Genomic DNA, 45,913 nt, shown 5'->3' with positions numbered 1-45,913 from the left:
TCGCCGCCTCCTGCTTGCGCAGGTAGTCGAGGGTGATGGCGAGGCCCTCTTCGAGGCCGCGCGGGTGCCAGCCGAGCTCGGTGCGGGCGCGGGTGTCGTCGAAGTTCCAGTGGCGGTCGAGCGACGCCAGCTGCTCGAGCGGGATCGGCAGCGGCCGGCCGGCGAGCTTGAGGAACGGGCCGGCGAGGCGGAAGAGGAGACGCGCGGTGCGGACCGAGAGCTCGCGCTTCGGCGGATTCGTTCCCGCGAACGCGGCGACCCGGTGGGCGAGCTCGCGCACCGTCCAGGCCTCGCCGGCCATGAGATAGCCGCGGCCGGGCGGCGCCTGGTCCATGACCCGCACGATGCCGTCGACCAGATCGTCGAGGAAGACCCAGCTGGTCTTCTTTTCCGGCGCGATGAGCGCCGGGAAGCGGCCGAGCAGGAGCGCCCTGAGGAGCGTGTTCGCGCCCTGCTTCTTGCCCGGCGGGCCGTAGACCAGGCTGGGGAAGACGGTGTTGACCTTGAGGCCCTGCCGCGCCCACTGCTGCACCCGCGCTTCGCCGGCCGCCTTCGTGGCGCAGTAGCGCGTCGGCAACGGCAGCTGGGGAGGCGACGCTTCGTTCGCAGGAGTCCCATCGGCGGGGCTGCCGCCCCAGGCGGCCATCGACGAGATCGAGAGAAACCGGGGGACACCGAGCTTCGAGGCGAGCGAGGCGACGTTCTCGGAGCCCTCGACGTTCGCCGCGGCCATGCCTTCGTCCGACGCCTGAAGGTCGAGCTCGGCGGCGGCATGGATGACCCAGTCCGCCCCCGACATCCCTTCGCGCATCGAATACCGGTCGCGGAGGTCGCCGGCGAAGGTGGCGACGCCGATCTCGTTCAGGAGCTCGAGCGTCTTGCGGGCGCTGGTAGCGCGCACCAGCGCCCGCACTTCGTGCCCCTCGGCGCGCAGCCGCAGGCAGAGGGCGGTGCCGATGTAGCCGGTGGCGCCGGTCAGGAACAGGCGCATCCCGCCCCTATCTCCCCTCCCGCGCCTTCAGCGGGGCGCGGCATCGGCTCGACATCGGGCTCGACATCGGCTCAAGTCGCGAGCAATTGCCTGAGAACGTACTGCAGGATGCCACCGTGCCGGTAATACTCGACCTCCTGCGGCGTGTCGAGGCGCACGCGGGCGGCAAAGTGGATGGCGCTGGGCACCAGCGTCTCCGGGGTACCCGGGGCCGCAGGGGTCGCCGGACGAAGGGCCTCCACTTCGACCTCGAGCCCGACCGTGAAGCCGCTCGCGAGCGCCGCCTGAAGGCCGCGGATCGCGAAGGTCTCGAAGCCGGTGAGCCCGAGGCTCGCAGCGCTCTCGCCCGCCGGAAACTCGAGCGGCACGATCCCCATGCCGATCAGGTTCGAGCGATGGATGCGTTCGTACGACTCGGCGATGACGGCGCGCACGCCCTGGAGCGCCGGCCCCTTCGCCGCCCAGTCGCGCGACGAGCCGGAGCCGTACTCCTTGCCGGCGAGGACGACCAGCGGCACACCTTCCGACGCGTAGCGCGCGGCGGCATCGTAGATCGACATCGGCGTGGCCTCGGGCAGATGGACCGTGGCGCCGCCCTCGATGTCGGGCGTCATCCGGTTGCGGATGCGCACATTGGCGAAGGTGCCGCGCACCATCACCTCGTGATTGCCGCGCCGGGAGCCGTAGGAGTTGAAGTCGGCCGGGCCGCAGCCGTGCTCCTCGAGGTACCTGCCGGCCGGGCTGTCCTTCTTGATGGAGCCGGCCGGCGAGATGTGGTCGGTGGTGATCGAATCGCCGAGCACCGCGAGGCAGCGCGCACCGGAGATGTCGGTCACCGGCGCCGGGTCGAGGGTCATGCCTTCGAAGTAAGGGGGCTTCCTGACGTAGGTCGAGTCGCCCTGCCAGGCGAAGGTCTCGCCTTCCGGCACGGCGAGCGTGCTCCAGGCTTCGTCGCCGGCGAAAACGTCGGCGTACTGGTGGACGAACATCTCCGACTTCACCGCCGTCGCGACCGCCTGCTCGATCTCCGCCTGGCTCGGCCAGACGTCGCGCAGGTAGACCGGCTGACCGTCGCTGCCGGTGCCCAGCGGTTCGGTCGCGAGATCGATGTCGATCCGCCCGGCGAGTGCGTAGGCGACGACGAGCGGCGGCGAGGCGAGATAGTTGGCGCGCACGTCCGGACTGATCCGGCCCTCGAAGTTCCGATTGCCCGACAGCACAGCGACGGCGACCAGATCGTGCTCCTGGATCACCTCGACGATCGGCGGCGGCAGCGGGCCGCTGTTGCCGATGCAGGTCGTGCAACCGTAGCCGACGGTGTTGAACTTGAGGGTGTCGAGATAGACGTCGAGGCCGGCCTCGCGCAGGTAGTCGGTGACCACCTTGGAGCCGGGCGCGAGACTCGACTTCACCCACGGCCGGGTCCGCAGCCCCTTCTCGACCGCCTTCTTCGCCACGAGGCCCGCGGCGAGCATCACCGAAGGGTTCGAGGTGTTGGTGCAGGAGGTGATCGCCGCGATGACCACCGAGCCGTGACGCAACCGGCAGACCTCGCCGTTCCAGGTGGTCTCGATCTCGGCGGGAGCCTCTTCGGCGAGCGCGGCGGGATCCGGATTGCCGCCTTCGCCCTCCCACCGGCCGACGGTCTCGGCGCGCGCTGTCTTCGCCACCGCCCGGCCGGACATGAGCGACGGCAGCTCCTTGAGGAAGCTCGGCTTGACATCGCGCAGCGCCACGCGGTCCTGCGGGCGCCGGGGCCCGGCGAGCGAGGGCTCGACCGTGCCGAGGTCGAGCGCCAGGGTGTCGGTGTAGACCGCTTCCGGCGTCGCGGCGGTATGGAAGAGGCCCTGTTCCTTCATGTAGGCCTCGGCGAGCGCCACGGCGGCCTCCGAGCGGCCGCTGAAGCGCAGATAGTCGATCGCCACGGCGTCGACGGGGAACAGGCCGCAGGTCGCGCCGTACTCGGGAGCCATGTTGGCGATCGTCGCGCGGTCGGCGAGCCGGAGATTCTCGAGGCCGGGGCCGAAGAACTCGACGAACTTGCCGACGACCCCCTTCTTGCGCAGCATCTGGGTCACCGTGAGCACGAGGTCGGTCGCGGTCGCCCCCTCCGGCAGCCGCCCGGTGAGACGGAAGCCGACGACCTGGGGAATCAGCATCGAGACCGGCTGGCCGAGCATCGCCGCCTCGGCCTCGATACCGCCGACGCCCCAGCCCAGCACCCCCAGGCCGTTGATCATCGTCGTGTGCGAGTCGGTGCCGACGAGGGTGTCGGGGTACGCCCAGCCATCCTCCTGCATGACGACCCGCGCCAGGTACTCGAGATTCACCTGATGCACGATGCCGGTCGCCGGCGGCACGACGCGGAAATTGCGGAACGCCTTCTGCCCCCAGCGCAGGAAGAGGTAACGCTCGTGGTTGCGCTCGAACTCCTTCCGGCTGTTGAGGAGGAGCGCCGCCTCGCTGCCGTACTCGTCCACCTGCACCGAGTGGTCGATAACCAGCTCGACCGGCTGCAGCGGGTTGATGCGATTGGGATCACCACCCATCGCCGCCATTGCATCGCGCATCGCGGCCAAGTCCACCACAGCGGGGACGCCGGTGAAATCCTGGAGCAGGACGCGCCCGGGCATGAAGGCGATCTCGCGCGACGGCGCGGCCGCCGGATCCCAGCCGCAGAGAAAGTCGATCTCGTCGGCCGAGACGACCTTGCCGTCCTCGCGCCGCAGGAGGTTTTCGAGCAGGATCTTGAGCGCGTAGGGCAGGCGGGAAAGGTCGTAGCCGCGCTTTTCGAGGGCGGCGAGGCGGGCGATTTTCAGGCTCTCTCCCCCGACTGCGAGGGTACCGTGGCTACCGAAACTGTCTTGCATGGGGTGGGCTCCCTTCCCGAAGCGGCGGACTTGCAAGCTGCCGGTGAACGATATCGCACGCTCGCGGTTAGACTCTCCCTGCGAGCGCCCATGTCCGATTCCCCCGCACCGCCAGCCGACCGTCCCAAACGCCCCGGGCGCCCCGCGCCTCCCGCCCCTCCCGCCCCTCCCGAAGGACCCGGCCGGCCCGGCCGCCCGCAGAAGGCCGCGAAACCGCAGACGAAGTACCGCCGACTGGTGCGCTGCGGGAGCTGCTGCAAGCAGTTCGACGCCGGCGAGCTCGCGCCGGGGGAACGCTTTCATTGCCTGTGTGGCGCCCTGCTCGAAGTGCCCGCGAGCGCGCCGCAGGAGGCGCCGGTCGTGCGCTGCGCCGCGTGCGGCGCGCCCCGGGCGGCCGGCGCGGTGAACTGCACCTTCTGCGCCGCGCCGTTTGCCCTCGGGGAGGGGGCGCGCAACACGATCTGTCCGGTCTGCGCTTCGCGGATCGGCGACCGCCAGCGTTTCTGCCACGCCTGCGGCAGCGAGATCGCGCCCGAGGGGGTGGTCGGAGAGCGTACCGAGTTCTCCTGCCCCTCCTGCAGGCCGGCGCGCCCGCTCTCCAGCCGGCGGATCCCGGACGCCGCCACCGCCCTGGCGATGCTCGAATGCGGCAGCTGCGCCGGCATCTGGCTCGGGCACACGACCTTCGAATCGCTGCAACAGCGCGCCCGGCGTGAAGTCGTCGCGGAATCGCTCGCCCGGCCTCAGGCACCGGTCAGCGCGGTGCCGCCGGGCGCGGCGCGCACGGCGGCGCCGGTCGCCTACCGCCCCTGTCCAGTCTGCCAAAAGCTCATGATCCGGCGGAACTTCGCCGGCGCCTCCGGCATCGTGATCGACGTCTGCGGCACGGACGGGCTCTGGTTCGATGCCGCGGAGCTCGACGGCGTCCTCGCCTGGATCCGGGCCGGGGGCCTCGGAAGGAGCGAAGCACGCCTCGCCGAGGAACGTCGCGAGGCCGAGCGGCGCGCGGCGAGGGCGAAGAAGGAGCTCCAGGACCTGGAGGTGGAACAGAGTCCGGAGAGGCACTGGCTCGACATGCTCGGCAGCCTCGTCGATTTCGTGCTCGGCGCCGGGCGTCTGCGCTGAAGCGCCGCGCCGGGAATGCCGGCCCGGGAGCGGATAGAATCTCCGGGTGCCGTCGCCGTCCGCTCTTGTCCCGCCGCTGCTGCTCCTCGCCATGCCCCAGGTGGCCGATCCGTTCTTCCGCAAGAGCGTCATCCTGCTGCTCGCCCATGAGGACGAAGGGAGCTTCGGCTTCATCGTCAATCGCCGGACCGAGCTCAAGGTGGCCGAGATCCTCACCGACTTGAAGCTCCCCTGGGGAGGGGACGTCGACGAGCTGGCGCAGTTCGGCGGGCCGGTGCAGCCGCAGGTGGGCACCGTCCTCTACTCCGGCGCGGGAGACGAACTGCCGCCCCTCGAGGCGGCGACCGAGGTCTATCCGGGCATCCACCTGACGCAGCACATCGGCGAGCTCGCGACGCTCGCCGGACGGCCGCCCTACCGCTTCCGCCTCTTTCTGGGTTATGCCGGCTGGGGCAACGGACAGCTGGTGAGCGAGATCCTGCGCAACGACTGGCTGGTCGCGCCGGTCGATCCCGACCTCGTCTTCGGCGACACGACGGAGGCGGTCTGGGAGGCGGCGGTCGCCTCGGTCGGGGTCGACCCTTCGACGCTGCCGGCCTGGACCGCAAACGAACCGGAGAGCCCGGCGAACTGATGGCCACGCCGCCCCACGACGGACGCGCCGGCGACGATTCGCTGGATCTCCTGGATCCAATCGCCGAATTCCAAGCCCTCTTCGCGCGGATCTCCCAGGATGCGCCGACCGATCCGACCGCCATGACGCTCGCCACGGCCGATGCTTCGGGCGCGCCGAGCGCCCGGATGGTGCTGCTCAAGGGGGTCGACGAGCGCGGATTCCTGTTCTATTCCAATTACGAGAGCCGCAAGGGGCGCGAGCTCGAAGAGAATCCGCGCGCCGCGCTCTGCTGGCACTGGGCCTGGCTCGAGATGCAGGTGCGCGCCGAGGGGGCGATCGAGCGCCTCTCCGCCGCCGAGTCCGACGCCTATTTCCTCACCCGACCGCGCGGCTCGCAGCTCGGCGCCTGGGCATCGGCGCAGAGTCAGCCGCTCCATTCGCGTTTCGCGCTGCTGCGCAAGGTGATCGCAACCGAGTCGCGCTACTTCGGCCGGTCGATCCCGCGCCCCCCGCACTGGGGGGGCTATCTCCTGCGGCCGGGGGCGATCGAGTTCTGGCAGGGCAAGAAGAGCCGACTCCACGAGCGCCGCCGCTTCCTCCTCGAGGAGGGGGTCTGGCGGTGCGATCGGTTGAGCCCGTGAAGCCTTCCTCCCCCTCGACGGTCGCGAGCGAGCAGCACTCCGCCGGCGGACTGGTGATGCGCGGCGACGAGGTCCTGCTGATCGCGACCGCCGGCGGCCGCCGCTGGCAGCTGCCGAAGGGTCATCTCGAGGCCGGCGAGCTGCCGGCGGAGGCGGCGGTGCGCGAGGTGCGCGAGGAGACCGGCGTCACCGGCTCGATCGTCGCGGCCCTTTCCGGCGTCGACTACACCTTCGTCGAGCGCGGCGTCCACCGGATCCGCAAGCATGTCGACTATTTCCTGCTCACCTACGAGAGCGGCAGCGAGGCCGACTTCGAGCCGCGCGAGGTGGTGACCGCGCGCTGGTTCACCTGGCAGGAGGCGATCTCCCGACTCTCGCACGCCAACGACCGCAGGGTTGCCGAACAGGCCTGGCGTATCGCGCGCGAACGCCAGGCGGAACCTCCCCCTTCCGAAGGAGCCTCAGAATGAGCCTTCTCGTCCGCATCGTGCTGAACGGCCTGGGTCTCTGGGCCGCATCGAAGCTGCTGCCCGGCATCCACTACGACGGCGGCCTGCTCTATCTGCTGCTCGCTGGCTTCGTCCTCGGGGCGGTGAACCTGCTGGTCAAACCGATCGTGACGCTCCTGTCGCTGCCGTTCGTCGTCGTGACGCTGGGCCTCTTCTTCCTGGTGATCAACGGCCTGATGGTCTGGCTGGTCGATTTCTTCCTCGCCGGCTTCCGCGTCGACAGCTTCCTCTGGGCGATGGCGGGCGGCCTCTTCCTCGCGATCTACAACATGCTCCTGCGGGCGCTGTTCGACAAGGACTAGTCCTGGTTCAGAAAGCGAAGGCGAGCGCGGGCCCGCGCGCGAAGCGCCCGCGCGAGTCGGCCGCGGAGCGCGCGGCGCGGGCCGGGGAGATCCTGGCGCGGCTCAAGACCGCGTATCCGGAAGCGCATTGCGCCCTCGACCACCGCAACGCACTCGAGCTCGTCGTCGCCACGGTCCTCTCGGCGCAGTGCACCGACGTGCGGGTCAACATGGTCACTCCGGCGCTCTTCGCGGCCTGTCCGACGCCCGCGCACTACGCGGAGATCTCCACCGGGGAGCTCGAAGGGCTGATTCAATCCACCGGCTTCTTCCGCAACAAGGCGAAGTCGCTGCAGGGCCTCGGCCGAGCCCTTATCGAGCGCCACGGCGGCGAGGTGCCGCGCACGATGGCCGAGCTGGTGCAGCTCCCCGGCGTCGGCCGGAAGACCGCCAACGTCGTCCTCGGCAACGCCTTCGGCATGAACGAAGGCGTCGTCGTCGACACCCACGTCGGCCGCCTCGCCGGCCGCCTCGGCCTCACCCGCGCCACCGACCCGGTGAAGATCGAACAGGACCTGATCCCCCTCTTCCCGCGCCCCGACTGGACCCTCCTCTCCCACCTCCTCATCGACCACGGCAGGAAGATCTGCAACGCCCGCAAACCTCTCTGCGCCAACTGCTTCCTCGCCGACCTCTGCCCGTCGGCAGCGCCTTAGCCGAGAGCATCGAGCGAGACAGTTCACCCTGGCTGCGCCGGCCATCGGGTACACTTCCATGCCGATGAACAGCGTGAATACGGGTCGCGTGGCGGTGGTGACGGGGGCGAGCTCGGGCTTCGGAGCGGCGACGGCGCGGGCGCTGGCGGGCGAGGGGTTTTCGGTCGTGCTCGGGGCGCGGCGGGTGGAGCGGTTGGCGGCGATCGCCGAGCCGCTGGGGGCGCGCTACCAGGCGCTCGACGTCACGGATGAGGCGAGCGTCGCGGCGTTCTGCGGCACGCTCGACAGGGTCGACGTGCTGGTGAACAACGCCGGCAACGCCTTCGGCGCCGAGAGTCTCGCCGCCTCGGTCGATGACAAGTGGCGCGCCATGTTCGAGCTCAACGTTCTCGGCGTGCTGCGCATGACGCGCACCCTCCTGCCGCAGCTCGTCGCCTCTGGCGACGGCCTGATCGTCAACCTCGGCTCGATCGCCGGCGTCGAGACCTATCCCGGCGGCGGCGGCTATGCCGCCTCGAAGCACGCCCTGCACGCTCTCACCCGGACGCTGCGTCTCGAGCTCCTCGGCCAGCCGGTGCGGGTGACCGAGATCCTGCCGGGGCTCGCCGAGACCGAGTTCGCGCTGGTGCGCTTCGAGGGCGACCGGGAGCGCGCGAAGAAGGTCTACGAAGGGATGACGCCGCTCTGCGCCGAGGACATCGCCGAGGCGGTGCGCTGGGTGGCGACCCGGCCGTCGCACGTCGACATCGACGAGATCGTCATCCGCCCGCGCGACCAGGCGACGACCATGCTCATCCACCGGCGGCCGAAGGAATGACGCGGTGAACCCGTTTGCCGGCCTCCGGCGCTCACGCCAGTCACTGCGCTCGCACCGCTCGCACCGATCGCTCCGATCGTTCCGATCGCTCCGATCGCTCCTCTCGCTCGGCCTGCTGCTCCCGGCGCTCGCCCTCGCGACCTCGGGCTGCGGGCTTGTCGGACCCAAGGACCCGGGAGAACGGGTCTATCGCCGCCACTGCGCCACCTGCCACGGCGTCGACGGGCGCGGCAACACGGCCCGCTACATGAGCGAGGAGTTTGCCGACCTGACCGACAACAGCTGGAGAAACTACGGCGACGACGGGACGATCGAGACCATCATCCGCGAGGGGATCTTCGGCAAGATGCCGGCACGCGACAACCTGACGCGCGAAGAGATGCGCGCCCTTTTAGGCTACCTGCGCAAGCTCCGCGGGGAGGCCGCCCAGTGAGTCCGGGGCGCATCCGGCGCGCGACGATCGCGGCGCGCGCCGCGATCGCCAGACGCTCCGGCCACCGGGCCGGCTTCGCGCTCTGCGCGCTCGCGGCCGCCGTCGTGCCCGGGGTCGCCGGCTGCGGACCGCCGACCTCCGGCAAGAGCGCCTCCGACCTCTATACCGAGCACTGCGCCCGCTGCCACGGCGACGACGGCCGGGGGGACCCGCGGATGGTCGCGCTCTCTCCCAACAGCGACCTTCAGCGCTCGCCGCTCCTGCGCCGCAAGGCGCGCGGACCGCTCTACCTGCGCATCAGCCAGGGCTCGGGCTCGATGCCGGCGTTCTCCCACAAGCTCGAGCTCGGCGATATCGAGCTCCTCGTCGACTACGTCCTCGAGCTGCCGGCGTCCGAACAGCAAGGTCAACCAGCGAGGTAAGGGTATGGACCCAAAACGCCTCAAGGATGTGCATGACCGGCTCGAGTCTCTGGACGACCGGCTCTCCTACCGGTTGCGCGCCCGCGGCGCCGGACCGGGACGCGCCAGCCTCGAGCAGATCGAGGACCGGCTGCGCGACGTCACGGAGTACACGCTGGAGTTGCGCACCTTGGTTCACGACCTGCTGCTCGGGCTGGTGGCCAAGCCCGATCCGGAACCACCGGAGCGCTAGCGCCCGGGGTCCGAAGACTCAGCCGCGGCCGGTCGAGCCGAAGCCGCCTTCGCCGCGCGGGCTCGGAGCGAGATCCTCGACTTCGACGAAACGGATGCGCGGGGCGGGTGCGACGACCAGCTGCGCGAGCCGCTCGCCGCGGCGCACGGTGAACGGCTCGGAGCCGTGGTTGATCAACAGCACGCGGACCTCTCCGCGATAGTCGCTGTCGATGGTGCCCGGCGAGTTGAGCAGCGTCAGTCCGAACTGGGCGGCGAGGCCGCTGCGCGGCCGGACCTGCCCCTCCCAGCCGGCCGGGATCTCGACGCTGAAGCCGGTCGGGACGAGAGCGCGCCCCCCCGGCGCGAGGATGAGCTCCTCGTCGACCGCTGCCCGCAGGTCGGCGCCGGCGCTGCCGGCGGTGGCCGGCGCAGGCAGCGGCAGATCGCCGGCGTGAGGCCAGCGGCGGATACGCACGGTCGGGAGATCCACGGTCACTCCTTCTCGCCGGGAGGCGGGGGCTGAGGCTGCGCTCGCAGGGTCGGCCTCTGCGTCCCCGGAGCGGGCTTTCCCGGGCCGCCCGGGGGCGGAAACTGGCCGGGGCCTTGCCCGGCGCCGGTGTTCGAATAGCGGAACGGCCGCCCGAGAGTGAGCGCCGAGACGCGGGGGATACCGTTCTCCGAAGGTGCCGCGCGAAAGCGCGAGAAGAGGTCGGAGCGAAACTCCCAGGCAGAGTACTCCGACTGGTCGAGGAAGACCTTGAAGGCTTCCCCCGTCGCCCGGCTCCGCACGCCCCGGATCGGTCCGACCGGCGGCGGCAGATTCTCGTCCCCGGAGCCCGGCGGATTCTGCGGATCGGTTCCGGCAGGCGGCAGCGGCAATCCGGTCTGCGGGTCGATACCGGGAGAGCCCGCTCCCCCCGGGGGGGTGCCCTCGAAGATCAGGATCCAATCCTGTTTGCCGGTCATCGGATCCTCCCAGAGCCGCCGGATCGAGCGCGGCTCGACCTTGATCAGCTCGTCGAGCTGCACCGGCAGCCGGCCGAAGCGGCGCTGAAAGACGCGGATCGCCTCGGCGTACTGCAGACCGCGCGCGATCAGCTCCTCCTCTTTGTCGCGCCGGATCATGCCGCTCCACATGGGAAGCGCGATTGCGACCATGATGTTGAGGACGGTGATGAGCATCACCACCATGACCAGGCTGTAGCCCTCGTCGCCACGCTTCCGGGCGCCGCCGGGCGGCGTCGGGCGGCGACCCGCCCCCTCCGCCCTTCCCCCGGGCCGAAGCCCGGTTCGGCTACCAGGTGTCATAGGGGGTGCCATCGAGCGCGACCAGCGGCGAGCCGGAACGCACGTCGATGATCCCCGGCTCTCCGCCTTCGGGCAGGTCGGTCTCGGCGGGCTCGGCCAGGGGATCGGGCTCCTCGTAGATGAGCTTCCAGGTGGTGGCGCTCTTGGTCAGCGGATCGTACGGGACCATCCGGACATAGCCCTTCTCGACCAGCACGTCGAGGCTCTCCGGATAGTGACCCTGGTCGCCGTAGTACTGGTCGATCAGGTCGCGAATCGTCCGCAGGTTGGTCTTCAGCACCGACTCGTTCGCCCGGCGTGGCATGTCCTTCAACGCCGGCATGGCGATCGTCGCCAGGATGCCGATGATCGCCACGACGATGATCAGCTCGAGCAGCGTGAAACCGCGCTGGCCCCTCTTCGGCAGGTTCACCATTGCGAGTAGGGGATCCCGTTCAGTCCCGTACCTCCCGACAGCGAATACACGTCGTAGACATTCTCCCCGCCCCAGCTCGACGAGTCGGGCTCGTCCTGATAGCTGCGTAGCCCCCATTCGTCGTCGCCGGTCATCGGGTCGACGCCGATGCGGCGCAGGAATCGCGCCTTCTTGTCGATCTGCCCGACGACATCGACGCCCTCGACCAGGACCTCGAGGTCCTTCGGATAGCCGTCGGTGCCGAAGTCGATGGGCAGAAAGCCGGCGTCGCTGTAGCGCTTGAACTCGTCGATCGCCGAGCGCATCTCGCGCAGTTGCGCGTGAAGCTCGATCTCCTTCATCCGCTTGCGGGTGTACTTGACCGTCGGGAAGGTCACCCCGGCGAGAATCGAGAGCACCGCGCACACGACCAGGAGCTCGGTCAGGGTGAAGCCGCGACTCGATTTCATGAACCCCCGTCCGGCTCGCCGACCGGTGCCAGGGCCGGCTGGAGCGCCGGCGCCGAGTCCGCGGCGGCGCGGATCTCGACCTCGCTCGGCGGGGCCGCGCCAGCTGCGAGGTCGTAGAGGTCGGCGTCCAGGACCTTCCCGGCGGCGACGGCGACCGTGGCGAAGCCCCCGGTCAGGGAACGGAAGCGGACCCGCACCAGCGCGCCGTTGCCGGCCACGCCAGAAGCGCCCTCGACACGATCGGCCGTGACCGTGAGCTCGCCGGGAATCGTGGTGTCGCTCGTATAGGCCGCATTGCGGGCGCCGCCCAGGAAGTCTCCGGGGACGACCTTTTCCAGCGTGAGCAGTGCGGGGTCCCAGGAGAGCGTCATCGGAACGTGGGCTACCGGCGAGGTCGTCGCGATCTCGACCACCATCTCGAAGCTCTCCCCCTCGTCGACGGACGCGAGCTGCGGCAACAGGCGCAGCCGGGCGCTTCCGGAACCGAAGGAAGACTCCCCGCTGCTGGCAATCAGATCGAGAGAACGGCCCTCGTCCGCAGACGCGTCGAAGCTCGCCGACCCCCCGTCCGGCTGCTCTTCGTCGCTCGGTTCGGTCTTCTGCTGCTGCGGTGTCGCGAACGGATTCGAGGGCGCTCCGCCCGGCGCCAGGGTCACGCCTCCGAACGGCTCGGCCGCGGCAGGACCGCTGCCGCCCAGGGCCGGCTCGCGCAGCCCACGAGGCAGCCGCTGGACCTGCTCGCGGATCTTCTCCTCCGCCTCGGCCGAAGACTGGCCGTCGTCGAACGGCCCCTCGGCCTCCGATTCGACCCGCGGCGTGCCGCCGCGGAAGGAGATGTTCGACTCCGTGCCGACCCAGATCGGCATGAGGTCGCCGGCGGTGATCTCGGGCGTCCGGATGATGTGCGGGGTCAGTGTCAGCATGACGTCGCTGCGCTTGATGTTGCTCGTCGACTTGCCGAACAGCCGGCCGATGATCGGGATGTCGGAGAGTCCGGGGATGCCGGTCTCGCCCTGGACCTCGTCGGTGCGGATCAGGCCGGCGAGGAAGTTGGTCTCGCCGTCCTTCAGCCGGATGGTCGACTCGATCGTGCGCGTGCCGATGATCGGCTGCCGCTGACCGCCGCCGCCATCCTGGTAGCCGGTGATCTGGCTGACCTCGATCTGGAGCTTGAGCGTGACCTCCTTGTTGTGGTGCACACGCGGCTCGATGTCGATCTTGATGCCGACGTCCTGGTACTGGAACGAGGTGATCGGAATGATGTTGCCGCCCGAGGTCTGCGCGGAGTTGAAGCTGGTGACCGGAATCGGCACCCGGTCGCCGATGTGGACCTTGCCCTTCTCGCCCTCGCTGATGCGGATCTGCGGCTTGGCGAGGAGCTGCGCGTCGGCGTTCGTCTTGACGAAGTCGTAGATGATGGAGGGGATCGTCAGGATCCAGCTGCTCTGGTTCAAGTACTTCAGGTCGGAGAGCCGGACCTTGGCGTCCTCGCCGAGGCCGAGCGACTGGGTGATCTGGTTCTGCGAAAGACTGACTCCGATTTCGCGGATCCGGTTCGTGTCGACCTCGATCAGCTCGACGTCGACGATGACCTCCGACCTCGACTTGTCGATGCCCTCGATCATCCGCTGCGCCACCTTGACCTTGTCGGCGGTGTCGCGGATCGTCACCGCGTTCAACTCCTCGTTGGTGGCGATGTTCTTCGCCCCGATGAGGCTGCGCAGGAGCGTCAGGACGTCCTTCACCTCGGCGTTCGAGAGGAAGAAGGTCTGGATCACCAGGTCTTCGTAGTTCTTGCGGTTCTGCGGGTTGTCCGCGGCGATGATGATCGAGTGCTCGTCGACCACCTTGTAGAAGTGGCCGGCGGCGCGCATCAGGGTTTCGAGGGCGTTCTGGGCGGTGACGTCGCGCAGCTCGATGGCGAGGTCCTGGTCCTTGAGTGCCGGGTCGAACAGGATGTTGAGCCCGAACGCCTTGCCGAGCGCGCGGTAGATGTCGAAGATCGACACCGGCTTCGGGAAATCGAGCGAGATCGGGTCCTTGGACCGCGGCGAGAGCACCGGCGGCTGCGCCGGTTGGTCGCGGGTCTTCTTCTTGAGCTCTTCGAGCGACATCGGGCTGCCGTCGCGATCCACCCGGGCGATCTCGCCGCGCAACTGGTCGAGCTCGACCTGGGCGTACTGGTTGGTGGAGTCGAGCTGCACGGCCTCCTGGAACTCGATCAGGGCGCGCTCGAGAACCCCCGCTTCGCGGAAGCGCTGCCCCTTGCTGAAGTGCTCCTGGGACGCCTTCAGGCGAGCGCGCAGCAAGGCGGTCTTGTAGCGCACGTTGGACGGCTGGCGCTCGACGAGCTCGAGGTAGTGCTCGACGGCGGCGTCCCAGTCGGCGTTCTCCTCCGCCAGCGAGGCCTGTTGCGCGAGCCGATAGGTCGCACATCCGGAAGTCCCGGCCAGAACGAGCACGAGGAGCAGCGCCCCGGCCACGCGATCTCTTCGGTTCATGAAATGTTCTCCAGCCAAACTAGCCCCCGATCGGCAAGCGCTTCGCCGGCTCGTCGGGAAAACCGACGAATTTTAGGTCGACCGATTCGTACCCGATACGGTCGACGATGAACTTGCCCTCGACGATTTCGCCGACCCGCACATTGTAGAGATTCTCGCCCTTGTCGTCCGCGAAGACCGCGATGCGGCGGGCTTCGGTCCCGAAGCTGCCGAGGTAGACCAATGTCACGGGCGGCGGTCGGGGGATCGCCCTCTGTCGCGCGTCCTCCTCCGCCGCGCGGCGGCGGGCCTCGGCTTCCGCGGCGCGCTGCGCGAGCTCCTCCCGGGTCGGCGGCGGCGGCGGGGGCGGCGCGGGCGGCGGGCCGAACCGGAACGGATCCCGTCCGACGGCGAGCGCGCCCGGCTGGCGATCGGGATCGGCCAGCGCGAGCGTGACGATCTCCTTCGGCAGCTCGAGGGCACCGCGCCGCGTGCCCTTGCCGAAGCTCGAGCGATCGGCGCCGCCGCGCACCGCGGCCGGCTTCACCACCGCCACCTGCGGCAGCGGCGCCGGCGCCGCGAGCACCCAGAGGCCGCGCAGGGCCGCCACCCCGGCGAAGGCGGCGAGGACGAGCAGCAGACGGCGCTCGCGGCTCCCGAGGTTCAAGAGCGCCCCCCCGCCGCCGGGCGCCTGGGCTCCGCAGCCTCGTCGCGCGGCACGGAGAAGAAGGTGGAGAGTCGCAGGCTCGCACTCAGCCCTCTGCCGCCCGAGAGCTCGCGCACCTCGATCTGGTCCACGGTGATGAACGAGGGCGAGAGCTCCAGCAGATAGAGGAAGGCGCGCAGATTCGCGTAGCTCCCGTCGACGCTGAAGACGAACGAGCGCCGGACGAGACCGAGCTCGGCCAGTTCCTCCTCGGGGTAACCGATGTCCCGCGGATCGAGACCGGCGTGTTCAGCGAGCAGCTTGATCTCGCGAATGAGGTCCGTGAACCGGCCGCCCTCGGTCGCGAACTTCTCCTGCATGAGGCTCTCCATCTGCTCGCGGGTCGATCTTGCCGCCGCGGCGAGCTTCTCGAAACGGGCCAGGTTCGCCTGGGCCTCCCCCCGCTGGAGCTGCGCCGCCTGCAGGCGTCGGTCGAGCGTGTCGCCGCGCGACCGCACTCCGCGTTCGAGATAGACCAGGAAGAGCGTCGCCACACACAGGGCCACCGCCGGCGGAAGCCAGACCCACACTCGCCGGCGCCAGAGAGCGCGGGTGGTGATCATCTCCCCCCTCCGATCGACGAAGCGTAGGGCCGCAGCGGAGTCGGCATGACGTTCTCGGGGAAACGACTCCCGCCAGCAGCGGGTGCAGGTGGCGCGGCGGTGCCGCCGCGGGCGCCGGAGCCCGCCGCGCCTCCACTGCCACCCACGAACCCCGGTGCCGCAACGGCCGGCAAGCCGCCCATTCGCGGGGCGCCCGAAGAGTCCGTCCCGCCGCGCGCTTCCCCGGCGACCGCCTCGAGCTTGCCGGAATTGCCGCCCAGGTCCTCGCGGGGAGGATCCTTCTTGACGTCCTCTTCGCCCGCGCCGCCTCGCGCGCCGGCAGCGGCTGCCTGCGAGGACGGCAGCGGCCGGCCCGTGGCGGGCTTTCCGGCGCCCTCCGGCCGGCCCCCGGCAACGGTCGCCGGCAGCGGTGCGCCGGCGGGCGCCCCGGCGAGCCCGGGCAGGAGTCCCGCCCCGGTCGCGGCAGCGGCGGGACGGTCCGGACCCGCGGCGGCGCCAGCGGCATCGGAGGCATGGGCGGCATCGGCGATCGCCGCCTCTGCCGTCGACGCCACCGTCGTCCGGGCGGCGGTCTGCGGCAGATAGTCGACCGCGATGTCGAACTGGATCTTCAAGTCCTTCTTGACGCTTTCACGCGAGAGATTCGGCCGGTCGAAGGCCGGATGCGCGAAGAGCCGGTCGACGAACTCGAGCAACGCCTCGGTCTCTTCGGCCTCGCCAAGGATGCGCATCGCGACCCGGGTCGTGGCCGGGGTCTCGGCAGCGGCCTGCGCCCGGCCGCGTTCGCGAGTGAAGCCCTCCGGGTTGAGGCGCAGCAGGCGGACACTGCGCGGCATCGCGCCCGTCAGCGTCTCCAGGAGCTCGTTCCACGAGAAGGAGCGCTCGGCGAGCCGCCGGTTCAGAAACTCCGCGCGCTCGTTCTGGGCCGGCAGATTGGCGCCCCGCAGGTCGGCCTCCAGCCGCACGGCGCTCTCACGATCGGCGAGGGTCGCCGCGTTCAGACGTGCCAGCTCGGCGACCCGGGTGCCGGTCTCAACGCGGATCGTCCGCGACATCCAGAAGCCGGCGCCGGCGACGAGCACGAAGAGTACCCAGAGGGTGATCGCCAGACGGCGAACCGGGCGCTCGTTGACGAACGGGTTCCGGGCGAGATTCGGCTCCTGCCAGCGCAACACGCTCACGCCACCTCCCGGGAGGCCGCGCCGGCGAGGGGAGCGAGCTCCGCGAAGGCCTCACCGAAGCCCTCGGCGGCGAGCGCCAGGTGCTCGACCAGGAGACGCGTCGGCGCGCAGTCCAGACCCTGCCCCAGCACCTGCAGCCAGAACGGCTCGACCGCCCGCGGCGCGGCGAGATAGAGCGCCTCGAGCGCCACGCCGGGAAAGCGCTCGCCGAGGAGCGTTCGCGTCAGTCGCAGCTCCGACTTGAGGAGGCGCGAGCGGTCGGCATCCGAGAGCCCTTCGGTGAAGCCCTTCTGCCGCCAGACGACGGGCTTCCCCGCATGGACGAGCACCAGGCTGAAACCGTCGGCGTCGACCAGCGCGAGACCGAAGAGTCCCTGGGCGAGGGCGCCTCGGTTCAGGGCCTGGAGGGTCGAGAGCGTCGCCCCGGAAAGCTGGCCGATGCGGATTCCGCAGCGGGCGAAGGCCTCTTCGATGGTCTCGCAGACGGTGGCGTTCGCCATGGTGACGAAACGGAGCGCCTCGGCCTCGCCGCCGCCCGGCGCACCGCTCTCGCCGGCACCCTGCGCGGCGAGCGGCACGGCTTCGATCCGCAGGTCCTCGACCCGATAGGGCACCAACCGTTTGAGGCGAAACCGCAGCACCTCGAGCCGCGCGCCGGGCTCCTCGGGAAGCTCGCCGAGCTCGATCACCATGCTGCGCGCCCACGCATCGGGGAGAACGACCGTTGCCTCGCGGATCGGTCTCGCGGCGCGCGCCACGAGCATCCGCACGCTCTCGGCGAGAGCCGCGCTGTCGCCGGCCGGCACGCCCAGCGGACCGCTGCCGAAGAGCCCTTCCGGAAGCGGCAGGGAATGGAACTCGGCGAGCTCGAGCCCGGCCCCCTCGCGGTCGGCGCGCGAAAAGGCGGCGAGGCGCAGCTCCCGCATCCGGATCGCGAAAACGTTCGGCGGAACGGGCCTGGGCTGGCGGCCCAGGGCGCGGTCAATCCACGAAGGTAAACCGATTGATCTCACGTAGCGTCGTCGATCCTTGCAGCGCCTTTTCGAGCGCGGATTCGCGCAGGAAACGCATTCCCTCTTCCTTGGCCGCGCGCTTGATCTCCGAGCCCGGCCGCTTCTCCAGAATCAGCTCCCGGATACGGTCCGAGAGGTCCAGCAGCTCCGACACCGCGAGGCGGCCCAGGAATCCGGTGCCGTTGCACTCGAGGCAGCCGGCACCTTCGAAGAAGGGATGGTCCCCGTAGACGGCGGGCGAGAGCCCCGAATCCTCGAGCAGCTGCGGGCTCACCGCCGCCTCGCGCCGGCAGTGCGGACAGATCCTGCGCACCAGCCTCTGGGCGAGAACGCAGTTCAGCGCCGAGACGAAGTTGTAGAGGTCGACCTTCATGTTGAGGAAACGCCCGAGCACGTCGACCACGTTGTTCGCATGCACCGTGGTGAAGACGAGATGGCCGGTGAGCGCCGACTGGATGGCGATCGACGCGGTGTCCTCGTCGCGGATCTCGCCGATCATCACCTTGTCCGGGTCGTGGCGCAGGATCGAGCGCAGTCCGCGCGCGAAGGTGAGCCCCTTCTTCTCGTTGACCGGGATCTGGGTGATGCCCTTCAGCTGGTACTCGACCGGATCCTCGATGGTGATGATCTTGTCTTCCGGCGACTGGATCTCCGAGAGGCAGGCGTAGAGGGTCGTCGTCTTGCCGCTGCCGGTCGGACCGGTGACCAGCACCATGCCGTAGGGCTCGCGGATCGACTTTCGCACCTTGCGCATGGTGTCGTCGTCGAAGCCGAGGATATCGAGGCGCAGATTGTGGAACTCCGCCGACATCGACTCCTTGTCGAGGATGCGGATGACGCAGTCTTCGCCGTGCACGGAGGGCATGATCGAGACGCGGAAGTCGATCGTGCGGCCCTTCAGGCGCAGCTTGAACCGGCCGTCCTGGGGAACGCGCTTCTCGGCGATGTCGAGCTCCGACATCACCTTGATCCGGCTGATGATCGTCTGGTGGTGGCGTTTGTCGATCGGCTCCATCGCCTGGTAGAGGACGCCGTCGATCCGGTACTTGATCACCACTTCGTTGTCGCGGGATTCGATGTGGATGTCGGAAGCGCGGCGCTGGATGGCGTTGAAGACCGTCGAATCGACCAGCTTGATGACCGGCGAGGAATCGGCGGTGATGCTGTCGATCGACAGCACCTCTTCGCCCTGATCGTCCTCCTGCACGAGCTGGATGCGGAAGTCCTCCGTCGCCTCCTCGAGGACGCGCTGGGTGGACTCGGACTTCTGGAGGATCTCCTCGATCGCCGACGGGACGCCCACCCGCACTTCGATCGGCTGCCCGAGCAGGAGCTCCAGCTCGTCGAGCCGCCCGACGTCCTTCGGGTCCTTCATCACCAGGGCGATGCGCCCGGGGAGCTGGGCCTGCGGAACGAAGCCGTAGCGCAGCATCAGCTCGAAGGGAATCGTGTGGAACAGGTCGTTGTCGATCCGGAAGTGGTCGAGATCGACGAAGTCGAGTCCGTGCAGCGCCGCCATGCTCTCGACCGCCCGTCGTTCGTCGACCGAGCGCAGCTTCGAGTCGGAGGCCAGGAGCTCGGCCCCTGGAGAGGGGGGTGCCGGCGCGCTGCTCACGTGATGCCTCCCATGGCGTTGAACATCGGCATGTAGACCGAGATCAGCAGGGCGGCGACGAGGCAGCCCATGATCACCAGCATCAGCGGCTCGACGAGCGACAGGATGCGCTGCATCCGCAGCTCGACCTCCTCGTCGAAGAAGTCGGCGATGTTGGTAAGCATGACATCGAGCGATCCGGTCGCTTCGCCGACCTTGACCATGTCGATCGCGAGATCGGTGACGATGCCGGTCTTGTCGAGCGCCTCGTGGAGCGCCGTGCCCTCGCGCACCTGCTGCAGCGTCGGGAAGAGGCGGTCACGGACGTGGAGGTTGCTCACCGCGCGGCCCGAGATCTCCATCGAGGGCAGGAGAGGCATGCCACCAGCGAGCAGGGTCGAGAGCGAGCGGCAGTACTCGGCGAGCGAGAACAGGTGGAGCACCGGACCGAGGAGCGGAATGCGCAGCTTCATCCGATCGAGACGCAGGGCGCCCGCCGGAGTGCGCGCCCAGCGGCGCACGACCACGACGGTGGCGATGGTGCCGGCCAGGATGAAGACGATGTTGTCGCGCAGGAAGAGCGACACCCCGAGAGTGATCCGGGTCAGCAGCGGCAGCTGCATGTCCATCGAGTCGTAGAAGACGGTGAATCGCGGCATGACGAAGATCGCCATGACGAAGAGCATGGCGATCGACAGTCCGACCAGCACGGAAGGGTAGACGAGCGCCGAGATCACGCGCTTGCGGGCGTCGATGACGAGCTTGAGGTAGCGGATGAACCGCCGCAGGACCTGCTCGAGCTCGCCCGTGCGCTCGCCGGCCTTGAGCGTCGCCGAATAGAGCGGCGGAAAGACCGCGCCGAACGACCCGAAGGCGTCGGAGAGCTCTTCGCCGCCCTTCACGCGGTCGCGCACCTGCGTCAGGATCTCGCGGAAATTCGGCTCGCGCATGCGCTCGAGCATGAGGTTGAGCGCCTGGAGGAGGGGAAGGCCCGCCTTGAGCAGCGCTGCCATCTCCTGGTTGAAAACCATGAGCGTCCGATAGGGGATCTTGCGCTCCCGGCGGAAACGCGCCAGGAATTCGGTCGGCATCGCGAGGCCGAGGCGACGCTCGATGGCGAAGACCTTCAGGCCCTGGCGCTCGAGCTCGGCGCGCAGCACGGTCTCGTTCGCGGCGGCGCGGGTTTCGCGCACCACCCGCCCTTCGGGCGTCCCGAGATGACAGACGAAATCCACCGGCTAGTTCCCAGCCGTGGCGGTCGGGGAGTTTTCATAGCGCAGCACGAGCATCAGGGCCCGGTCCGCCGCCTCGTCCCGGGTCATTCCCAGGATCAGCGGCTGGTCGAGCCCGAGATGCACGACGGTGCGAACGAGCTCCTTCTCGGGCGCTCCCGGCAGGGCGCGCACCATACGGAATCCGGCGAGGCGGATCTGCTTGCCCTCGGCGATCGAACCGACCTCGAAGCTCAGCCGGTAGCCCTGGGCCATCTCGAACACGACACTCTCGCCTTCGCGGCTGGCGATCTGGCTGCGCGCGAGCAGCGAGAAGGTCTGGAATCGCAAGAGCTGCCGCAGACGCCCCAGGAGGTCGGGAGCGAGGCCGACGTCGGGGCGGACCGGCGAGATCTTCGCGGTCTCGGCGAGGATCAGTTGGACGTCGATCTTCACCGGCTGGTTCTCGCGATCGAAGACCCGGATCGCGATCGCCACCCGGGAGAGCGCCGCGAGGTTGTCGCGCACCGAGATCGTGTTGCGGTTCGGATCGACCTCGACCGAGCCCTGGACGGAAAGCAGGGGCCGGATGGCGGAGAGCGCATCGAAGGCACTCTGGCGCTGGAGGCTGAAGACCATCAGGCGAACCGCCGCGGCCTCCCCAGTCGGGGGCGGGGGTTGCGAACGCAGTCGGGGCCGCTGCGCAGGGTCGGGCACCGCTGGCGCCTGCGCTGCTGCGGCGGCGGCTACGAGCGTCACGCCGAGCGCCACGAGGCAGACGAGGGCGCGCGCAAAGTTCGGCAGCGGCCGCGACTCAAACATCCAGGCTCGCATCGACGATCATCACGACCGCCATGTCGGCCTGCGGCAGCTCATAGATCCGGGCTCCCGGGCGGCCGAGCTCCTCGACGAGCGATTGCATCGGCCTGGCCCGCTCGACCCCGGTGTTCCGGGCGGGCAGAGCGGCCGGAGCCGCCAGACCCGTCGAAAACTCTCCGGCGTTGGCGAACGGGCCGATCCCGGCGGGTTGGGGACGGGGGACGCCGGAGAGCGCCAGCAGAGAACAGACTCCCAGCGCCGCAGCGAAACGTGCGGCCGGGAAGCGCCGCGAAGGGGCCGCACGGAGCCCACGCGGTGCCGGATGCCCCCCCTGCGCGACGCGGCTGGCGCGGACCAGCGCGGACACCGCGCCCTGCATCTCGGCAATCTCGCGCGGCGCGACCGTGCGCCCGGGAAGGCGCGCGAAGAGCAGCAGCGGGTCGGCCGAGAGCGCTTCGACGCGGCAGCGGCTGCATTGCGCGGCGTGCCGGCGAGCCTCCGCCCAGCCCGGTTCGTCGGCTGCGGGCTCGGCCTCACGGGCCGCGACCAGGGCGCGCCAGTCGGGACAGGTCATCGGCGGGGCTCCCTGGTCTCGGGCGAGCTGCCGGCGCTGCCTCCGCTGGCTCCAGAAACCGCGGCGCGGGCATACTCCGGATAACGCTCGACGAGCTTCTGGCGCAGGATCTTGCGAGCGTTGAACAGGTGGTTGCGTACGGTGGACTCCTCACAGCCGGCGATCGCCGCCACTTCGCTCGAGTCCAGCCCTTCGGTCTCGCGAAGCAGGAAGATCAGGCGTTGCTTCTCGGTCAACTCGGCCGCGAGCTCGATGAAGATGCGCTCGACCTCGGCCTCCTTGAGCTCGGCCATGGCCCCGGTCGGGTGGCTTTCGGCAGCCCGCAGGAGGTGAAAGCGCATCGGCTCGCCGGCCTGGTCGCGCGACCGGCGCGAGCGCCAGTGATCGATCGCCAGGTTGGTGGCGATGCGATAGATCCAGGTATTCGGGCTCCAGCGCGTGTCGTACTTCGCGCGGCTCTCCCAGATCTTCAGGAACGCGACCTGCACGACGTCGCGAGCCTCTTCCTCGTCGCGGACGATGCGGGCGGTCACCTGAAGGAGCGCCCGGGTCTTCCTGGCCACGAGCTCGGCCAGCGCCAGTTCGTCGTCCGCCTGGAGCAGGCAGAGCAGTTCCCGATCGCTCCGCTCGGCGAGCTTCAGTCGTTCGCGATTCTGGGAGTAGACCAACTCTGGCATGACCGGTTCCAATTGCTTTCTACGGACCTCCGGGGCGCACCGTCCAAGCCTGCGCCCTTCCCGCCCCATTTCCGGCACGCCGCCGGCAAGCGCCCGGCGCGAACCGGGTGCGACCCGGGCAAAACATTGAAGCGCTTGATTATACTGCCCCGGTCCCCATGTGGTGGATCTATCAAATCGTGTCCGCCCTGGCCCTCCTCGCGGCCGGCCCCTTTCTGCTCCTCCTGCGCCGCCGCCACTACCTGCCGACGCTTCGGGGGAGGCTCGGGGGCGGCCGGCCGGCCCCGCCGCCGCCCCACGACGCCCGGCCCGAGGCGGGGACGGGAAGTCCGGGAAGGTTCTGGATCCATGCCGTCTCCGTGGGCGAAGCAGCGCTCGCCGGAACGCTGGCGGCGAAACTCCCGCCCGAGCTGCCGCTGCTGCTGACCACGATCACTCCAACCGGCCAGGCGCAGGCGAGCGCGGCGGCGGCGCGCCTCGGCGACCGCGCCGCCGTCGCCTACCTCCCGTTCGAGCTCGGCTTCGCCATCCGCCGCTTCTTCCGCCGCTTCTCCCCCGCCTCGCTGGTGCTGGTCGAGGGCGACTTCTGGCCGCTCCTGCTGCGCGCCGTTCGCCGGCGGGGGATCCCGACCGCGGTCGTCAACGGCCGGGTGAGCGACCGGAGCTTCGTCCGTCTGCAGCGCTTCCGCGCCCTGGCGCTGCCGCTCTTCTTCGCCCCGATCGATCGGTTCGGCGTCCAGACCGCAGTCGACGCCGAGCGCCTGATCGCGCTCGGCGTCCCCGCCGGTCGCGTCACCGTCACCGGCAATCTCAAGTTCGACTCCCCGGAGCCACCGGGAAACCCCGAGCTCGCCCGGCGGCTCGAGCGCCTCGCCGCTGGCCGGCCGATTCTCGTCGCCGGCTCGACCATGGAGGGCGAGGAGGAGCAGGTACTCGCGGCTTTCCGCGGACTCGCCGACGGCGACCGGACGGCCGGCGATCGCGCGATGCTGGTCCTCGCACCACGGCATCCGGAGCGCTTTGCCGCCGTCGCGCTGCGCGTCGCCGCGGAAGCCCCCGGCGCCGTTCGGCGTAGCGGCCCCGACCGCGAGCGCCCGCCGGTCTTCCTCCTCGACTCGATCGGCGAGCTCGCCGCCACTTACCGGCTGGCCACCGCCGCTTTCGTCGGCGGCACGCTCCAGCCGACCGGCGGACACAATCCGATCGAGGCGGCACGCTTCGGGGTACCGGTGGCCGTCGGGCCTTCGATGACCAACTTCCGCGAGATTGCCGAGCTCTTCGACCGGACCGGCGGCTGGGCCCGCGTCGCCTCGGCGGAGGAGCTGGGCAGGCTCTGGGCGGCCTGGCTCGCCGATCCCACCGCGGCGCGGGCGATCGGAGCGCGCGGGCAGGCGCTCGTCGCGGCGAATGCCGGCGCGCTCGCGCGGACGCTCGAGCTCCTCGCGCCGCTCGTCGCGGCGGCCTCCGGGAAATCGACGCTCGCGCCGGCGGCGGCGACATCGCCGGCCCCAGCGCAGCAGCGGCCGGCCCGGGGATGACGACGTTGTCGCTCGCGGCGCCCCCTCCGCCGCGCTCCCCCTGGCAGCTCCTCTACGGCGCGCTGCTCGCCCGCCGCCGTCGTCGCGCCGCGGCGACCGCCGAACGCCTGCCGGTGCCGGTGGTGAGTCTCGGGAACCTGCACTGGGGGGGCGGCGGGAAGACTCCATTCACGGCGGCGGTCGCCGCCGACCTGCAGGCGCGCGGTCTCGCGGTGGCGATCGTCTCGCGGGGGTATCGCCGCGCGAGCCGCGGTCCGCTCGTCGTCTCCCTGGGGGGCGGGCCACGGATCCCCTGGAGCGCCGCCGGGGATGAGCCGTTCCTCCTGGCCGAGCTCCTTCCCGGGGTGGCGGTCGCCGTCGGCGAGCAGCGCGTCGCGGCGGCGCGCCTCCTGCTGCGCGAGCTGCCGCAGACGCCGGATCTCTTCCTCCTCGACGACGGTTTCTCGCACGTCGCGCTGGCCCGCGACATCGAGCTCCTCCTCTTCCCCGCCGCCGACCCGTTCGCCGGCGGGCGGCTCGCCCCGGCCGGGCGCCTGCGCGAGCCGCTCGGCGCCGCCCGTCACGCCGATGCCGTGGTGCTCACCGGCTGCCCGGCCCCCGAAATGCCCACCGCCGGCGCGCACCTGGCACGGGCGCTCGCGCGGCACGGTTTCTCCGGCCCCGGCTTCGCGAGCTCGACGGCCAGCGGTCCGCCGCGCTCGGGGGCATCCGGCCTGGCGGGAGCCGGAAGCGGCAGCGGCAGCGACCTCCACGCCATCCTCCCCGCCGGAACGCGGGTCGTCGCCTTCGCCGGCATCGCCCGGCCGGAGGGCTTCTTTCGCGATGCCGAGAGGCAGGGGGTCGAAATCGCGGCCCGGCTCGCCTTTCCCGACCACCACGCCTATCCTGACGAGAGCATCGCCCGGATCGAAGGCGCCTTCCGCCGCCATCGTGCCGGCGCCCTCCTCACCACGGCGAAGGACGCGCTCAAGCTCCGGGGGAGGCTCTCGCCGGCGCCGGCGGTGCTGCCGATCCTCGCCCGCCCGGAACCCGCCTTCTGGGAGTGGTTCGACGAACGGTTGGCCCAGGCCAGAAGATGAGGCGCCGCCGATGAAGAACGCCCCCGTCCGCCACGCCGTCGAGTTCGGCGCCTTCGCCCTCTTCCAGGGGCTGGTGCGCGCTCTGCCCCACACCGCCAGCCGGGCGCTCGGCGGAGCGCTCGGCGCGCTCGCGGGCCGGCTCGACCGCCGCCGGCGGAGGATCGCCGACACCAACCTCGCTGCCGCCTTCCCCGAGCTCTCCGCGGGAGAGCGGCTGCGGATCACGCGTGCCTGCTTCCGCCACTTCGGCGCCTCGTTCTGCGATGCGCTTTCGAGCCTGCGGTTCGACGGCCCGGAGCTCCTCGCGCGGCTCGAGCTCGTCGGCTGGGAGAACTTCGAGCGCGCCGCGGAAATGGGCCGGGGAAAGGGCACCATCGTCCTCGGGTCCCATTTCGGAAACTGGGAGGTGGTCCCCGCCGCCATCGCGCTCACCGTCGGCCCGATGAGCTCGGTCGGACGCCGCGCCGACAATCCCCATTTCGACCGCGTCATCCAGCGCCTGCGCACCCGCTACGGCAACCGTTCGCTCGACAAGCGGGGGGCGGTGCGCGAAATGTTCCGCCTGCTCGAGAAGGGCGGCCGGCTGGGGCTCCTGGTCGACCAGCGGGTGCGGGCCGAGGAGGGCGTGGACGTGCCGTTCTTCGACCGCCCGGCGTCGACCAGCCCGATCGTCGCCCGTCTGTCGCAGCGCACCGGCGCTCCCGTCGTCCTGGTCTTCGGCGAGGAGCTCCCCGGCGGGCGCTATCGCGTCGAAGCGCTGCCGCCGATCGCCGCCCCGCAGGCGGACGCCGAAAGCGACGAGGTGGCGCTCACCCGGAGCTACCTCGCCGTGCTCGAGGAGCGCGCGCGCCAGCGCCCCGAGCTCTGGCTCTGGCTGCACGACCGGTGGAAGCGCCCCCGTCCGTGAGCCCACCCATGTGTCCGCCCATGAGTCCGATACCCCGGCCGCAGCGCACGCTCGTCGTCGCCCCGAACTGGGTCGGTGACTGCGTCATGGCCGAGCCGGTCTTTCGGGCCCTGGCGGCGAGCGGCCGCGAGGTCAGCGTCCTCGCGCGACGCTCGCTCCACTCCCTGCTGGCGCTGTTTCCCGGCATCGGTCGAACGGGGGCGACGCTCGACAAGGGCGCCGACGAGGCGACGCTCGCGGCCCTCCTCGCCGGCGGCTTCGACGAGGCGTTGATCCTGCCGAACTCGTTCCGTGCCGCCTGGCTGCTCGCGCGCGCCGGCATCGCCCGGCGCTACGGCTACCGGGCCGACTTTCGCGGCCCGCTGCTCGCGCCGGCGGTTGCCCGGCCCCGTGGTCGCCGGCCGCAGATCGAGGACTACCGCGAGCTCCTGGGCGCGATGGGCGTGTCGCCGCCGGCCGACTGGATCCCGCGTCTCGATCTGCCGCAGGAGCTGCGCGAACGCGGCCGGGAACGGGTGGTCCGCGCCGGACTCGGAACGCGCTCGGAACGCGACGCGAGCGAGGCCCCGCTCGTCGGCCTCTCGCCCGGGGCCGAGTGGGGTGCCTCGAAGCGCTGGCCGATGCCCTACTGGTCGGACCTGGCGCGCGAGCTCCGCCGGCGCCTCCCCGGCATGCGCGAAGCGATCTTCGTCGGTCCGAAAGAGGTCTGGCTCGGCGTGCGTGTCCACGAAGAGAGCGGCAAGCTCCATCCGGTCCTGGGGCCCGACCTCGACCTCGCGGGCCTCGCGGCGGCGATGGCCGAGCTCGATCTGCTGGTGACCAACGACTCCGGTCCGATGCACCTCGCCGCGGCGGTGGGGGTCCCTTGCGTCGCGCTCTTCGGTCCTACCGATCGCCGCCGGACAGCACCGGCGGGGGAGAGCGGCGCCGGCCACACCGTCCTCGACCGCAATCTCTGGTGCTCCCCCTGCTTCCGCCGGCGCTGCCCGCTCCTCCACCACGGCTGCCTGCGTGGCATCGGCGTCGGCGAGGTCGCGAGCGCCGTCCTGGGCCGGCTCGCGGCGTCCGTGCCTGCGGCAGATCGCTAGCCCGATCCTGCGGCTACTGCGCTGGGTCGGGCGGGGTGATGGGTGGAGGAGCGGGCAGGCGCGGCGCGGGAAAAACGATCACGACATCTTCCGGCCGCACCAGACCGAGGCTCTCGCGGGCCACACGGTCGAGCGCCACCGGGTCGTTCTTCAGGCTCTCGATGCGGCGCTTGAGGAGAGCGATGCGTTCCTCGGTGCCGGCGATCTCGGCCGTGAGCTGGCGCTCGCGCCCGCGCACCGCGGCGAGATCCCGGTAGCTCTTCAGGCCGAAGGTCGCCAGCAGCAGGGCGAGGAAGACCACCACCGCAACGAGAAGCGAGCGGAGAGGATGCGGGCGCGGCTCGTCCGTCGGAGGGAGCGGAGCGAGCGGAGGGACGTCCGTCAAGCGCGAAATCGCGGGAACGCGGCGGCGCCGGGATAGATCGCCGCTTCGTCCAGCTCCTCCTCGATGCGCAGGAGTCGGTTGTACTTCGCCACCCGGTCGCTCCTGCAGGGGGCGCCGGTCTTGATCTGCCCGGCGCGGGTCGCCACGGCGAGATCGGCGATCGTCGTGTCCTCGGTCTCGCCCGAACGGTGGCTGATGATGTTGGCGTAGCCGCGCGCCTTCGCCATGTCGACTGCCGTGAGGGTCTCCGAGAGCGTCCCGATCTGATTTACCTTCACCAGCATGGCGTTGGCGACGCCCTCGGCGATGCCACGGGCGAGAATCTCCGGGTTGGTGACGAAGACGTCGTCGCCCACCAGCTGCACTTTCGAGCCGAGGGTGCGCGTCAGCTCCTTCCAGCCCTCCCAATCGCTCTCGGCGAGCCCGTCCTCGATCGAAACCAGCGGATAGGCGCCCACCCAGTCGCGGTAGATCGCGATCAGATCCTGGGCGGAGAGACCCTTCTTGCCCTCGCCGGCGAGCGCGTAGCGTCCCGGCGCGCCCTCTTCCAGGAGCTCCGAGGCCGCGACGTCGAGCGCCAGGGCGATGTCGTGGCCCGGCCGGTAGCCGGCCTTCTCGATGGCGATCATCAGCAGGTCGAGCGCCTCGCGGTTGCTGGCGAGGTTCGGCGCGAAGCCGCCCTCGTCGCCGACCGCGGTGGCGAGACCCTTCTCCTTCAGCACCTTCTTCAGCGTGTGGTAGACCTCGACTCCGGCCCGCAGGGCCTCCGAGTAGCGCGGAAAGCCGACCGGCACGATCATGAACTCCTGGATGTCGATCGAGTTGTCGGCGTGGGCGCCGCCGTTCAAGACGTTCAGCATCGGCACCGGCATCACCGTGGCAGCAGGCCCGCCGAGGTAGCTGTAGAGCGGCAGGCCCGCCTCCGCCGCCGCCGCCTTGGCCACCGCCAGCGAGACGCCGAGAATGCCGTTGGCGCCGAGGCGGGCCTTGTTTGGCGTGCCGTCGAGATCGCACATCGTGCGGTCGATGAGCGCCTGGTCGCGGGCGTCCATCTCCTCGAGCTCCGGAGCAATCTCGTCGTAGATGAAGTCGACAGCGGTCACCACGCCCTTGCCGTGATAGCGGGTGCCGCCGTCGCGCAGCTCGAGGGCTTCGCGGCTGCCGGTCGAGGCGCCGGACGGCACCTGGGCGGTGCCGACCGCTCCCCCGGCGAGGGCGCAGTCCACTTCGACGGTCGGATTTCCCCGCGAGTCGAGCACCTCTCGCGCGACGATTTCTTCGATCAGGAACATGGAATCCCCCAGGGGATGCGAACGTGCAAACCGGGACTTCGCGAGCTGCGGCCTTCCCTGCCGTTGGGCGATACGGCCTCAAGGGTAACCCGAAGGCTCGCGGCGATCAAGCCGCCGAGCTGCGCTCCGATGTTCTCCGGGGGGTCTCGGAGGCCTCAGGCGTGCGGCCGCCAGCCGAGGGTGAGGAGGAGCAGGAGGAAACCGGCGATGTAGGCGACGGAGACGTGCCAGCCGTTCTTCAACCAGGACCCGACCGACCGCGCCTCCGGATACATGCTCGAGATCGCGACGCCGGCCGAAGAGCCGAACCAGATCATCGAGCCGCCGAAGCCCACGGCATAGGCGAGCATCCCCCAGTCGTAGCCGCCCTGGGCGAGCGCCAGCGCGGTCAACGGAATGTTGTCGAAAACCGCCGAAAGGAAGCCGAGTCCGAACGCCGTCTGCCAGGCCGCCGCAGGGAGTTTTTCGACCGGCATCATGGTCGCGGCGAGGACCAGCGAGAGGAGAAAACACGCCCCCTTGAGGGCGCCCGGCAGGAGCGACCATTCGGGCTTGCGAATCGGCGCGGTGAGGAGGATCGCCAGGCAGACCGCGACGCCGATGAACGGGAAGCTGTCGGCGTGCTCGGTGTACTTGACGTTGATGAAGACGTTGGTCGAGATCGCCGACACGAGAATGAAGGCAACGATCCCCACCCGCGTCCAGTCGATCCGGGCATTCGGCGAAGCGTCCTTCAGGATCGGCGAGTACTTGTGCTGCTGCAGCGCGGCCGGGATGCCGAAGACGACCAGAGCCAGCCCGGCGGCGACGTAGGCGTGGAAGACGGCCGAAGGCGGCACACCGTGGATCCACATCATCGTGGTGGTGGTGTCGCCGACGACGCTCCCCGAGCCGCCGGCGTTCGACGCCGCGACGAGCGCCGCGATGTAGCCAATGTGCACCTTCTTGTCGAACAGGGTGTGGGCCATCGCACCGCCGATCAATGCCGCGGCGATGTTGTCGAGGAACGACGACAGGACGAAGACCAGCACCAGGAGGACGAACGCCCCCTTCCAGTCGTCAGGTAGGTAGCGCGGCAGGACTTTGGGGACATCGCTCTCTTCGAAGTGGCGCGCGAGCAGGGCAAACCCGAGGAGCAGGCCGAGGAGGTTGAAGATCACCACCCATTCGTGCCCGAGATGCGAGACGAAGCCGGCAAGGCCGGTGCCCTCCTTGAACCCCGCGAAGACGATCTTGTAGAGGGTGATCACCGACAGACCCGTGACCGCCACTTGGAGGGTCTTGTGATGGAACAGCGCGACCCCGAGCAGAGTGAGGGCAAAGAGAAGGAACTCGAGCGGAATCCCTGCGACCTCGATCGGCTCGGACGCGGCTCCAGCCCAGGCAAAGCCCGGCAACGACAGCGCCAAGCCGAGCATCCACAGCAACGACCTTCTCCAACGCATCCCTGTCGGCATCGCGACCTCTCCCGCTGCTCCTGTCGCGGGCCCCGGATCCGGATGCGCATGCGCGACGAGTCCTGCTGCAATGAGCAGAACTATAGGAGCAGGGTCAACTTCAGCGCCCCGCCCGGTTGGGTCGTTCGCCCCATCAGATCTGCCGGGGCGAATCCGCCGGCGAGCGATCGGCGCAGGCGCGGATCGAGCATGGACCGCGGCCGGCGCTCGAACCGCTGCCGCGGCACTGGCTACGGTGTCCGGGAGCCAGGGCGTCGATGTTCTGGCACAGGAGGTGCTTACGCCCTGCATTCAGAGTGGGCTGTCCATCGGGCCCACTCGGAGGGATCCCCGATGCCCGGATCCACCGACTCATCTCTTGGTGGACCGGCACGGCTCAAGGAGAGGAGAGCGGCATGGCAGAGCTGCAGTTCGACCCCATGCAGGAGGTCCCCCCGACCCGGCTGGTTGCAAAGCGGCGGCCGACGGGCTGGATGGCGATGGGTGTCCTCGCGATCCTGGTCGCTCTCGGCCTCTGGCTGTTTCTGCGTTCGAGTCGGCCGGGAGGCCCTCCGGCGGTGGCCCCGGCGACGGCGGGTGCCGCTCCCGCCCCGCTCGTCCCTGCGCCCTTGCCCGAAGGCCCCTCGCCCGATCCCGGGCTTCCCGAGCTCGGGCAGAGCGACGACTTCGTGCGCTCGCTGATCGCGGGGCTCTTCGGCTCGCCGGCGCTCGACCAGTGGCTCGCCTCCGCCGAGGAGCTCGTCCAGCAGGGCGTGCGGGCGATCCTGGCGGTCTCGGAGCAGCGCTCCCCGCGGCGGTTCCTGACCTTCCTGCCGGTCGAAGGGCGTTTCGCGGCGAGCGCCCGCGGCGACGGCTGGATCATCGCGCCGGAGAGCTACCGCCGCTACGACCGCGTCATCGACCTTTTCGTCGGCCTCGACACCCAGCAGATTGCCCGCCTCGTCGCGAGAGTCGCCCCGCTGCTCTCGCGGGCCATGGACGAGAACGCTCTCCCCGGCACCGGGTTCGAGGCTGCTCTGGAGAGCGCCATCGAGCATCTGTCGGCGACGCCATCCCCCTCCGGGGACCTGGAGGTGATTCTCGGAGAGGACGGCATCTACCGCTTCGCCGATCCCGCACTCGAGGCGTTGAGCGCACCCCAGAAGCAGTTGCTGCGACTCGGAGCGCGCAATGGCGCCCGCGTCCGCGAGAAGCTCAGGGAGCTTTCGCGAGCGTTCGATGAGGGATGAGTCCCCCTCCGCTCAAGAGACGACGTTGCCCTCGCTGTCGAGCCGGTAGGCCGGCGTCGCGCCGTCCTGCGTGACGATGAATCGGGCGAGCCGGCAGGCGCGCCGCAGCGTCCTCTCGGGCGGCTCGGCTTCGCGCAGCCGACCGAAGAGAAAGGCGGCGAGAAAGGCGTCCCCGGCCCCGACGCTGTCGCGGACCGGCGCGGGCCGGCTCGATCGCCAGATCCACCGCCCGTCGAGGTACAGGCCCGCGCCGAGCGCCCCTGCGGTGAGGCAAACCTGCCTGACATCGGCTCGGAGAGCGAAACGGCGAGTAGCTGCTGCGAAATCGGCTGGGGTGAGGGACTCTCCGAGGAGCGACGCGAGCTCCTGATCGCTCAGCTTGACGAGGTCGGCCCGCCGGGCCAGGTTCCAGACGATCTGGGCGTCTTCGAAAGGCGGGCGCAGGTTGACGTCGAAGACCCGGAGCGCCGTCGGGCACAGAGCGAGCAGCGCTGCAAGCTGCAGGCGGTTGTGCTCCGTTCGCTGCGCGAGCGAGCCGAAGACCACCGCAGCGCAGCCGCTCGCGACCTCACGAACCTCAGGTGAAAGCTGGATCCGATCCCAGGCGGCGTCGCGAGCGATCTCGAAGCCGGGGCTGCCGCCGTTGAGCGTCACCCGGCTCAGGCCCGTAGGCCAGTCCGGGTCGAGCGCCACCCCGGTGGCGTCGATGTTCCACGCCTCGAGACGCCGCAGCATCTCCTCGCCCAGTCGATCACGTCCCACCGCCGTCACCAGGACCGGTCGCAGGCCGAACTTGCGCAGATGGTAGGCGACGTTCAGCGGCGCCCCTCCGGGAAAGAGACCGTGCGGCAGGGAGTCCCAGAGGATCTCGCCGAAACACAGGACGGACGCCTGCCCGCACTCACTCATCGGCGAGGCTCTCCGGACTCATCTGCAGCTCGTGACAGGCGTGAATATACGAAGTGGCGGACCAGGCCTGGAACGCCTTGCCCATCGGGCGACCCGTTCGACTGTGAAGCCACTCGTTGAATTCCCAATCATGGCTCCTGCCGAGGCGATTCGCCTGCGCGAGCTTGAAGAGCTCGCGACAGGCGACATCGCGCAGACCGAGGCGATGAATGAAGCGTACCCACATGCCGCCGATGAACGGCCAGATGCCGCCGTTGTGGTAGTGGCCCGGCAGATTGAGCAGATTCACCGTGTAATAGGCGCGCCAGTCCGGATCGCCGGCCTGGACCGGCGGGTAGAGGTTGACGACCGGCAAGGGCTCGTTGACGCCCACTCCCCACATGAACCGGAACGCCGTGCGCGCCCGGTCGACGTCGAGCACATTGCCCAGGAAGGCCTGGATGTTCCCCAGCACGTCGCAGCGCCAGTTGAAGGCGAACGGCGTGATCTCGGCGAGCAGATAGCTCGAATCCCCCACCGCGAACTGCTGATCGGCGAAACTGACTCGCGCGGAGGGGTCGCGTGGCTTCGTCGTCGGCCAGAAGGCCGCGAGAATCTTGGCGCGAATGCTCTGCGCGCGGCGCAGCCAGGCGGCGGCCTCCTCGAGCCTCCCCTGATGTTCGAGGAGTCGGCCATAGGAGACCGCAGCGCGGTACCAGAGCACCTCGTCGTAGAGGATGTGATAGCTGCGCCCGAACAGATCGGTCCAGTCGCCGGCTTCCGGAATCTCCAGCAGGCCGTCGTTGTTGCTGTCGAGCCCGAGAAGCCAGTTCATCACCCGCTCGAGCGCCGGCGCGTACTCGGCGAGACAATCCCAGGCTTCGCGCTTGCGCACATACTGGTAGAAGGCGAGCACCAGCCAGAGAGCGCCGTCGATGGCGCAGATTCCACCCACGCCGCTGTAATCCGCCACGCCGCTGTCGAGGTTGACGTTCGCCGGCACCTGGCCGTTCTCCGCGAGATTGCCGAGCAGCGTTCGAAAGGTCGCCAGCTGGGCGGCGCGGATGTCCATGTCCTCGAGATCGAGAGTTCCGACGATGGCGATCGCACCGTCGCGCGCCCAGACCGCGCGGTAGTTGTTGTCCGTTCCGGTCACCTCGTTGTCGGCGGGAGAGCAGGCGGAGAAGCCGATCGGCGTGATGCACTTTCGCAGAGCGAGGAGCGCGTGGCGATAGCCTTCGGCGATGAGCTCGCGCTCGTCGCCGCGCAGCGAGCTCAATGCCTCCGCGCTGAAGAGCCGGCGCAGCGTCGGATCCAGATCCCCGGCCGGAGCTGCCGAGCCGCCAAACGCGGGGACCGCACCTATCACTCCGAAGTGTGCGAGACCCTCGAGAACTCCATCGGCGAAGGTACGTTGCGCGCCGTAGGTGGGCAGGTGCACGACAGCCTCGTGGAGCTCCGGCTGGGCGTTCTCGACGACGATCCCACGGACTCCGGCGAGCAGGAACATGCTGCTGTCGTTGCCGGTGTCGCCGGCCACCAGAACCTCGGTCGCAGGAACACCCAACCGCCGACAGAGCCACGCGAGTGCGTGGCCTTTGCTGGTCTCGGCAGGCAGGATGTCGAGGTCGCGCGAGCTCGAATAGACGAGCGAGACCTTGAGGCCCGAGGCCGCCAGCCTTGCGCGGAGGGAGTCCAAAGCCTCGGCAGAGGCCTGATCCAGGTACCAGCTCGACTTGTAGGGATGGAGAAATTCGGGCGGCTGCCGTGTGACTCCGGGGAAGGCGGCGAGAATCTGCTCGATGCGCTCGAGGTCCCAGCCCTGTCGATACTGCTCGTCGAACTCAACGACGGCCTGGGCGCGCGCGACATCGTAGAGCTGCGTGCCGACGCCGCCGACGATGTAGTCCGGCACTGGAAGGGGCTCCGACTCGAGCAACTTGAGTATGTCGTCCACGAGCCGGCCCGAGTTGTAGCAGAGCAGCGGGCGTCCCCCCTCGCGAGGCTCGCTCCAGGCGGACTTGAACCGGCGCGCGGCTTCCGGGTTGCCCACCAGGGTTCCGTCCAGATCGGCGGCGAAGAGCCTAATCGGCATCATTCCAGGGCTCGTCCCATTCGGTGTCGGTCAAGGCGAAGTTCTCCGTGGCTCGGCGCTCCACCAGGGCGACCAGTTGCTGCGCGATTCCTGTCCAGGTAAACAGACTCCGCGCCTTGTGCGCCCCCATCCTGGCGAGGCGCTCCCGCAAGCGCGGATGGCTGAGGATCTTGTGGATCATCATGCCGAGGTCCTCGCGATCGAACGGATCGGCGTAGAGCGCGTGGCGTCCGAAAGTCAGCGCGCGGTAGAGCCCGCCGTGAACCGTCACCACGGTCGGGGTGCCGCACGCCATGGCCTCGATCGCCGTCATGCCGAACGGCTCGTAGCGGCTGGAGAGCACGAAGACGTCGGCCGCGCGAAAACAGTCGGCGAGCTCGTCGTCCGGTATGAAGGTGCCGAAACGCACGCGCGTCTCCAGGCCGAGCTCGGCGACCAGTTGCGCGAGCTCGGCCCGGATCGACTCCTCCTGCGAAGACAATCGCTCTCCCCCCACGGCGAGGTAGAGGGTGACATCCGGATCGCGCTCCGCGACCAATTGGAAAGCCCGGATGAGCAGGTCGTAGCCCTTGTTGCGCGCCAGCCGCCCGATCGCCATCACGACCGGGCCCTCGAATCCGAGCTTTTGCCGTAGCGCGCGGGCGGAGGACTCGCCGACCGGAAAGAAACGGTTGTCGTCGTAGCCGGGAGGAATCATGCGGCACTTCTCCGGCAGGACGTCATAGTCCTTGGAGAGCAGCTCGAGCTGCGGCGGCGTCGTGGCGATCACCATGTTCGCCGAGCCGTAGAGCAGGCGCTCGAAATGGATCCGCTGAGCAAAATTGTACTGGCGCTCGAACCTCTCGATGTCGCCGGGGTAGTCGTTCTCCATTTGCCGGCGCTTCCAGATTCCCAAGGAGTGCGGCGTGTGCAGGTGCGGCGTGCCGAGCACCTCGCTCAGATGCTGCCCGGCAAGGCCGGCGTCCCAGTAGTGGCTGTCGATGAACTCGTACTTGAGCCCGTGTCTCTGGATGAAGCGCAGGGCGTTCTCGCCCCATTCCGGAAGCTTCTCGTGCAGGTACTCCTTGGGAATGAAGCTCCGTCCGCCGCACGGCACACGGACGACCCGTACCCGCTCCGTGACGAGGTCGATCTCGGGTTGGTCCTCGAATCGCCGCGTCCAGATATCGACCTCGTATCCCAGTTGCGCGAGCTTCTTCGAGAGCTCGAGCACGTAGACCACTTGGCCTCCCGTGTCCGCCGCCCCCAGCGGCGGGTGTGCCGCCACATAGCCATGGGTCGAGACCATCGCGATTCGCGGCAACGTCGAGAGACTGTCCATCGGGTCTTCATTCATCGTTCGAGTCCGACCTCCTGCCCGAGGGCCGTGAAAGCAGGATCTGCGTCATCGCAGGTCCCTCTTGAAGTGCACCGTCTGCGTCGGGAAGGCGAACTGTATGCCCTCGAGGTCGAAGACGCGCTTCAACTCGAGATTGAGCTTCTGGAACTGGGCGAGATACTCCCGGACATCCGTCGAGTCCCACCAATGAACCACCAGGATGTTCAGGGAAGAGCTCTCGAACTTGTTGAAGCTGACGATGAGATCCGCGGTCTTCGGATGCGGACGGTAGATCTCCTCGATGATCTGCATCGCGCGCTCGACCTCCTCGGCCGATGTCTCGTAGGTGACGCCGATGTTCATCTCGGTCTTGATGCTCGGGCGGTGGCTGACGTTCGTGAGACTGGCGTTCGCCATCGTCCGGTTCGGTACGGTCACCAGGAAGCCGTCGAGATTGCGGATACGCGTGCTGCGCAGGCCGATCGCCTCTACCGTTCCATCGATCGCATCGAGCTGGACCCGGTCGCCGACCCGAAATGGCCGATCGGCGTGGAGCGCTACGGCGCCGAAGAGGTTCGAGAGCGTGTCCTGCGCGGCCAGACCGAGCGCAAGTCCGCCGATGGACAGCGACGCGAGCAGGCCGGTGACGTCCATCCCCACGTTCTGCATCGTGACGAGCGCAGCGACGATGACAACGAAGAACCTGAGGCTCTTGCGCACGACGGGCAGGAGCTGCATGCCGACCTCACCGTCATCGGCGGTCCGGAGGCGGAGTTGCCAGATCTCGAGCGCAACGTCGACGAGCTTGAGAGCCAGGTAGGCAATGGAGAGCCCGACAACCCCTTTGAGCGCCATCGAGACGTAGGCGACCGCCCAGTCGGGCCAGGAGAAGACCTTCAGGCCCACCTGCAGGATCAACACGAACACCACGATCCTCAAGGGTCGGCGTGAGAGCTCGAGGACGATGTCATCGACCGGCGTGGCGCTCTGCAGGGCGAGCCTACGCAGCTGGCCGCGGAGGAGGTGGTCCACGAGTCTCGAGAGAAGAAACGCCAGCGCGACCCAGGCGAGGACGGCGAGATACTGCCAGAGGGGATTGCCCAGAAAGGGCACTTGCAGGCTCTCGATCCGATCGAGGCCGAAGCCTCCCCCCAGGTTTCCCGGGATCGCAGGGGCGACCGGTTCCGGGGCTGGCTCGACGATGGGCACCGGCGCCGCCGGCGGCGAGCCGGCGTTCGACTGTGCGGCGCCCGAACCCAGCAGCGCGACCAGGGCGAGCGCAACGCGGAGACGAGTCTGAAAAATCTGCTGCCGGCCTGCGATCGACGCCATGACACCTCCGCGTTCCGGATCGGGAAGCGCATCCTCGCGGGCCGCATCGAGTCCAGGCGGACCGGCACCGAGCAATGCGCTCAGATGGCGGCCCGACCATCTATCTGTCCTCCGGAGAGCGGGCTCCCCGGACCCCTTCAGCGGGCAGTATACCGATCGACTTGCCGGCGGCGGGAAAGGGGATCTCCAGACCCGCACGCCGGGAGGAGCGGGTTCGGGAGCCATCGGCCTCGATGAGGGCGACGCGCTACAGATCGTCGCGTCCCGCAGGCTGCGCTCGAGCACTCGCGCCGGCCGGCGCCTCGTGGCGAGCGCTGGTGAGAAGCCCAGACCCGCGGAATCGCCGGGAGGCGAGCTCGGCAGCTGCGGTGCAGCTTCTCAGTTCGCCGTCGACGACCAGGCCGTGGTGTCGCCGGTCCCGAAGCCGTCCGCGAAGAGATAGCCGGCCGGGACGTGCTCCGAAAAGCCCGCATCGAACCTGCCGCCGGAGATACCCGGTACGCCGTTCGGGTTGGTGCCCTCGTCGTAGCCGCGCGGGCGCCGCTCGACGTCCAGCTGACCCGGCCAGGGGACCATCTGCTCGTCGCAGAAGTCGACCCCCGGCGAGCCGGCGACCTGGCGCAGGTCGCCGGTGCCCTGGCTGATGAAGAGCGGCGCCGCGACGAAGAAGGTCCCCGGATTCCAGTTCTGGGTCGTGTTGACCAGCAGGCAGTCCGACGTCGTGCTTCCGCCGGCCAGAGTGTCCGTGCCCTTGGTGTCGAGCAGGATCGACGAGAAGAGACCCACGTCCCCACCGTCGGCGATCGACGCCCAGGAATCGTAGACCACGCTGTCGATCGAATAGGTGTTCTCCGCTACGGTCAGATACTGGCCGGTGATCTCCCCGCCGCTGATGGCGTGCAGCAGGTGGGCCGCGAAGTTGCGCCAGAGCAGCACGCCGTCGAGCGCGAGATAGCCGTCGTTCTCGACGTGCAGGAGATTGCTGGGGGCTGCCAGGAATGTCGACTGCCAGCCGTTCCCCACGACCACGGTGCGGCGCAGCTCGACGTGGGCGCCATCGATGCTCACCAGATGCCCGTCCCAGCTTCCTATGGTCCGGTTGTTCCGGATGTCGCTGCAGCTGAAGATGAACGGACACGGAGCCACCCGATCCATGGCGACGGAGGCGCCGTCCTCGGCATGGAGGGCCGCGCCGGAGATTCGCGCAGTGTTGTTCTGGATGGCGGTATTGAACAACGACACGACGGCGTCGGCGCCGCGGGCGAAGATCGCTCCGCCCCTGCCGTCGGCATAGACCTGGTGCTGGCGGATCATGACCTGGTTCGCCCCGCCATGCGCGACGACGATGCCGTTGTCGACGTAGATCGCGCCACCGAAAGAGGCGCTGTAGTCCACAGAGGGAAAGGCGCCGTTCCCCTCGAGGAGCACGCCGCCGTAGAGCTCGACCAGACAGCCCGGGCCGACGTGGAGATTGCCGCCCCCCTCGAGCACCTGGTTCCTGAGCAACTTGCCGCGGAAGCCGAGGTAGGCGCCCGCCCCCGAGCACGAGATGCCACCGCCGTAGTCGTAGAAGGGGGCGTGGTCGGTAACCTCGGTCGCGGCGTCGGTGGTCAGGAACCCGCCCGTGCTCACGAAGGCGCCACCACCGTTGTGGTGGATCCAGACGTTCTGCAGGCTGACCTCGGCACCCGAGCCGACGGCGAGTCCCCGGAAGCCGGAGTCGGTCAGCTCGAGTGCGCGCAGCGTGACGACCGAGGACGACTGGGAAGACGTCCTGACGACCACCACCGAGTTTCCGCTCTGCCCGTTGAGTGCGATGCGACCGCTCGCGGCGGTGTCGTCGCAGTTGTCATAGCCGCCGGCGATCGTCACCGTTCCGGCCACGCCGGCGTGCCAGTCGACCAGATCGAGCGCGACGTTGGTGTAGGTCAGCGTCCGGGTGAGGCGAATCTCGTCGTTGGCGGTGGTGAACGCCGCCGAGAGGAGCGCGGCGCCGAGGCTCGGACGATCGTTGGCGCCATCGCATGTGGTCCCGGTGCCGACGTAGTAGATGGCCGCGCCGGCGCTCCCCGGCAGCAGGGCAGCCGCACCCGAGACGAGCAGGACGAGAGCGGCGGGGACGAGACTCGGGCGAGGGGCGGTCGGCATGGACGTTTTCTCCTGGACGGATTCGGGCGTCTGGAGATCTCTGTCACCGGCCAGGAGCCGCCGTTACATCCGGAAGAGCGAATGGGGGGCCGACTCCGGTCCGCCCTCCCCCGGCGAGGGGTCGGCGCAGCCCCAGCCCGGGGCGGATCCGCTTCAGTGCTGGAAGGCGTAGGAGATCTTGAAGAAGGCCTGGCGGCCGAGGGGCTGGAGGTCGCCGCTCGGGTCCTGGGTGCGCTCGTCGCCGACGCCGAGGAAGAAGACGGTCTGCCAGTTGAGCTTGTAGGCGAAGACCGCCGAGCCCGAGAAATCGCCGCTCGTCGGCCGGACGTCGAAGGTGTAGAGCGCCGGGTTGCGCTCGGTCTCCGCCCATTCGCCGATGAGCCGCAGCCAGCTCCTGGCGTTGAAGGTGTAGACCGCGCGCAGGCGCGCGAGGTCGGCGGTGAAGAGGCGCCCGGCGATCACGTTGCCCTGCTCGACGGAGTCGACATCGAGGATGCGGCGGGCCGCCGAGAGGCCCAGAGCGAGGTGGTCGGTCGGCTGCAGGTTGGCGCTGAGGGTGGCGCGCCAGCCCTCGCCCGGGCGATTGTTGGCGAAGTCGACGTCGTCGCCGTAGACCGCCTGCAGCGTCACCTGCTGCACGACCTTGCCGGGGCGGACCTCGAGCTGGGGACGGAACTGGAAGCGGTCGAAGGCGACCCCCTGGTTCACCACCTCGTCGAAGGCGAACTCGATGCGGACGAAGGAGTTCCACGTCGCATCCATCCCGACGCCGGGCACGAACTCCTGCGACAGGAGCTCTCCCCCCTGGGTCTCGGCGCGATTGGCGATGCCGAAGAGCCGGACGCGCGACACCTTCTTCTCCAACGGACGCCAGGTGCGCCCCGATTCGACGTAGAGCATCCGGTAGCCCACCTGCGGCACGAAGCCGTTGTCGGCACGGAAATCGTCGGAGAAGTCCTCGTACTGGCCGAAGAGGTCCCAGGTCTCGGTGGCGTGCTGCGCCCAGAGCTTGGCGCCGTGGCCCTCGAGCTCGCGGCCGTCCCACTCGGTCGCGAGCTCGGGCCGGTTCGGCGTCTGGGTCCAGGAGTAGAGGAGCTGCCCGGTCACGGTGTCCTGCGGCGTCGGCCGCCATTCGAAGTCCGGGCCCGCCACATGATTGAAGCCACCGCCGTCGCCACTCTCGTTCTCGCGGCCGGTGTAGAGAAAGCTCACGAACGCTTTGGCGAAATCATGGCGCCCGCGGGTCACTGCGACGTACGAGGCGAAGTCCTGATCGGCGAACCCCGAGCCTTCGGGGCCGGGGAGGATCACCGAACCGCCGCCGCGGTCCTGGCCAACGAGGGCCGTGTACTTGGTCGACTCGCTGCCGCCGGTCGCCCGCAGTCCGAAGCGTGGCGAGGTGAAGGTGCGGGTGTAGACCGCCTGGATCGGTGTCTGGAGGAGATTCACCCCCTCGAGAAAGAACGGCCGCTTCTCGGGAAAGAAGAGTGCGAAGCGCTCGTTCGCCGTGATCTGGCCGGCGTCCGATTCGATCTGCGAGAAGTCGGGGTTCACCGTCGCGTCGATCGCGGTCGAGGGATTCGGAATCCACTTGGCGTCGACGCCACCGTCGAACTCCGCGTCGTCGGTCGCGAGAGGGCTGCCGAGACCGTCGCGCGGCGCGGCCGCCTGATTCGCCGCGACGTAGGGGGCCACGACGTAGTGCGAGCCGACCGAGAGTCCGGCGAGGCCGACGAGCGGCCGCGAGTTGCAGATGAAGCAACTCGAGTCGCGCGGCAGGCGTGAGGTGAACATCTGGTAGCGGAAGTCGCGCGGCCGGTTGCGGTAGAGCAGGATCCCCCACTGCGCCGGGTCCGGATCGGTGTAGCGCAGGGAGGAGAAGGGAATGCGGATCTCGAGCACCCAGCCGTTGGCGGTGATCCTCGCGGCGCTGTCCCAGAAGTAGTCGGGAGAGTCGTCTTCGCCGGTGGCGTCGTTCGAGAGCGCGTCGTACTGGATGCCGCGGGCGTTGGCGAGGAAGAGCTGCGCCGTGTGGCCATCGTTCTGCGAATCGAGGATCACGCCGCCGTAATCGGTGTACGAGCGCAAGGCGTCGCGATCGCCGAGCGGCGCCCGGATCGTCTTCGGGTCGGGCTCGTCGAACTCGAACGCGGCGTAGAGGAAGTCGTCGTCGTAGGCGAGCCAGGCGACGCTCCGGACTTTCGGCGGAATGTTGTCGCCCGGGTTGGTCTCGAGCCAGTCCGTGATCGGCTCGGCGCCCTGCCAGGCCAGGTCCCCGAGGTCGCCGTCGACGACGATCGGGGTCGCGACGCGGGCGATGCGAATCTCCGGACCCATCGCGGCATGGGCGCCGAGGCAGGGCTGCAGGAGGAGCACGAAAAGAAGCGCGAATGCGGACCGGCGCCCAGTGGCCGCGAAGCGCAAGAGGTCCATGCCTGGGTGATACGCGCGCCGACCCTTCCGGGTTACCGGAAGGGTCGGCGCAACGGGCAGCCGGCTTGACAGTCGATCGCTATGTATATAACCTGTGCGTTATGCAACTGTCTGGTTATGCGATCCCAACCTCCGACCGCCTCGACGCGACCTTCGCGGCGCTCGCCGATCCCACGCGGCGCGCGATCCTCGCCCGCCTCGCCAGCGGCGAGGCCTCGGTCGCCGAGCTCGCCGCGCCGTTCGCCATGAGTCAGCCGGCGATCTCGAAACACATCAAGGTCCTCGAACGTGCCGGCCTGGTGTCGCGCGGTATCGACGCCCAGCGCCGCCCCTCGCGCCTCGAAGCGCAGCCCCTCGCCGAAGCGAACGCGTGGCTCGAGCGCTACCGCGAGTACTGGGAGGCCTCTTTTCAGCAACTGGACAGCCTGCTCGACGAGCTGAAGGTCCGCGACCGCAAGCGCAAACGCACGAAGGCCAAAGGAGAGAAGCGATGAAGAGAGTCGGCAAACTCGAGATCACCACGCCTTCCGACCGCGAGATCGTCATGGCCCGAACCTTCGCGGCCCCGAGCTCCCTCGTCTGGGAGGCCTACACACGGCCCGAGCACCTGCAGCGCTGGCTCGGAGTGCACAACGGCTGGACCTTTCCGGTCTGCGAGATGGATCTCTCGGTGGGCGGCAGCTATCGCTGGGTCTGGCGGTCGCCCACCGGTTACGAGATGGGCATGGGCGGGGTCTACCGCGAGATCGTCCCCGGGCTGCGCATCGTCGCCACCGAGAAGTTCGACAACCCCTGGCACGAGGGTGAGGCTGTCGATACGGTCGAGTTCCGGGAACAGGGTGGAGTGACGACGCTGACGATGACGGTGCTCTACGACACCCGGGAGATCCGCGACGCTGTACTGAAGAGTCCGATGGAGAACGGCGTGGCAGCGGGCTTCGACACCCTGGAGGCGCTTCTGCCGACGATCGCGGCGGCCTGAGCGATGCCGCCCCGCAGGTCCCCCGACCGCCGGCCGCACCGCGAGGCTGCCAAGCCACAGCGCGCAGCGCCCGCCGCGCTCCCGCCCGACCTGCCGTCGGCGCTCGCCGCACTCGAGGCCCGGGCCACTCCCGCGACGCTCGCCGGCATGGCGCGCTACGCCCTGCCGTCGACCGGGGCACTGGGCGTCGCCGTGGGCGACATCCAGCGCGTCGCGAAGCTCCTGGGGCAGCATCACGCTCTCGCCGCCGAGCTCTGGCAGAGCGGCATCTTCGAGGCGCGGATGCTCGCGGCCTACGTGGACGAACCCGGGAAGGTCACCGTCGCGCAGATGGACCGCTGGGCGCGCGACTTCGACAACTGGGGGATCTGCGACACGGTCTGCTTCGTGCTCTTCGACCGCACGCCGCACGCCTGGGCGCGAGTGGAAGCGTGGAGCGGCCGCAAGGAGGAGTACGTGCGCCGCGCTGCCTTCGCCCTCCTCTGGGGGCTCACGCGCCACGACCGCGATGCCCCCGACGAGCTCTTCCTGCACGGCCTCGAGCTCATCGCGGCCGCTGCGACGGACGAGCGTCCCTACGTCCAGAAGGCGGTGAACATGGCGCTCCGCGCCACCGGCAAGCGCAATCCGGCGCTACGGCGGGCGGCAGTCGCGGTCGCCCTCCGGCTCGCCGCGGCCACTGACCCCGGCCCGCGCTGGGTGGGCAAGGACGCCCTGCGCGAGCTCCAACCGACCGCTCGCAAACCCACTCCGAAGAGGACCGACAGATGATCGCAGCGCCGCGAAGGAGCTTCCTCGCCGTCTTCACCGGCTTCCTGACGGTCGTCGTTCTGTCGCTGGCCGTCGACCAGCTCCTGCATGTCCTCGAGGTCTACCCGCCGTGGGGCGAGCCGATGCCGCAGCCGGAGCTCAATCTCCTCGCGCTGACCTATCGCATCCTCATCACGATCGGCGCCGCCTGGCTCACCGCGCGGCTCGCACCCCACAGGAGCGTCGCGAGCGACTGGCGGCACGTCTGGGTCTTCGGGGCGATCGGCCTCGTCCTCGGCACCATCGGCGCCATCACGATGATCCCGAAGAACGTCGGCCCCGCCTGGTACCCGATCCTCCTCGCCGCGAGCTCCCTCCCCTGCGCCTGGCTCGGCGGGAGGCTGGCGCTCGGGCGGGGCGACGGAGCCAGTTGAGCTGCGAGCGTCACGGGAGCCCCCGGGCGACTTGAGCCCCGCCCGATTGACCTGGCGGCCGGCGATGTGTCATCCTCGTTGACCCCGGTGGCTTGCTGCCGGGCACTGACGCGGGGTGGAGCAGCCAGGTAGCTCGTTGGGCTCATAACCCAAAGGTCGCAGGTTCAAATCCTGCCCCCGCAACCATCGAATTTTCCACGAAAGGCCGGGTGTCGCCACCCGGCCTTTTGTTCTTCCGCGGCCTCGTCGAGGTCGCTCGGGCCGCACTCGGCCCCCCGGCTCCCCGCGCGCGCCTCGAGGATCACCGCCGTGCGACTCCTGCGAATCAGCGGGCGCGGCGGTAGTGCATCGCCACCACGCCGTTGCGGAGCGGCCTCGCCGAGACCAACTCGAGCTGACGCGTCGCCGGCAGCCCGCTCTGGTACAGGGTCGGGCCGTGGCCGGCGATCCTGGGGTGGACGAGGAACCTGTACTCGTCGATCAGATCCAGCCGGTCCAGCGCGGTCGCGAGCTTGCCGCTGCCGAGGAGCACGCCGGCCGGGGTCGCGTCCTTGAGCTTCTCCACGCCCGCGCGCAGATCGCCGCCGATGGAGTGGCTGTTGGTCCACGGGAAGTCCCTGCGCGTCGACGACACCACGTACTTCGGCTTGGCCTCGAGCTTCACCGCCCACTCGCGCAAGGCGGGCGGCGCCTCCTCTGCCCCGCGAGCGACGGCCGGCCAGTAGCTCTCCATCATCTCGTAGGTGACGCGGCCCCACAGCATCGCCCCGCTCTCGTCCATGAGGCGAGCGAAGAAGGCGTGTGTCTGGTCGTCGGCGATCCCCTCGCGGTGGTCGACACATCCGTCCAGCGTGACGTTGGTGGCGAAGGTCAGGAGTCCCATGGCGAGGATTCTAGGACCAGGCTCCCCGCCGGGCCTATCGCTCCGCCTGCAACCGGCATTCAGCTGCAGTTCGGTCCCCACGGGTACCCGCCCTCACGCACCGGTTCGAGGAAGGTGGGGCGCGCGCCTCGGCAGGCGTCAGGCGAGCAGCGCAAACAGCGAACTCACCAGGAACGGCCGGGTGTCACCACCCGGCACTCTCGATCTCTCCTCGATCCCGCTACTGGCGCCGATCCCGCTCACTGAGCGCGACGGCGCGCAGCGCTAGGAGGCGATCCAGCGCCCGCGTCGCCTGGGAGGAGAGGAAGCGCGCTCGCATGGCGATTCCGTCGCTCGCGCGCCCGAGCGCGTCGGCATCCGCGAGGAATCTTCGGACCCTGTCGTTCGTCTCCGCTTCGAGCAGGATCGAATCCGCGAGCAACCGAGCCGCCGCCTCAGGACCTCGCTCCCCCGTGACATCGCGCCCGGCCTCCGCCTCACAACGGTCGAGGATCGCGAGCACGTTCTCGTCCAGAGCCGGCTCCTGGGCCGCGAGCGCCCGCGCCTCCTCGACGGCAGCCAGCGCCGTGTCGCGGCGTGTCCTCGGTGGGTCCCGGTAGAGCGAAGTCGAGGCTTCGCCCAGTCTCTCGAGAACCTCCGCCAACCGCTCCAGCTCCTTCTGCCGCAGATCGAGCTGCCGTTGCATCGCCTGGAAGAGCGCGCCGGCCTCCTGGACCAGTTGCTGGAAGCTCCGCTCCTCTTGCGCCGGGGCGGTAGCCGGGATCGCGAGGACGCTCGAGGCCAGGGCAAGCAATGCAGGAACCCGGTGCGCTGTTCGTTTCATACGCACAGTTCTATATCAACACCGCGCCAGGCGCAGCACGGTCGCGATGCGACGAAAAAGGGCGCCCCTGCGGGCGCCCTCGACTTGCCTGCTCTTCCGCCATCGTCCGGCGATTGCCGGCAGCGTGCGACGGGTTCCCTGCGCCAGCGTCTCAGTTCGGCAGCAGGACGCTGTCGACGACGTGGATGACGCCGTTCGACTGGTTGACGTCGGCGATCGTCACGGTCG

General features: G+C 69.5%; 47 protein-coding genes and 1 tRNA gene. 20 read left to right on the top strand and 28 right to left on the bottom strand.

The window, feature by feature from the left end:
* The coding region (locus KBI44_12045) for an NAD-dependent epimerase/dehydratase family protein (GenBank protein MBP9145207.1) at window positions 1-991 on the bottom strand (991 nt) is incomplete at its 3' end.
* A 71-nt stretch (window positions 992-1,062) separates the two neighbouring features.
* Window positions 1,063-3,861: an aconitate hydratase AcnA gene (acnA, locus tag KBI44_12040; GenBank protein MBP9145206.1), complete on the bottom strand. Its 2,799-nt coding sequence runs from the start codon at window positions 3,859-3,861 to the stop codon at window positions 1,063-1,065.
* A 237-nt stretch (window positions 3,862-4,098) separates the two neighbouring features.
* Between acnA and KBI44_12035 the strand changes: the two genes are divergently transcribed.
* From KBI44_12035 to KBI44_11990, 10 genes are all read left to right on the top strand, one after another.
* On the top strand, window positions 4,099-4,986 hold the full coding sequence (locus KBI44_12035; GenBank protein MBP9145205.1) for a zf-TFIIB domain-containing protein: 888 nt from the start codon (window positions 4,099-4,101) through the stop codon (window positions 4,984-4,986).
* A gap of 46 nt (window positions 4,987-5,032) precedes the next feature.
* Window positions 5,033-5,620: a YqgE/AlgH family protein gene (locus tag KBI44_12030; protein ID MBP9145204.1), complete on the top strand. Its 588-nt coding sequence runs from the start codon at window positions 5,033-5,035 to the stop codon at window positions 5,618-5,620.
* Window positions 5,620-6,243, top strand: a complete 624-nt coding sequence (gene pdxH / locus KBI44_12025) for a pyridoxamine 5'-phosphate oxidase (GenBank protein MBP9145203.1) — start codon at window positions 5,620-5,622, stop codon at window positions 6,241-6,243. The genes KBI44_12030 and pdxH overlap by 1 nt, the downstream gene beginning before the upstream one ends.
* Before the next feature lie 56 nt (window positions 6,244-6,299).
* Window positions 6,300-6,713 carry an NUDIX hydrolase gene (locus KBI44_12020; GenBank protein ID MBP9145202.1) on the top strand — a complete coding sequence of 138 codons (414 nt, stop codon included), beginning with the start codon at window positions 6,300-6,302 and terminating at the stop codon, window positions 6,711-6,713.
* Window positions 6,710-7,054 (top strand): phage holin family protein, encoded by a 345-nt coding sequence (locus KBI44_12015; GenBank protein ID MBP9145201.1) that lies wholly within the window; start codon window positions 6,710-6,712, stop codon window positions 7,052-7,054. The genes KBI44_12020 and KBI44_12015 overlap by 4 nt, the downstream gene beginning before the upstream one ends.
* Before the next feature lie 2 nt (window positions 7,055-7,056).
* Entirely contained in the window at window positions 7,057-7,749 is a 693-nt protein-coding gene (gene nth, locus KBI44_12010) for an endonuclease III (GenBank protein ID MBP9145200.1), read from the top strand.
* Window positions 7,750-7,813: 64 nt separating this feature from the next.
* Entirely contained in the window at window positions 7,814-8,566 is a 753-nt protein-coding gene (locus KBI44_12005) for an SDR family NAD(P)-dependent oxidoreductase (protein ID MBP9145199.1), read from the top strand.
* Window positions 8,567-8,570: 4 nt separating this feature from the next.
* Window positions 8,571-8,999, top strand: coding sequence for a cytochrome c (locus tag KBI44_12000; protein MBP9145198.1), 429 nt, complete (start codon window positions 8,571-8,573; stop codon window positions 8,997-8,999).
* Window positions 8,996-9,421: a cytochrome c gene (locus tag KBI44_11995; GenBank protein ID MBP9145197.1), complete on the top strand. Its 426-nt coding sequence runs from the start codon at window positions 8,996-8,998 to the stop codon at window positions 9,419-9,421. Before KBI44_12000 ends, KBI44_11995 begins: the two co-directional genes overlap by 4 nt.
* Window positions 9,422-9,425: 4 nt before the next feature.
* Window positions 9,426-9,653: a hypothetical protein gene (locus KBI44_11990; protein MBP9145196.1), complete on the top strand. Its 228-nt coding sequence runs from the start codon at window positions 9,426-9,428 to the stop codon at window positions 9,651-9,653.
* A gap of 18 nt (window positions 9,654-9,671) precedes the next feature.
* On the opposite strand, the gene dut is transcribed toward KBI44_11990, so the two are convergent.
* From dut to KBI44_11920, 14 genes are all read right to left on the bottom strand, one after another.
* Window positions 9,672-10,124, bottom strand: coding sequence for a dUTP diphosphatase (gene dut / locus KBI44_11985; GenBank protein MBP9145195.1), 453 nt, complete (start codon window positions 10,122-10,124; stop codon window positions 9,672-9,674).
* A 2-nt stretch (window positions 10,125-10,126) separates the two neighbouring features.
* Window positions 10,127-10,825 carry a hypothetical protein gene (locus KBI44_11980; GenBank protein ID MBP9145194.1) on the bottom strand — a complete coding sequence of 233 codons (699 nt, stop codon included), beginning with the start codon at window positions 10,823-10,825 and terminating at the stop codon, window positions 10,127-10,129.
* Between the two features lie 103 nt (window positions 10,826-10,928).
* Complete coding sequence (locus KBI44_11975; protein MBP9145193.1) at window positions 10,929-11,357, bottom strand: type II secretion system protein; 429 nt, start codon at window positions 11,355-11,357, stop codon at window positions 10,929-10,931.
* Window positions 11,351-11,806: a type II secretion system protein gene (locus KBI44_11970; protein ID MBP9145192.1), complete on the bottom strand. Its 456-nt coding sequence runs from the start codon at window positions 11,804-11,806 to the stop codon at window positions 11,351-11,353. The genes KBI44_11975 and KBI44_11970 overlap by 7 nt, the downstream gene beginning before the upstream one ends.
* Entirely contained in the window at window positions 11,803-14,307 is a 2,505-nt protein-coding gene (locus KBI44_11965) for a hypothetical protein (GenBank protein ID MBP9145191.1), read from the bottom strand. Before KBI44_11965 ends, KBI44_11970 begins: the two co-directional genes overlap by 4 nt.
* A 19-nt stretch (window positions 14,308-14,326) precedes the next feature.
* Window positions 14,327-14,953 (bottom strand): hypothetical protein, encoded by a 627-nt coding sequence (locus KBI44_11960; protein MBP9145190.1) that lies wholly within the window; start codon window positions 14,951-14,953, stop codon window positions 14,327-14,329.
* Entirely contained in the window at window positions 14,950-15,555 is a 606-nt protein-coding gene (locus tag KBI44_11955) for a hypothetical protein (protein ID MBP9145189.1), read from the bottom strand. The genes KBI44_11960 and KBI44_11955 overlap by 4 nt, the downstream gene beginning before the upstream one ends.
* Window positions 15,552-16,736 carry a hypothetical protein gene (locus tag KBI44_11950; GenBank protein MBP9145188.1) on the bottom strand — a complete coding sequence of 395 codons (1,185 nt, stop codon included), beginning with the start codon at window positions 16,734-16,736 and terminating at the stop codon, window positions 15,552-15,554. The genes KBI44_11955 and KBI44_11950 overlap by 4 nt, the downstream gene beginning before the upstream one ends.
* Window positions 16,733-17,662, bottom strand: a complete 930-nt coding sequence (locus KBI44_11945; protein MBP9145187.1) for a hypothetical protein — start codon at window positions 17,660-17,662, stop codon at window positions 16,733-16,735. Before KBI44_11945 ends, KBI44_11950 begins: the two co-directional genes overlap by 4 nt.
* Before the next feature lie 55 nt (window positions 17,663-17,717).
* The gene (locus KBI44_11940; protein ID MBP9145186.1) at window positions 17,718-19,322 is read right to left on the bottom strand and encodes a type II/IV secretion system protein; all 1,605 of its coding nucleotides are present in this window, start codon (window positions 19,320-19,322) and stop codon (window positions 17,718-17,720) included.
* Between the two features lie 38 nt (window positions 19,323-19,360).
* Entirely contained in the window at window positions 19,361-20,578 is a 1,218-nt protein-coding gene (locus KBI44_11935; GenBank protein MBP9145185.1) for a type II secretion system F family protein, read from the bottom strand.
* Window positions 20,579-20,581: 3 nt separating this feature from the next.
* Window positions 20,582-21,376 carry a hypothetical protein gene (locus KBI44_11930; GenBank protein MBP9145184.1) on the bottom strand — a complete coding sequence of 265 codons (795 nt, stop codon included), beginning with the start codon at window positions 21,374-21,376 and terminating at the stop codon, window positions 20,582-20,584.
* Window positions 21,369-21,947 (bottom strand): hypothetical protein, encoded by a 579-nt coding sequence (locus tag KBI44_11925; GenBank protein MBP9145183.1) that lies wholly within the window; start codon window positions 21,945-21,947, stop codon window positions 21,369-21,371. Before KBI44_11925 ends, KBI44_11930 begins: the two co-directional genes overlap by 8 nt.
* Window positions 21,944-22,624 carry an RNA polymerase sigma factor gene (locus tag KBI44_11920; GenBank protein ID MBP9145182.1) on the bottom strand — a complete coding sequence of 227 codons (681 nt, stop codon included), beginning with the start codon at window positions 22,622-22,624 and terminating at the stop codon, window positions 21,944-21,946. Before KBI44_11920 ends, KBI44_11925 begins: the two co-directional genes overlap by 4 nt.
* A gap of 179 nt (window positions 22,625-22,803) precedes the next feature.
* On the opposite strand from KBI44_11920, the gene KBI44_11915 reads away from it, so the two are divergent.
* From KBI44_11915 to waaF, 4 genes are read left to right on the top strand one after another with little or no spacing between them, the layout of a single operon-like run.
* The gene (locus tag KBI44_11915; protein ID MBP9145181.1) at window positions 22,804-24,162 is read left to right on the top strand and encodes a 3-deoxy-D-manno-octulosonic acid transferase; all 1,359 of its coding nucleotides are present in this window, start codon (window positions 22,804-22,806) and stop codon (window positions 24,160-24,162) included.
* Window positions 24,159-25,241 carry a tetraacyldisaccharide 4'-kinase gene (gene lpxK / locus KBI44_11910; GenBank protein ID MBP9145180.1) on the top strand — a complete coding sequence of 361 codons (1,083 nt, stop codon included), beginning with the start codon at window positions 24,159-24,161 and terminating at the stop codon, window positions 25,239-25,241. The genes KBI44_11915 and lpxK overlap by 4 nt, the downstream gene beginning before the upstream one ends.
* A gap of 10 nt (window positions 25,242-25,251) precedes the next feature.
* Window positions 25,252-26,148 (top strand): lysophospholipid acyltransferase family protein, encoded by an 897-nt coding sequence (locus KBI44_11905; GenBank protein MBP9145179.1) that lies wholly within the window; start codon window positions 25,252-25,254, stop codon window positions 26,146-26,148.
* Between the two features lie 20 nt (window positions 26,149-26,168).
* Window positions 26,169-27,236 carry a lipopolysaccharide heptosyltransferase II gene (gene waaF / locus KBI44_11900; protein MBP9145178.1) on the top strand — a complete coding sequence of 356 codons (1,068 nt, stop codon included), beginning with the start codon at window positions 26,169-26,171 and terminating at the stop codon, window positions 27,234-27,236.
* 13 nt (window positions 27,237-27,249) lie between these two features.
* Here the strand turns inward: waaF and KBI44_11895 are convergent, their stop codons facing one another.
* From KBI44_11895 to KBI44_11885, 3 genes are all read right to left on the bottom strand, one after another.
* Window positions 27,250-27,621 (bottom strand): septum formation initiator family protein, encoded by a 372-nt coding sequence (locus KBI44_11895; protein MBP9145177.1) that lies wholly within the window; start codon window positions 27,619-27,621, stop codon window positions 27,250-27,252.
* Window positions 27,618-28,913, bottom strand: coding sequence for a phosphopyruvate hydratase (eno, locus tag KBI44_11890; GenBank protein MBP9145176.1), 1,296 nt, complete (start codon window positions 28,911-28,913; stop codon window positions 27,618-27,620). Before eno ends, KBI44_11895 begins: the two co-directional genes overlap by 4 nt.
* Window positions 28,914-29,068: 155 nt before the next feature.
* Entirely contained in the window at window positions 29,069-30,271 is a 1,203-nt protein-coding gene (locus KBI44_11885; protein ID MBP9145175.1) for a citrate transporter, read from the bottom strand.
* Window positions 30,272-30,765: 494 nt separating this feature from the next.
* Here KBI44_11885 and KBI44_11880 point away from each other — a divergent pair, with 494 nt between their 5' ends.
* Window positions 30,766-31,599, top strand: a complete 834-nt coding sequence (locus tag KBI44_11880; protein ID MBP9145174.1) for a DUF3014 domain-containing protein — start codon at window positions 30,766-30,768, stop codon at window positions 31,597-31,599.
* A 12-nt stretch (window positions 31,600-31,611) separates the two neighbouring features.
* Here the strand turns inward: KBI44_11880 and KBI44_11875 are convergent, their stop codons facing one another.
* The 6 genes from KBI44_11875 to KBI44_11850 form a co-directional block, all read right to left on the bottom strand.
* Window positions 31,612-32,508 (bottom strand): carbohydrate kinase, encoded by an 897-nt coding sequence (locus KBI44_11875; protein MBP9145173.1) that lies wholly within the window; start codon window positions 32,506-32,508, stop codon window positions 31,612-31,614.
* Window positions 32,501-34,585 (bottom strand): HAD-IIB family hydrolase, encoded by a 2,085-nt coding sequence (locus KBI44_11870; GenBank protein MBP9145172.1) that lies wholly within the window; start codon window positions 34,583-34,585, stop codon window positions 32,501-32,503. The genes KBI44_11875 and KBI44_11870 overlap by 8 nt, the downstream gene beginning before the upstream one ends.
* The gene (locus tag KBI44_11865) at window positions 34,572-35,903 is read right to left on the bottom strand and encodes a glycosyltransferase (protein MBP9145171.1); all 1,332 of its coding nucleotides are present in this window, start codon (window positions 35,901-35,903) and stop codon (window positions 34,572-34,574) included. The genes KBI44_11870 and KBI44_11865 overlap by 14 nt, the downstream gene beginning before the upstream one ends.
* 63 nt (window positions 35,904-35,966) lie before the next feature.
* Window positions 35,967-37,232, bottom strand: coding sequence for a mechanosensitive ion channel family protein (locus KBI44_11860; GenBank protein MBP9145170.1), 1,266 nt, complete (start codon window positions 37,230-37,232; stop codon window positions 35,967-35,969).
* A 378-nt stretch (window positions 37,233-37,610) separates the two neighbouring features.
* On the bottom strand, window positions 37,611-39,380 hold the full coding sequence (locus KBI44_11855; protein ID MBP9145169.1) for a hypothetical protein: 1,770 nt from the start codon (window positions 39,378-39,380) through the stop codon (window positions 37,611-37,613).
* A gap of 153 nt (window positions 39,381-39,533) precedes the next feature.
* Window positions 39,534-41,813, bottom strand: coding sequence for a carbohydrate binding family 9 domain-containing protein (locus KBI44_11850; protein MBP9145168.1), 2,280 nt, complete (start codon window positions 41,811-41,813; stop codon window positions 39,534-39,536).
* 101 nt (window positions 41,814-41,914) lie between these two features.
* Here KBI44_11850 and KBI44_11845 point away from each other — a divergent pair, with 101 nt between their 5' ends.
* The 5 genes from KBI44_11845 (at window position 41,915) to KBI44_11825 (ending at window position 44,165) form a co-directional block, all read left to right on the top strand.
* Window positions 41,915-42,307: a winged helix-turn-helix transcriptional regulator gene (locus KBI44_11845; protein ID MBP9145167.1), complete on the top strand. Its 393-nt coding sequence runs from the start codon at window positions 41,915-41,917 to the stop codon at window positions 42,305-42,307.
* Window positions 42,304-42,795 carry an SRPBCC family protein gene (locus tag KBI44_11840; protein MBP9145166.1) on the top strand — a complete coding sequence of 164 codons (492 nt, stop codon included), beginning with the start codon at window positions 42,304-42,306 and terminating at the stop codon, window positions 42,793-42,795. Before KBI44_11845 ends, KBI44_11840 begins: the two co-directional genes overlap by 4 nt.
* A gap of 3 nt (window positions 42,796-42,798) precedes the next feature.
* Entirely contained in the window at window positions 42,799-43,566 is a 768-nt protein-coding gene (locus tag KBI44_11835; protein MBP9145165.1) for a DNA alkylation repair protein, read from the top strand.
* Window positions 43,563-43,979, top strand: a complete 417-nt coding sequence (locus KBI44_11830) for a hypothetical protein (GenBank protein MBP9145164.1) — start codon at window positions 43,563-43,565, stop codon at window positions 43,977-43,979. The genes KBI44_11835 and KBI44_11830 overlap by 4 nt, the downstream gene beginning before the upstream one ends.
* A 109-nt stretch (window positions 43,980-44,088) precedes the next feature.
* Window positions 44,089-44,165: transfer RNA gene (locus KBI44_11825), tRNA-Met, on the top strand.
* 139 nt (window positions 44,166-44,304) lie between these two features.
* On the opposite strand, the gene KBI44_11820 is transcribed toward KBI44_11825, so the two are convergent.
* From KBI44_11820 to KBI44_11810, 3 genes are all read right to left on the bottom strand, one after another.
* Window positions 44,305-44,862 (bottom strand): dihydrofolate reductase family protein, encoded by a 558-nt coding sequence (locus tag KBI44_11820; GenBank protein ID MBP9145163.1) that lies wholly within the window; start codon window positions 44,860-44,862, stop codon window positions 44,305-44,307.
* Window positions 44,863-45,082: 220 nt separating this feature from the next.
* The gene (locus KBI44_11815; protein MBP9145162.1) at window positions 45,083-45,685 is read right to left on the bottom strand and encodes a hypothetical protein; all 603 of its coding nucleotides are present in this window, start codon (window positions 45,683-45,685) and stop codon (window positions 45,083-45,085) included.
* Between the two features lie 151 nt (window positions 45,686-45,836).
* On the bottom strand, window positions 45,837-45,913 hold a 77-nt coding region (locus tag KBI44_11810; GenBank protein MBP9145161.1), incomplete at its 5' end, for a fasciclin domain-containing protein.

Source organism: Thermoanaerobaculia bacterium (assembly GCA_018057705.1).
Taxonomy (GTDB): Bacteria; Acidobacteriota; Thermoanaerobaculia; order Multivoradales; family JAGPDF01; genus JAGPDF01.
This window is presented reverse-complemented; position numbering and strand designations above follow the sequence as displayed.

What these genes read in the sequence shown, in the direction of transcription:
- acnA (MBP9145206.1), bottom strand. Translation starts at nt 3,861, where the DNA reads ATGCAAGACAGTTTCGGTAGCCACGGTACCCTCGCAGTCGGGGGAGAG.
- pdxH (MBP9145203.1), top strand. Translation starts at nt 5,620, where the DNA reads ATGGCCACGCCGCCCCACGACGGACGCGCCGGCGACGATTCGCTGGAT.
- KBI44_12020 (MBP9145202.1), top strand. Translation starts at nt 6,300, where the DNA reads ATGCGCGGCGACGAGGTCCTGCTGATCGCGACCGCCGGCGGCCGCCGC.
- KBI44_12015 (MBP9145201.1), top strand. Translation starts at nt 6,710, where the DNA reads ATGAGCCTTCTCGTCCGCATCGTGCTGAACGGCCTGGGTCTCTGGGCC.
- KBI44_12005 (MBP9145199.1), top strand. Translation starts at nt 7,814, where the DNA reads ATGAACAGCGTGAATACGGGTCGCGTGGCGGTGGTGACGGGGGCGAGC.
- KBI44_11990 (MBP9145196.1), top strand. Translation starts at nt 9,426, where the DNA reads ATGGACCCAAAACGCCTCAAGGATGTGCATGACCGGCTCGAGTCTCTG.
- KBI44_11980 (MBP9145194.1), bottom strand. Translation starts at nt 10,825, where the DNA reads ATGGTGGTGATGCTCATCACCGTCCTCAACATCATGGTCGCAATCGCG.
- KBI44_11975 (MBP9145193.1), bottom strand. Translation starts at nt 11,357, where the DNA reads ATGGTGAACCTGCCGAAGAGGGGCCAGCGCGGTTTCACGCTGCTCGAG.
- KBI44_11970 (MBP9145192.1), bottom strand. Translation starts at nt 11,806, where the DNA reads ATGAAATCGAGTCGCGGCTTCACCCTGACCGAGCTCCTGGTCGTGTGC.
- KBI44_11965 (MBP9145191.1), bottom strand. Translation starts at nt 14,307, where the DNA reads ATGAACCGAAGAGATCGCGTGGCCGGGGCGCTGCTCCTCGTGCTCGTT.
- KBI44_11955 (MBP9145189.1), bottom strand. Translation starts at nt 15,555, where the DNA reads ATGATCACCACCCGCGCTCTCTGGCGCCGGCGAGTGTGGGTCTGGCTT.
- KBI44_11945 (MBP9145187.1), bottom strand. Translation starts at nt 17,662, where the DNA reads ATGCGGGAGCTGCGCCTCGCCGCCTTTTCGCGCGCCGACCGCGAGGGG.
- KBI44_11930 (MBP9145184.1), bottom strand. Translation starts at nt 21,376, where the DNA reads ATGTTTGAGTCGCGGCCGCTGCCGAACTTTGCGCGCGCCCTCGTCTGC.
- KBI44_11925 (MBP9145183.1), bottom strand. Translation starts at nt 21,947, where the DNA reads ATGACCTGTCCCGACTGGCGCGCCCTGGTCGCGGCCCGTGAGGCCGAG.
- KBI44_11920 (MBP9145182.1), bottom strand. Translation starts at nt 22,624, where the DNA reads ATGCCAGAGTTGGTCTACTCCCAGAATCGCGAACGACTGAAGCTCGCC.
- lpxK (MBP9145180.1), top strand. Translation starts at nt 24,159, where the DNA reads ATGACGACGTTGTCGCTCGCGGCGCCCCCTCCGCCGCGCTCCCCCTGG.
- KBI44_11905 (MBP9145179.1), top strand. Translation starts at nt 25,252, where the DNA reads ATGAAGAACGCCCCCGTCCGCCACGCCGTCGAGTTCGGCGCCTTCGCC.
- waaF (MBP9145178.1), top strand. Translation starts at nt 26,169, where the DNA reads ATGAGTCCGATACCCCGGCCGCAGCGCACGCTCGTCGTCGCCCCGAAC.
- eno (MBP9145176.1), bottom strand. Translation starts at nt 28,913, where the DNA reads ATGTTCCTGATCGAAGAAATCGTCGCGCGAGAGGTGCTCGACTCGCGG.
- KBI44_11880 (MBP9145174.1), top strand. Translation starts at nt 30,766, where the DNA reads ATGGCAGAGCTGCAGTTCGACCCCATGCAGGAGGTCCCCCCGACCCGG.
- KBI44_11875 (MBP9145173.1), bottom strand. Translation starts at nt 32,508, where the DNA reads ATGAGTGAGTGCGGGCAGGCGTCCGTCCTGTGTTTCGGCGAGATCCTC.
- KBI44_11870 (MBP9145172.1), bottom strand. Translation starts at nt 34,585, where the DNA reads ATGATGCCGATTAGGCTCTTCGCCGCCGATCTGGACGGAACCCTGGTG.
- KBI44_11865 (MBP9145171.1), bottom strand. Translation starts at nt 35,903, where the DNA reads ATGGACAGTCTCTCGACGTTGCCGCGAATCGCGATGGTCTCGACCCAT.
- KBI44_11860 (MBP9145170.1), bottom strand. Translation starts at nt 37,232, where the DNA reads ATGGCGTCGATCGCAGGCCGGCAGCAGATTTTTCAGACTCGTCTCCGC.
- KBI44_11855 (MBP9145169.1), bottom strand. Translation starts at nt 39,380, where the DNA reads ATGCCGACCGCCCCTCGCCCGAGTCTCGTCCCCGCCGCTCTCGTCCTG.
- KBI44_11850 (MBP9145168.1), bottom strand. Translation starts at nt 41,813, where the DNA reads ATGGACCTCTTGCGCTTCGCGGCCACTGGGCGCCGGTCCGCATTCGCG.
- KBI44_11845 (MBP9145167.1), top strand. Translation starts at nt 41,915, where the DNA reads ATGCAACTGTCTGGTTATGCGATCCCAACCTCCGACCGCCTCGACGCG.
- KBI44_11840 (MBP9145166.1), top strand. Translation starts at nt 42,304, where the DNA reads ATGAAGAGAGTCGGCAAACTCGAGATCACCACGCCTTCCGACCGCGAG.
- KBI44_11835 (MBP9145165.1), top strand. Translation starts at nt 42,799, where the DNA reads ATGCCGCCCCGCAGGTCCCCCGACCGCCGGCCGCACCGCGAGGCTGCC.
- KBI44_11830 (MBP9145164.1), top strand. Translation starts at nt 43,563, where the DNA reads ATGATCGCAGCGCCGCGAAGGAGCTTCCTCGCCGTCTTCACCGGCTTC.
- KBI44_11820 (MBP9145163.1), bottom strand. Translation starts at nt 44,862, where the DNA reads ATGGGACTCCTGACCTTCGCCACCAACGTCACGCTGGACGGATGTGTC.
- KBI44_11815 (MBP9145162.1), bottom strand. Translation starts at nt 45,685, where the DNA reads ATGAAACGAACAGCGCACCGGGTTCCTGCATTGCTTGCCCTGGCCTCG.